Source organism: Kitasatospora sp. NPDC058444 (assembly GCF_042721415.1).
Lineage (GTDB): Bacteria > Actinomycetota > Actinomycetes > Streptomycetales > Streptomycetaceae > Kitasatospora.
In genome coordinates this window covers 57,672-115,342 of sequence record NZ_JBHXLL010000021.1, presented here as the reverse complement: position 1 = coordinate 115,342, position 57,671 = coordinate 57,672, and the positions used below count along the sequence as shown (strand labels likewise).

Annotated in this window: 45 protein-coding genes (2 of these 45 cut by a window edge); 9 read left to right on the top strand and 36 right to left on the bottom strand. The window is 73.5% G+C overall.

The genetic code is table 11. The features are described from left to right. Positions 1-223, top strand: the final stretch of a protein-coding gene (locus ACFWP2_RS22470; RefSeq protein WP_380454074.1) for a sucrase ferredoxin. Its footprint begins 680 nt before the window's first position; 223 of the gene's 903 nt are visible here — the last part of the coding sequence; the start codon falls outside the window, past its left edge; it ends in the stop codon at positions 221-223. An 84-nt stretch (positions 224-307) separates the two neighbouring features. On the opposite strand, the gene ACFWP2_RS22465 is transcribed toward ACFWP2_RS22470, so the two are convergent. The 3 genes from ACFWP2_RS22465 to ACFWP2_RS22455 all read right to left on the bottom strand — a co-directional run bounded on the left by ACFWP2_RS22465 (position 308) and on the right by ACFWP2_RS22455 (position 3,154). Next, positions 308-1,369, bottom strand: coding sequence for an ABC transporter substrate-binding protein (locus ACFWP2_RS22465; RefSeq protein WP_380454072.1), 1,062 nt, complete (start codon positions 1,367-1,369; stop codon positions 308-310). 47 nt (positions 1,370-1,416) lie between these two features. After that, positions 1,417-2,277: an ABC transporter permease gene (locus ACFWP2_RS22460; RefSeq protein ID WP_380454070.1), complete on the bottom strand. Its 861-nt coding sequence runs from the start codon at positions 2,275-2,277 to the stop codon at positions 1,417-1,419. A gap of 64 nt (positions 2,278-2,341) precedes the next feature. After that, positions 2,342-3,154 (bottom strand): ABC transporter ATP-binding protein, encoded by an 813-nt coding sequence (locus ACFWP2_RS22455; protein WP_380454068.1) that lies wholly within the window; start codon positions 3,152-3,154, stop codon positions 2,342-2,344. A 249-nt stretch (positions 3,155-3,403) separates the two neighbouring features. Here ACFWP2_RS22455 and ACFWP2_RS22450 point away from each other — a divergent pair, with 249 nt between their 5' ends. Both ACFWP2_RS22450 and ACFWP2_RS22445 read left to right on the top strand, forming a co-directional pair. After that, positions 3,404-4,999 (top strand): ATP-binding protein, encoded by a 1,596-nt coding sequence (locus tag ACFWP2_RS22450; protein WP_380454066.1) that lies wholly within the window; start codon positions 3,404-3,406, stop codon positions 4,997-4,999. Then, the gene (locus tag ACFWP2_RS22445; protein ID WP_380454064.1) at positions 4,999-5,685 is read left to right on the top strand and encodes a response regulator; all 687 of its coding nucleotides are present in this window, start codon (positions 4,999-5,001) and stop codon (positions 5,683-5,685) included. Before ACFWP2_RS22450 ends, ACFWP2_RS22445 begins: the two co-directional genes overlap by 1 nt. A 196-nt stretch (positions 5,686-5,881) precedes the next feature. Here the strand turns inward: ACFWP2_RS22445 and ACFWP2_RS22440 are convergent, their stop codons facing one another. The 6 genes from ACFWP2_RS22440 to ACFWP2_RS22415 all read right to left on the bottom strand — a co-directional run bounded on the left by ACFWP2_RS22440 (position 5,882) and on the right by ACFWP2_RS22415 (position 13,121). Then, complete coding sequence (locus tag ACFWP2_RS22440) at positions 5,882-7,669, bottom strand: cation acetate symporter (protein ID WP_380454062.1); 1,788 nt, start codon at positions 7,667-7,669, stop codon at positions 5,882-5,884. Beyond that, the gene (locus ACFWP2_RS22435) at positions 7,666-8,106 is read right to left on the bottom strand and encodes a DUF485 domain-containing protein (RefSeq protein ID WP_380454060.1); all 441 of its coding nucleotides are present in this window, start codon (positions 8,104-8,106) and stop codon (positions 7,666-7,668) included. Before ACFWP2_RS22435 ends, ACFWP2_RS22440 begins: the two co-directional genes overlap by 4 nt. Before the next feature lie 320 nt (positions 8,107-8,426). After that, positions 8,427-9,122 (bottom strand): response regulator, encoded by a 696-nt coding sequence (locus tag ACFWP2_RS22430; protein WP_380454058.1) that lies wholly within the window; start codon positions 9,120-9,122, stop codon positions 8,427-8,429. Beyond that, on the bottom strand, positions 9,119-10,294 hold the full coding sequence (locus ACFWP2_RS22425; RefSeq protein WP_380454056.1) for a sensor histidine kinase: 1,176 nt from the start codon (positions 10,292-10,294) through the stop codon (positions 9,119-9,121). The genes ACFWP2_RS22430 and ACFWP2_RS22425 overlap by 4 nt, the downstream gene beginning before the upstream one ends. Before the next feature lie 60 nt (positions 10,295-10,354). Continuing rightward, positions 10,355-10,840, bottom strand: coding sequence for a DUF1453 domain-containing protein (locus ACFWP2_RS22420; RefSeq protein WP_380454054.1), 486 nt, complete (start codon positions 10,838-10,840; stop codon positions 10,355-10,357). Positions 10,841-11,009: 169 nt separating this feature from the next. Beyond that, positions 11,010-13,121, bottom strand: a complete 2,112-nt coding sequence (locus ACFWP2_RS22415) for a type IIA DNA topoisomerase subunit B (protein ID WP_380454052.1) — start codon at positions 13,119-13,121, stop codon at positions 11,010-11,012. Between the two features lie 538 nt (positions 13,122-13,659). On the opposite strand from ACFWP2_RS22415, the gene ACFWP2_RS22410 reads away from it, so the two are divergent. Further along, the gene (locus ACFWP2_RS22410) at positions 13,660-13,890 is read left to right on the top strand and encodes a hypothetical protein (protein WP_360356432.1); all 231 of its coding nucleotides are present in this window, start codon (positions 13,660-13,662) and stop codon (positions 13,888-13,890) included. Positions 13,891-14,208: 318 nt separating this feature from the next. On the opposite strand, the gene ACFWP2_RS22405 is transcribed toward ACFWP2_RS22410, so the two are convergent. The 8 genes from ACFWP2_RS22405 to ACFWP2_RS22370 form a co-directional block, all read right to left on the bottom strand. Beyond that, positions 14,209-15,195: a S1 family peptidase gene (locus ACFWP2_RS22405; RefSeq protein WP_380454049.1), complete on the bottom strand. Its 987-nt coding sequence runs from the start codon at positions 15,193-15,195 to the stop codon at positions 14,209-14,211. Positions 15,196-15,391: 196 nt separating this feature from the next. Next, positions 15,392-17,044 (bottom strand): RNA polymerase sigma factor, encoded by a 1,653-nt coding sequence (locus ACFWP2_RS22400; RefSeq protein WP_380454047.1) that lies wholly within the window; start codon positions 17,042-17,044, stop codon positions 15,392-15,394. A 616-nt stretch (positions 17,045-17,660) separates the two neighbouring features. Next, on the bottom strand, positions 17,661-18,593 hold the full coding sequence (locus ACFWP2_RS22395; protein ID WP_380454045.1) for a FadR/GntR family transcriptional regulator: 933 nt from the start codon (positions 18,591-18,593) through the stop codon (positions 17,661-17,663). 301 nt (positions 18,594-18,894) lie between these two features. Further along, positions 18,895-19,800 carry a hypothetical protein gene (locus tag ACFWP2_RS22390; protein ID WP_380454043.1) on the bottom strand — a complete coding sequence of 302 codons (906 nt, stop codon included), beginning with the start codon at positions 19,798-19,800 and terminating at the stop codon, positions 18,895-18,897. Between the two features lie 3 nt (positions 19,801-19,803). Beyond that, positions 19,804-21,432, bottom strand: coding sequence for an ATP-binding cassette domain-containing protein (locus tag ACFWP2_RS22385; protein WP_380454041.1), 1,629 nt, complete (start codon positions 21,430-21,432; stop codon positions 19,804-19,806). Between the two features lie 338 nt (positions 21,433-21,770). Beyond that, entirely contained in the window at positions 21,771-22,049 is a 279-nt protein-coding gene (locus ACFWP2_RS22380; RefSeq protein WP_380454039.1) for a hypothetical protein, read from the bottom strand. A 391-nt stretch (positions 22,050-22,440) separates the two neighbouring features. After that, on the bottom strand, positions 22,441-23,199 hold the full coding sequence (locus ACFWP2_RS22375; RefSeq protein ID WP_224283951.1) for an NUDIX domain-containing protein: 759 nt from the start codon (positions 23,197-23,199) through the stop codon (positions 22,441-22,443). Between the two features lie 179 nt (positions 23,200-23,378). After that, complete coding sequence (locus tag ACFWP2_RS22370) at positions 23,379-25,505, bottom strand: glycogen debranching N-terminal domain-containing protein (RefSeq protein ID WP_380454128.1); 2,127 nt, start codon at positions 25,503-25,505, stop codon at positions 23,379-23,381. Positions 25,506-26,264: 759 nt separating this feature from the next. On the opposite strand from ACFWP2_RS22370, the gene ACFWP2_RS22365 reads away from it, so the two are divergent. After that, positions 26,265-27,578: an alpha/beta fold hydrolase gene (locus ACFWP2_RS22365; protein ID WP_380454036.1), complete on the top strand. Its 1,314-nt coding sequence runs from the start codon at positions 26,265-26,267 to the stop codon at positions 27,576-27,578. Between the two features lie 31 nt (positions 27,579-27,609). On the opposite strand, the gene ACFWP2_RS22360 is transcribed toward ACFWP2_RS22365, so the two are convergent. Beyond that, positions 27,610-29,187 (bottom strand): DUF4192 family protein, encoded by a 1,578-nt coding sequence (locus ACFWP2_RS22360; RefSeq protein WP_380454034.1) that lies wholly within the window; start codon positions 29,185-29,187, stop codon positions 27,610-27,612. Between the two features lie 229 nt (positions 29,188-29,416). On the opposite strand from ACFWP2_RS22360, the gene ACFWP2_RS22355 reads away from it, so the two are divergent. Then, a complete protein-coding gene (locus ACFWP2_RS22355; protein ID WP_380454032.1) occupies positions 29,417-31,612 on the top strand; it encodes a RecQ family ATP-dependent DNA helicase in 2,196 nt (731 codons plus the stop codon). Between the two features lie 366 nt (positions 31,613-31,978). Next, positions 31,979-32,695 (top strand): hypothetical protein, encoded by a 717-nt coding sequence (locus ACFWP2_RS22350; RefSeq protein WP_380454030.1) that lies wholly within the window; start codon positions 31,979-31,981, stop codon positions 32,693-32,695. Between the two features lie 129 nt (positions 32,696-32,824). Here ACFWP2_RS22350 and ACFWP2_RS22345 read toward each other — a convergent pair whose 3' ends face one another. From ACFWP2_RS22345 to ACFWP2_RS22335, 3 genes are all read right to left on the bottom strand, one after another. After that, positions 32,825-33,478 carry a hypothetical protein gene (locus tag ACFWP2_RS22345; protein ID WP_380454028.1) on the bottom strand — a complete coding sequence of 218 codons (654 nt, stop codon included), beginning with the start codon at positions 33,476-33,478 and terminating at the stop codon, positions 32,825-32,827. A 101-nt stretch (positions 33,479-33,579) separates the two neighbouring features. Then, the gene (locus ACFWP2_RS22340; RefSeq protein WP_360353727.1) at positions 33,580-34,278 is read right to left on the bottom strand and encodes a ribonuclease HII; all 699 of its coding nucleotides are present in this window, start codon (positions 34,276-34,278) and stop codon (positions 33,580-33,582) included. A gap of 205 nt (positions 34,279-34,483) precedes the next feature. Then, positions 34,484-35,089: a TetR/AcrR family transcriptional regulator gene (locus ACFWP2_RS22335; RefSeq protein WP_380454025.1), complete on the bottom strand. Its 606-nt coding sequence runs from the start codon at positions 35,087-35,089 to the stop codon at positions 34,484-34,486. A 399-nt stretch (positions 35,090-35,488) separates the two neighbouring features. Here ACFWP2_RS22335 and ACFWP2_RS22330 point away from each other — a divergent pair, with 399 nt between their 5' ends. Further along, positions 35,489-37,036: an MFS transporter gene (locus ACFWP2_RS22330; protein ID WP_380454022.1), complete on the top strand. Its 1,548-nt coding sequence runs from the start codon at positions 35,489-35,491 to the stop codon at positions 37,034-37,036. A 186-nt stretch (positions 37,037-37,222) separates the two neighbouring features. Here the strand turns inward: ACFWP2_RS22330 and ACFWP2_RS22325 are convergent, their stop codons facing one another. The 13 genes from ACFWP2_RS22325 to nrdR all read right to left on the bottom strand — a co-directional run bounded on the left by ACFWP2_RS22325 (position 37,223) and on the right by nrdR (position 53,876). Beyond that, the gene (locus ACFWP2_RS22325; RefSeq protein WP_380454020.1) at positions 37,223-38,938 is read right to left on the bottom strand and encodes a DUF4153 domain-containing protein; all 1,716 of its coding nucleotides are present in this window, start codon (positions 38,936-38,938) and stop codon (positions 37,223-37,225) included. 267 nt (positions 38,939-39,205) lie between these two features. Continuing rightward, positions 39,206-40,189 carry a carbohydrate ABC transporter permease gene (locus ACFWP2_RS22320; protein WP_380454018.1) on the bottom strand — a complete coding sequence of 328 codons (984 nt, stop codon included), beginning with the start codon at positions 40,187-40,189 and terminating at the stop codon, positions 39,206-39,208. Beyond that, positions 40,186-41,238 (bottom strand): carbohydrate ABC transporter permease, encoded by a 1,053-nt coding sequence (locus tag ACFWP2_RS22315; RefSeq protein WP_380454016.1) that lies wholly within the window; start codon positions 41,236-41,238, stop codon positions 40,186-40,188. The genes ACFWP2_RS22320 and ACFWP2_RS22315 overlap by 4 nt, the downstream gene beginning before the upstream one ends. A gap of 147 nt (positions 41,239-41,385) precedes the next feature. Further along, the gene (locus ACFWP2_RS22310) at positions 41,386-42,774 is read right to left on the bottom strand and encodes an ABC transporter substrate-binding protein (protein ID WP_380454014.1); all 1,389 of its coding nucleotides are present in this window, start codon (positions 42,772-42,774) and stop codon (positions 41,386-41,388) included. A gap of 364 nt (positions 42,775-43,138) precedes the next feature. Beyond that, positions 43,139-44,353 carry a cytochrome P450 gene (locus ACFWP2_RS22305; RefSeq protein ID WP_380454012.1) on the bottom strand — a complete coding sequence of 405 codons (1,215 nt, stop codon included), beginning with the start codon at positions 44,351-44,353 and terminating at the stop codon, positions 43,139-43,141. A gap of 35 nt (positions 44,354-44,388) precedes the next feature. Further along, positions 44,389-45,633: a cytochrome P450 gene (locus tag ACFWP2_RS22300; RefSeq protein ID WP_380454010.1), complete on the bottom strand. Its 1,245-nt coding sequence runs from the start codon at positions 45,631-45,633 to the stop codon at positions 44,389-44,391. After that, positions 45,630-46,439, bottom strand: a complete 810-nt coding sequence (locus tag ACFWP2_RS22295; protein WP_380454008.1) for an ATP/GTP-binding protein — start codon at positions 46,437-46,439, stop codon at positions 45,630-45,632. The genes ACFWP2_RS22300 and ACFWP2_RS22295 overlap by 4 nt, the downstream gene beginning before the upstream one ends. Beyond that, complete coding sequence (locus ACFWP2_RS22290) at positions 46,420-46,788, bottom strand: DUF742 domain-containing protein (protein WP_380454006.1); 369 nt, start codon at positions 46,786-46,788, stop codon at positions 46,420-46,422. The genes ACFWP2_RS22295 and ACFWP2_RS22290 overlap by 20 nt, the downstream gene beginning before the upstream one ends. Then, complete coding sequence (locus ACFWP2_RS22285) at positions 46,785-47,222, bottom strand: roadblock/LC7 domain-containing protein (protein WP_380454004.1); 438 nt, start codon at positions 47,220-47,222, stop codon at positions 46,785-46,787. The genes ACFWP2_RS22290 and ACFWP2_RS22285 overlap by 4 nt, the downstream gene beginning before the upstream one ends. Beyond that, positions 47,222-49,048 (bottom strand): sensor histidine kinase, encoded by a 1,827-nt coding sequence (locus ACFWP2_RS22280; RefSeq protein WP_380454002.1) that lies wholly within the window; start codon positions 49,046-49,048, stop codon positions 47,222-47,224. The genes ACFWP2_RS22285 and ACFWP2_RS22280 overlap by 1 nt, the downstream gene beginning before the upstream one ends. Before the next feature lie 280 nt (positions 49,049-49,328). Then, entirely contained in the window at positions 49,329-50,093 is a 765-nt protein-coding gene (locus ACFWP2_RS22275; RefSeq protein WP_380454000.1) for an SDR family oxidoreductase, read from the bottom strand. A gap of 180 nt (positions 50,094-50,273) precedes the next feature. Further along, on the bottom strand, positions 50,274-53,168 hold the full coding sequence (locus tag ACFWP2_RS22270; protein ID WP_380453998.1) for a vitamin B12-dependent ribonucleotide reductase: 2,895 nt from the start codon (positions 53,166-53,168) through the stop codon (positions 50,274-50,276). 207 nt (positions 53,169-53,375) lie between these two features. After that, the gene (gene nrdR, locus ACFWP2_RS22265; protein WP_380453996.1) at positions 53,376-53,876 is read right to left on the bottom strand and encodes a transcriptional regulator NrdR; all 501 of its coding nucleotides are present in this window, start codon (positions 53,874-53,876) and stop codon (positions 53,376-53,378) included. 353 nt (positions 53,877-54,229) lie between these two features. On the opposite strand from nrdR, the gene lexA reads away from it, so the two are divergent. Continuing rightward, positions 54,230-55,111, top strand: a complete 882-nt coding sequence (gene lexA / locus ACFWP2_RS22260; protein WP_380453994.1) for a transcriptional repressor LexA — start codon at positions 54,230-54,232, stop codon at positions 55,109-55,111. A 184-nt stretch (positions 55,112-55,295) separates the two neighbouring features. Here the strand turns inward: lexA and ACFWP2_RS22255 are convergent, their stop codons facing one another. Both ACFWP2_RS22255 and ACFWP2_RS22250 read right to left on the bottom strand, forming a co-directional pair. After that, positions 55,296-57,425 carry an ATP-dependent DNA helicase gene (locus ACFWP2_RS22255; protein ID WP_380453991.1) on the bottom strand — a complete coding sequence of 710 codons (2,130 nt, stop codon included), beginning with the start codon at positions 57,423-57,425 and terminating at the stop codon, positions 55,296-55,298. Positions 57,426-57,437: 12 nt separating this feature from the next. Then, positions 57,438-57,671, bottom strand: the 3' end of a protein-coding gene (locus tag ACFWP2_RS22250; RefSeq protein ID WP_380453989.1) for an IucA/IucC family protein. The gene runs 1,590 nt beyond the window's last position; the window shows 234 of its 1,824 coding nt (coding positions 1,591-1,824); the start codon falls outside the window, past its right edge; the stop codon is at positions 57,438-57,440.

Sequence of the window (57,671 nt, the reverse complement as noted above, 5' to 3'; positions counted from 1 at the left end):
CGCGGTGCGGGAGCTGATCGGCGAGACCCGGGTGGACGCGCTGACGCTCACCCAGCGGCCGGACGGCGAGGGCCGCTGGCTGGTCGGGGTGCTGCACCGGGACGGCCGGTCCTGGGAGGTGGACGTGATCGAGGCGGCCAGCGAGCCGGCGCGTCCGGAGAGCTGCGGCAAGGCGGCGGGGACGCCCTCGCGGATGGACGTGCTGTCCGTACGAGGGGTCTGAGACGCGGCGGCCCCGCGCCCGTGGGGGTGGGCGCGGGACCGCGGCGGCGGGGGTCGCCGGGGGTGGGGCCGCAGGCGACGGGGATCAGCCGGTGGCCTTGCCGACGAACTCCGTGGTGTACGTCCTCGCCAGGTCGATCGAGCCCTCCTTGCCCTTGACGTCCGGGTGGAAGGCCGCGAGCACCGCGAGCACCGTCTTCGGCCCGTCGGCCGGCATCACGCCGTCCGTGGTGAACATCGGCAGCGTCGCCTTGATCGCCGCCGCGTACTGCTCGGCGCCGCCCTGGGCGTAGTCGGCGGGCATCTTCGCGGCGATCTCCTCGGGGGTGTGGGTCGACATCCACTTGAGGGTCTTCACGAAGGCGTTGGCGAGCTTCTGGGTGGTGTCCTTGTTCTTCTCCACCCAGTCGGTGTTCATGTACAGCGAGGACGAGGGGTACAGCCCGCCGAGCGCCTCGCGCGAGCCCTCGGGGGTCCGCATGTCGTACAGGACCTTGCCGAGGCCCTTGTCCAGGATGTTCGCGACGGTCGGGTCGGTGGTCATCCCGGCGTCGATGCTGCCCTGCTGGAGCGCGGCGATGAAGGTCTGGCCGGCGCCGACCGCGATCGGGCTGAACTCGCTGACGGCGGTGCCGTTCTTGACCGCGAGGTACTTGGTGAGGAAGTCGGTCGAGGAGCCGATGCTGGTGACGCCGAGCTTCCTGCCCTTGAAGTCGGCGCCGGACCTGATGGCGTCGGCCTGCTTGGTGGAGACGATCTCCACCTCGCCCGGGGCCTGGGCGAACTGCACCACGGACTCGACCTTCTTGCCCTTGGCCTGGAGGTCGATGGTGTGGTCGTAGAAGCCGACGGCGCCCTGGACGTCCCCGGCGAGCAGCGCGGTGGTGGCGTTGACGCCGGCGGGCTCGGTCATCAGCTCGACGTTGACGCCGGCCTCGGCGAAGTGGCCGAGCCGCTGGGTGAGCATCGCGGGCAGGTAGATGACCTTGTCCAGGCCACCGACCATGATCTTGACCTTGGGCCCGTCGACCTGCTGCCCGGCGGGAGCGGCGACCGCGCCGTGGCCGGCGGTGGCGGCGTCGTTGGCGCAGGCGGAGAGCGGGAGGAGCAGGACGGCGGCGAGGGCCGCCGCGACGGATCTGCGCATGGGTGGGGTGCCTCTCTCTTCTGGCGGGGTCTTACCGGCGGGGGGTGTCAGCGGCCGTCGCCCGCGTCGGCGGGCTTCCAGCGGAACAGCTTCTTCTCGGCGAAGGTCAGCAGCCCCTCGGTGAGCAGCGCGACGACGGCGAGGATGGTCATGGCCGCGTACACCCCGGCCGCGTTGAACGTGCCCTGGGCGGCCGCGACGAGCAGGCCGAGGCCCTTGGTGGCTCCGATGTACTCGCCGACGATGGCGCCGATCAGCGCGAAGCCGAAGCTGACGTGCAGGCTGGTGAAGATCCAGGTGGTGGCGGCGGGGATGACCACCTGGAGGGTGACCCTGCGGTTGTCGGCGCCCAGGATGCGGGCGTTGGCGACGAGGTTGCGGTCCACCTCGCGGGCGCCCTGGAAGGCGTTGAAGAACACCGGGAAGAACACCAGCACCACAGCGGAGGCGACCTTGGAGGCCGGGCCCAGGCCGAACCAGATCAGGAAGATCGGCGCGAGCACGATCCGCGGGATGGCGTTGAGCACCTTGATGTACGGCCCGAAGACGTCGGCCAGGAAGCGGATCCGGCCGAGCGCGATGCCCAGCAGCACACCGCCGATGACGCCGATCACCCAGCCGGTGAGGGCCTCGTAGAGGGTGTAGCCGATCTGCTCGCCGAGCGAGCCCTGCGCGGTGCCGTGGGTGATCCACTGCCAGATCTGGTCCCAGATCCTCGACGGCTGGGAGAAGTTGAACGGGTCGATGACGTCCGTGCGGGCGCAGACCTCCCACAGCCCGAGGAAGGCGAGCAGCACCGCGACCCGGGCGCCGTAGACGCCCAACTTCCGGTTGCGGGCGGCCCGTTCACGGGCCTCGGTTCTCGTCGTGACGGCCGCCGGCTTCCCGGCGACGCCCGGCGCCGGCACGGCTCCGGACCCAGCCCCGGACTCGGACTCTGGCACGGACTCTGGCACGGACTCGGACGCGGTCTCAAGCGGCACGACCCGCTCCTCTCTCCCGGGTGATGCGCACCTCTTCGCCGAGCGAGGCCCAGATCTCGCGGTACAGCTCGACGAACCTCGGTTCCAGCCGGACGGCCTCCACGGTGCGCGGGCGCGGCAGGTCGACGGTGAAGATCTCCTTGACGGTGGCCGGTCCGGCCGTCATGACGACGACCCGGTCGGCGAGCGCGATGGCCTCGTCCAGGTCGTGGGTGACGAAGACGACCGAGGAGCCCGTACCCGCCCACAGCTCCAGCAGCTGGTCCGACATCAGCGCCCGGGTCTGCACGTCCAGCGCCGAGAACGGCTCGTCCATCAGCAGGATCGCCGGGTCGTTGACGAAGGTCTGGGCGAGCGCGACCCGCTTGCGCATGCCGCCGGACAGCTGGTGCGGGTAGCGGTCCTCGAAGGCCGCCAGGCCCACCCGGGTGAGCCAGTCCCGGGCCCGCTCCCGCGCCTCGGCGGCGGGCACACCGCGGAAGCGCGGCCCGGCCATCACGTTGGACAGGACGGTGCGCCAGGGGAAGACGGCGTCCTGCTGGAAGACGAACCCGACCTTGGGGTCGATCCCGCGCACGGGCTCGCCGTACACCCGGACCTCGCCCTCGGTGGGCTCCTCCAGGCCGCTGACCAGCGTCAGCGTGGTGGACTTGCCGCAGCCGGTGGGGCCGACGACGGCGACGAACTCGCCTTGGGCGACGGTCAGATCGAGATCGCGGACGGCGGTGTGCAGCGCCCCGGAGGGGGTGCGGAACCGTTTGGTCGCGCCGGTCAGCTCGATCGCCGGGGTGGTGTTGCTCATGTCGATCCTCCCGGGTCTGTGCCTGCCCCGGAAAGGTAGGAGCGGGCCCGGCCCCGGCGGGAGCCTTCTTCGCGTAGTGCGACTTCTCCGCATAGAGGGGTGTTCTGCTCGTTTTGCTTCCGCTACAACTGCGGGGACGCGGCTGACAGGAACACCCCGGAAACATAGGGTGTCCCGACCCCACCCACCGGCGCCCCGACCGCCCTCCGAGGACGCCCGATCCCCCGCAGCCGCCGAGAGGAGGCCCGGATGAAGCTCCCCCGCGGACCCCGCCGGGTCTTCGCCCAGTTGCTGCTGAGCCAGACCGTCGTCACCGTCGGTGTCACCACGGTGACCGCAGGGCTGTTCCTGGCCCCGGTCAGCAGCGAGCTGGACCACGACGCGATGCAGCGGGCGCTGTCGATCGCCCAGGCCACCGCCACCGACGAGAACATCGCCCGGGCCGCCGCCGGCCGCGACGTGGTGGCCGCCCAGCGCAACGCCGAGCAGATCCGGCTGGCCACCGGCGCCAGTTTCGTGGTGATCACCGATCTGGACGGCATCCGGCTGTCGCACACCGACCCGGGCCGGATCGGCCAGCGGGTCAGCACCGATCCGGAGCCCGCCCTCAGCGGCCGCAGCGTCACCGCCATCCAGGAGGGCACCCTGGGCCGCACCGCCCGCGGCAAGGTGCCGCTGCGGATGGCGGACGGGCGGATCGTCGGCGAGGTGTCGGTCGGCATCAGCGACGACTCGATCCGCCGCCGGCTGCTGAAGATGCTCACCGGCATCCTGCTGTGCGCGGGCGCCGGCCTGGCCGCCGGGACGCTCGCCACCCTCCTCCTGGCCCGCCGGCTCAAGCGCCGCACCCACAACATCGCGCTGGCCGACATCTCCGCACTGCTGGTGGAGCGGGAGGCGATGCTGCACGGCATCCGCGAGGGCATGGTGGCGCTGGACGAGCGCGGCCGGATCCGGCTGGCCAACGACGAGGCCCTGCGGCTGCTCGGCCTGCCCGAGGACTGCACCGGCCGCCCGATCGGCGCGGTGCTGCCGCCGGGCCGGCTGGCGGACGTGCTCTCCGGGCGGATCTCCGGCGCCGACCTGCCGGCCGTACGGGACGACCGGGTCCTGGTGGTGAACCGCACGGCCACGCCCGAGGGCGGCGCGGTGGTGACCCTGCGGGACCGCACCGAGCTGGAGTCGCTGGTCCGCGAGCTGGACACCACCCGCAGCCTGACCGAGGCGCTGCGGGCCCAGGACCACGAGCACGCCAACCGGATGCACACCCTGCTGGGCCTGCTGGAACTGGGCCGCCACGAGCAGGCGGTGGCGTTCATCTCGGAGCAGTCCGGCTCGCACGCCGTGGTCACCGCGCGGATCGCCGAGCAGGTGCAGGACCCGCACGTGGCGGCACTGCTGGCGGGCAAGACCTCGGTGGCGGGCGAGCGCGGGGTGCTGCTGGCGCTGGCTCCGGCGGCGCACCTGCCGGACGCGGTGGTGGACGCCCGGGCGCTGGTGACGGTGCTCGGCAACCTGATCGACAACGCGGTGGACGCGCTGGCCGCGGACGGCGGGGGCCGGGTGGAGGTGAGCCTGGCGGCGGCCGGGCCGACCCTGCTGCTACAGGTCGCGGACAGCGGCCCGGGCGTGCCGGAGGAACTGCGCGAGCAGGTCTTCGAAGAGGGGTGGACCAGCAAGGACGCGCCCGCGCACCGTCCGCGCGGGCTGGGGCTGGCGATGGTGCGGCGGCTGGTCGAGCGGACCGGCGGCCGGATCGTGCTCGACACCGGGCCGCTCGGCGGCGCCCGGTTCACCGTCGAGCTGCCCGAGGCCCTGCTCACCACTCGGCTCGTGGAGGCGTGATGATCGACGTACTCGTGGTGGACGACGACTTCCGGGTCGCGGACGTGCACGCCGCGTACGTGGCCAAGGTCCCGGGCTTCCGGGCGACCGGCACCGCGCACTCGGCCGGGGAGGCGCTGGCCGCCCTGGAGCGCCGCCCGGTGGACCTGCTGCTGCTCGACCACCACCTGCCGGACGAGACCGGCCTGGCCCTGGTGCGCCGGCTGCGGGAGCGCCAGGTCGCCTGCGACGTGATGATGGTGACGGCCGCCCGGGACGTCTCGACGGTGCACGCCGCGATGCAGCACGGCGCACTCCAGTACCTGGTCAAGCCGTTCACCTTCGCCGGGCTGCGGGAGAAGCTGGTGGCGTACGCCCAGCTGCGCCACGCGCTCGCCGCGCCCGCCCGGGAGGCCGGCCAGGACGAGGTGGACCGGCTGTTCGCGACCCTGCGCAGCGCCGCCGCCCCGGCCGGCCCGCTCCCCAAGGGCCACTCGGCGCCCACCACGGACCTGGTGATGGGCGTGTTGCGCCGGGCCGGCCGGCCGCTGTCCGCCCAGGAGGTCGCCGACGCGACCGGGCTGAGCCGCTCCACCGCGCAGCGCTACCTCAAGCAGCTGGAGCGGGACAGCCGACTGCGGCTGACCCTGCGGTACGGCGACACCGGCCGGCCGGAGCACCGCTATGGGCTGCCGGCCCGGGCGTAGGACGGGTCCGCGCCCGGGGGCCGGCCGACGACCGGGAAAGGCGACCGGACAGGAGCCGGACAGGAGCCGGGCCGGGGCCGGGAAGGACGGGACCCGGACAGGGGCCGGACAGGGGCCGGACAGGGGCCGGACAGGGGCCGGACAGGGGGGAACCCCGGCGGCCCCAGGCCCGCCGGGGTTCCCCGGGCGCGACGGCTCAGGCCGCGCCCGCACCGGTGAGGGCACGTACCTCCAGCTCGGCGAACCGGTCCGGGTCGGCGGGCTCGGACGAGGTGACCGTCCCGACCCAGCCGGCCAGGAAGCCCAGCGGGATGGAGACGATGCCGGGGTTCTCCAGCGGGAACCAGTGGAAGTCGAGGCCCGGGAAGAGCGCCTCGGCGGAGCCGGACACCACCGGCGAGAAGATCACCAGCGCGATCGCCGGGATCAGCCCGCCGTACACCGCCCAGACCGCGCCGCGGGCGGTGAACCGCGACCAGAACAGGCTGTACAGCAGCACCGGCAGGTTGGAGGAGGCGGCGACGGCGAAGGCCAGGCCGACCAGGAAGGCGACGTTCAGCTGCTGGGCGAAGAGGCTGATCACGATCGCCGTCGCGCCGATCCCCGCGGCGGCGATCCGGGCGACCACCACCTCCTGCTGCTCGCTGACCTCGGAGACCGACTCCTTCCCCGACCGGGAGGCCGGGACGGTCTCGCCCCGGCGACGCCGCCCGTGGCCGTTCTTCACCTGCTCGCGGCCCGGCCGGGCCCGCCAGGCGCCGGCCCAGATGTCGTGGGCGAAGGCCGCGGAGGAGGCCAGCGTCAGTCCGGCGACCACCGCGAGGATGGTGGCGAAGGCGATCGCCGAGATCAGGGCGAACAGCACCACCCCGCCGGTGCTGCCGTTGCCGCCGCCGAGCACCAGGGCGAGCAGCGGAACGGCGGTGTTCCCGGCCGAGTTGGCGTGCCGCACCTCGGTGGAGCCGATCAGCGCGGTGGCGCCGAGGCCGAGCACGATGGCCATCAGGTAGAAGCTGCCGACCAGGCCGATCGCCCACATCGTGGAGCGGCGGGCGGCCCGCGCGGTGGGCACGGTGTAGAACCGGGACAGGATGTGCGGCAGGCCGGCGGTGCCGAGCACCAGGCCGAGGCCGAGGCTGACGAAGTCCAGCCGGCTGGTGATGCTGCCGCCGTACTTGAGCCCGGGCTCCAGGTAGCGGTGCCCGGCGCCGCTGTGCTGGGCGGCCTGGCGCATCAGCTCGCCGAGGTCCCCGTGGAAGCGGACCACCAGCAGGACCGTCAGCAGCACCGAACCGCCGGTCAGCAGGAAGGCCTTGATGATCTGGATCCAGGTGGTGGCCCGCATCCCGCCGATGGTGACGTAGACGATCATCAGGGCGCCGACCGCCATGATGGTCCAGGTGCGGGCGTGCGGGCTGCCGGTGCCCAGCAGGAGGGCGACCAGCGAACCGGCGCCGACCATCTGGGCCACCAGGTAGAGCAGGGTGACCACGACGCTGGCGCCACCGGCCGCGGCGCGCACCTTGCGGCGGCGCAGCCGCAGCGCGAGCACGTCGGCGAGGGTGTACCGGCCGGCGTTGCGGACGAGTTCGGCGACCAGCATCAGCACGACCAGCCAGGCGACCAGGAAGCCGATGCTGTAGAGCACGCCGTCGTAGCCGTACAGCGCGATCAGTCCGGCGACGCCCAGGAAGGACGCGGCGGAGAGGTAGTCCCCGGAGAGCGCGAAGCCGTTCTGCAGCGGGGTGAAGTCGCGGCCGCCGGCGAAGAAGTCCTCGGCGGCGTTGCCCTGGCGGCCCACCCAGAGGGTGACTCCCAGGGTGACCAGGACGACGACGGCGAACAGCGCGATGGCGAGCGAGTGGTGGTCGCCGGTGGGGGCGACCGGTGGCGGGGTGGCGGTCGACACCACGGTCCGGACGGCGGTCTGCACCGCGGACTTGGCCGCGTCGGCGGGCACGGAGGTCATCATCGGGATCGTCATCGCAGCTGGTCCTGGGTGTCCCAGCGCAGGCCCAGGGCGGCGCGGTCGCGCTTGGTCCGGGCGTTGCGGGCGTAGAGCCAGGCGAGCAGGAAGGTCGAGGCGAACTGCAGGAGCCCCAGCAGCCAGGCCACGTTGAGCGGACCGGCCACCGCGCGGCGCATCAGGTCGGGGGCGCCGGCCTGGGCGGCGACGAACAGCAGGTACCAGGCGAGGAAGGCGCCGGTGATCGGGAAGACGAAGGTCCGGTAGCTGCGGCGGATCTGCCGGAAGGCGGCGCTGGCCTGGACCTCCCGGTAGACCTCGGTCCGGTCGGCGACCGGTTCCTCGTCCAGTGGCGCGAGGGATGCGTGCGGTGCGGCCTGGGCCGCTGGATCGGCGGTGGTGGTCTGGGCGAACGGCTCGACGGCGGGCCCGTGGATCGGTGCGCCGACGGCCACAGGCTCGACGACTGCCTCTGCCGACCGGTCCGTACGGACGTGATCCGTACGGATGGGGCCCGACTGCGCCGGTACCGCCGATCGGCGGTGCGCAGCCGATGACTCGGCGGGCTCAACGGGGGTGCCGGCGGCCGGAGCGGCCCACCAGTCGAATCGCTGCCCCTGACCGGGGCTGCTCGTCTGCTGCTGTGGCACTGCTGCTCCTGGACGGCCGGATGTTCTGACCCGAACCATGATGGCGGCCCCTGAGCAGCGCCCCTGACCATCGCAGATACGTTCACTCGATGAGGTGATCGATCATCCGACAGACACTCATCGGACTACTGCTGCGTCCCGGTGATTCCGTGTCGGAAGGCGTAGGCGACCGCCTGAGCCCGGTCCCGCACCGCCGTCTTGGCGAACAGATTGTTGATGTGGGTCTTCACGGTCGCCTGGCTGACGAACAGCCGTTGGGCGATCTCGGCGTTGGACAGTCCCTCGGCGATCAGCGCCAGCACCTCGGCCTCCCGCGCGGTCAGCCCGTCGGGCAGTTCCCCCGGCCGGGCGGCGGGCCGCTCGGCGGCCGGACCGGAGTCGTCTCGCCGCTCCGAAAGCCTTTCCAGCAACCGGAGTTGGACCCGCGGGGAGAGCCCGGCGGCACCCGAGCGGACGTCCGCGATGGCCCGGGCGATCTCCTCGGCGCCGGCGTCCTTGGTGAGGTAGCCGCGCGCCCCGGCCTGGAGCGCCGAGAACAGCGAGTCGTCGTCGGCATAGGTGGTGAGCACCACGACCTCGGTCTCCGGGTGCGCCGCGCGGATCCGCCTCGTCGCCTCGACCCCGTCGCAGCGCGGCATCCGCAGATCCATCAGCACCACGTCCGGGTGATGACGCTCCACCAGGGCGACGGCCTCCTCCCCGTCCCCGGCCGCACCGACCACCTCGATGCCGGGCAGCAGCCCCAGCAGCATCACGATGCCCTCGCGCACCACCGTCTGGTCGTCCGCGACCAGCACCCGGGCCGCCCGCTCCGCCGTCATGCCGGCACCCGCAGCAGCACGCGCCACCCTCCGTCCTGCGGGCCCGCCAGCAGCGTGCCCCCGAGCAGTTCCGCGCGTTCGCGCATTCCCAGCAGACCGTACCCGCTGCCGCTCGCGGCCAGCTCCTCCGGCGACGGCTCACCCGCGGACTGGCCCCGCGGCGGCCGGGTGTTGCGCACCTCCAGCTCCACCGCGCCGGCCAGGTAGCGCAGTTCGACGGAGCAGCGGGCGCCGGGCGCGTGCTTGCGGACGTTGGTCACCGCCTCCTGGGCGGTGCGCCGCACCGCCAGGGCCGCCTCGGCGGCGACCGGGCGGGGTGTGCCGGTGACGGTGAGGGCGGCCCGCTCCCGCCCGGTCAGCTCGACCAGGAACTCCCCGACCGGGGTGAGCTCCCCGCGCAGCGCCGACAGTGCCTGCCGGGTCTCGGCCAGCCCGTCCTGCGCCATCCGCCGGGCGGCGACGACCCGTTCGCGGATCTGCTCGCGGTCCGTCCCGGCGTCCAGCATCAGCCGGGCCGCCTCCAGGTGGACGAGCTGCGCGGAGAGGCTGTGGGCGAGCACGTCGTGGATCTCCCGGGCGATCCTGGCCCGTTCGGCGAGCGCCGCGCTCTCCGCCTCGGCGGCCCGGGCGGCCCGCTCCTGGGCGAGCAGTCGGCGGGAGGTGCCTCGTGCCTCGATGTCCAGCCGCAGCAGGTAGCCGACCAGGACGGAGCCTCCGACCGTGGCGGCGATGCTGAGCCAACTCGCCGGGGAGGCCGCCGTGTACGAGCCCAGCGCGGCCGCCGCGGCGAGCAGGGCGGGCGCGGGCGGCAGCCGGATCAGGGCCGTCACGGCCAGTCCGATCCAGAGGAAGTCGGCCAGCGTGTAGGCCATCCCCTGGTTGGCGAGCCAGCCGGCGCCGACCACGGCGGCGGTCAGCAGGTAGGACAGGGCCGGGCGCTGCTCCCGGGTGGCCCGCAGGTACACCGCGCAGAGGGCGGTCGCGGCGGCCAGCCCGGCCGCCGCGGCCGCCGCCGTCCAGCCGGCGTACCTGCCGCCGGAGAAGGTGCCCCAGCCGACGACGACCAGCAGGACGGTCCGGCCGACCACGGTGAGGACCCGCCGCGGCCGGCTCTCGGCCTCGCGTTCCAGCCCCTCCCGGGACGGCCAGCGGGTCCAGTACCACCCGGCCAAGGGTTCCTCCTCGGTACTCACGGCGACGGAAGACAGAAGACGGAAGACGGAAGACGGAAGTCAGTGCAGCTCGGCGGCCCGCCGCGCGGGCTCCAGGGCCCGGGCCCTCCAGTTGACCACGAGCGAGCGGACCAGCAGCAGGACCGCCATGCCGAGCATCAGCGAGCTGCCCGCCTGGTGGACGCCCAGGGCCGAACCGGTCGCGTACAGGCCGATCCGGACGGCGATCATCCCGCCCCAGGCGGCCACGGTGGCCTTGGTGCCCTTGACCAGGACGGCGCCGTCGGCGGCCCGCCAGATCCGGACGGTCCAGCCCCAGACCGATCCCATCGCGAGCACGGTGACCAGTCCGACGGCGAGCAGGACGGCGGACAGCGCGGTGTGCCGGTGGTCGATGATCTGCGGATCGCGCAGCGCGAGCGCGCCCAGGATCAACGGCAGCAGCCAGAAGCGGCGTTCGGTGTCCAGGCGCTGGACGCGCATCTGGCGCTGGACCACCAGGACCACCACCGCGGCGATCACGAGCAGGTTGGCTACGGAGCCCATCGGACTTCTCCGTCCCGGAGAGAGGCTTGTCACTGACCTCTCCGACGCTACGGATCCGGCGCGCCGCCCTGATCGGAGCGGGGGTGGACCCCGGGTGGAACCGGACGCGCGAGGGCCCTCCACCCGTGGGTGGAGGGCCCTCGCGCGCGTACCGGACCGGCGGACGGGATCAGGCGTCGATGCGCGAGCGGTCCAGGGTGGCCGCCGAGTCCACGATGAACTCCTTGCGCGGGGCGACGTCGTTGCCCATCAGCAGGTCGAAGATCCTCTCGGCCTGCTCCAGGTCGCCCAGGTTGATCCGGCGCAGGGTGCGGTGGCGCGGGTCCATGGTGGTCTCGGCCAGCTGGTCGGCGTCCATCTCGCCCAGACCCTTGTAGCGCTGCACCGGCTCCTTCCAGCGCTGGTTCTTGCGCTGGAACTCCAGCAGCGTGGAGCGCAGTTCGGCGTCGGAGTAGGTGTAGTGGTACTTCTCCTGGCCGCGCTTGGGGTTGGTGAGCTCGATCCGGTGCAGCGGCGGCACGGCCGCGAAGACCCGGCCCTGCTCGACCATCGGCCGCATGTAGCGGTGGAAGAGGGTGAGCAGCAGGGTGCGGATGTGCGAGCCGTCGACGTCGGCGTCGGCCATGAAGATGACCCGGCCGTAGCGGGCCTGGTCGATGTCGAAGGTGCGGCCGGAACCGGCCCCTATCACCTGGATGATCGCGGCGCACTCGGCGTTCTTGAGCATGTCGCTCACCGAGGCCTTCTGCACGTTGAGGATCTTGCCGCGGATCGGCAGCAGCGCCTGGAACTCGGAGTTGCGGGCGAGCTTGGCGGTGCCGAGCGCGGAGTCCCCCTCGACGATGAACAGTTCGCTGCGGTCGACGTCGTCGCTGCGGCAGTCGGCCAGCTTGGCGGGCAGCGAGCTGGTCTCCAGCGCGGTCTTGCGGCGCTGGGCCTCCTTGTGCTGCCGGGCGGCGACCCGGGTGCGGGCGGCCGCGACGACCTTGTCCAGCACGGCCCGGGCCTGGAGCTTCTGGTCCTTCTTGGCCGAGGTCAGGAAGGCCTTGAGCTCCTTGGCGACGACGGCCGCGACGATCCGGTTGGCCGCCGAGGTGCCGAGCACCTCCTTGGTCTGGCCCTCGAACTGCGGCTCGGCGAGCCGGACGGTGACCACCGCGGTGAGGCCCTCGGTGACGTCGTCCTTGGTGATGTCGTCCTCGGCGACGCGCAGCAGCTTGCTCGCGCGCAGCGCCTCGTTGACCGTCTTGGCCAGCGAGCGCTCGAAGCCGGTGATGTGGGTGCCGCCCTTGGGGGTGGCGATGATGTTGACGAAGGAGCGCAGGGTGGTGTCGTAGCCGGCCCCCCAGCGCAGCGCGATGTCCACGCCGAGGTGGCGGGTGACCTCGGTGGGGGTCATGTGGCCGAGGTCGTCCAGGACCGGCACGGTCTCCTTGAAGGTGCCCTCGCCGCGCAGCCGCAGCACGTCGCAGACCGGCTTGTCGGGGGCCAGGAACTCGCAGAACTCGGCGATGCCGCCGTCGTAGCGGAAGACCGACTCCTCGACCCGCTCGCTCTCGGTGAGCCGCTCGTCACGCACCACGATGGTGAGGCCGGGCACCAGGAAGGCGGTCTGCCGGGCGCGGCTGTGCAGCGTCTCCAGGGAGAGCTTGGCGTCCTTGAGGAAGATCTGCCGGTCGGCCCAGTAGCGGATCCGGGTGCCGGTGCGGGTCTTCGGCACCTTGCGGGTCCTGGTCAGGCCGTTGCCGGGCTCGAAGGGCGCGTCCGGGCTGGTCTCGGTGAAGAGGCCGGGGGTGCCGCGGCGGAAGCTGATCGCGTGGGTGTGCCCGCCGCGGTCGACCTCGACGTCGAGGCGGGCGGAGAGCGCGTTGACGACCGAGGCGCCGACGCCGTGCAGACCGCCGGAGGCCGCGTAGGAGCCGCCGCCGAACTTGCCGCCGGCGTGCAGCTTGGTCATCACGACCTCGACGCCGGACAGCCCGGTCTTGGGCTCGACGTCGACCGGGATGCCGCGCCCGTTGTCCCGGACCTCGACCGAGGAGTCGGGGTGCAGCACGACGTCGATGCGGTCGCAGTAGCCGCCCAGCGCCTCGTCGACGGAGTTGTCGATGATCTCCCAGAGGCAGTGCATCAGGCCGCGGCTGTCGGTCGAGCCGATGTACATGCCGGGGCGCTTGCGGACGGCCTCCAGGCCCTCCAGGACGAGCAGGTGCCGCGCGGTGTAGTTGGAACCGTCGTCGCCGGCCAGCAGCGCGGACGGCACGGTCGTTTCGGCACTCACGCGGCACTCTCCTCGGTGAAGTTCTGTCTCATCGGTCACATCCGGACGCATCCGGACCAAACGCCAGTGCAGCACGCCGCACCGACATCCGTCGCCCTGCGTGCCCGACCGCCTGCGCCGGGTGCACAGCACGACGGGCCGGTCCCGCGCAGCTTGTACGCGCTGCGCGAACAAGCACCGCACCCGGTTACGGGCCCCGGGGGCGCCATCTCCTCCCGGTACCACCGGTCCTGGCGGATCGTGGGGCCCGGCGCAGGCCCCGGAACTGCCGTTATGCAGGCTACCGGGGCCCGGGACGGGGCTTATGCTCCAACCCGGCAGAGGATTATGCTACGCGGACCTCGCACCCGATCCCGATCGGGCGTTCGAGCGACGGGCGGATCCCGGGATTCGGCACGCATGAACCACCGACGCCCGGGGCACGTCCTCATCAACACAGCAGAATCCTCAGAGAAGAAAAGCCACGAGCGGGAACGTTTTCGGCCTGGTTGGATGTTGACCCTGGTACGACAGCTCGTCGAGCTAGAGAAGAGGCGACGTGACTACTGTTCTGACCCCTGCGAGCCCGCTCACCGCGGCTGACCGCTGCGACCGCTGCGGCGCCCAGGCCTACCTGCGCGTCGTACTCGCCAGCGGCGGAGAGCTGCTCTTCTGCGCCCACCACGGCCGGAAGTTCGAGCCCGAGCTCAAGAAGATCGCCGTGGAGATACAGGACGAGAGCGGCCGTCTCACCACGACCACCGCCACGGCGTCCGACAACGAGCGCTGATCCCGGGCGCCAAAACCAGCAGACGGCGTCGAGCTGTGTCCGGTCGCGCACCGCGCGCGACCGGTGAGCCGGGCGACCGACCCCCTCGGGGGCCGACCGCCCGGCTCTGCTGTACCCCGGAGGCGCCCTCCGGGGCCCGGCGCCGCATCGGCCACGACGGCCGACACGGCGTCAGAATCCGGCGTCAGCACGTGATCGGGCATGCACCCACCGCAACGTGCGCGGCGCCGGGCACGCTGCGTCCGCAGGCACTCACCGGACCGGGCACGCCAGGTCCGCAGGTGCTCACGGCATCGGGCACATCGCGTACGCAGGCGCTCACAGGACCGAGCGCACCGCGTCCGTGACCGAGGACACCCTGGTGTAGACGCCCGGGTGGGCCGCCTCGGCGCAGCCCGTCCCCCAGGAGACCAGGCCCACCAGCCGGCCCTCGACGATCATCGGGCCACCGCTGTCACCCTGGCAGGCGTCCTTGCCGCCCCTCTCCTCGCCCGCGCACACCATGCCGCGGGCGTCGAACTTCCCGTCCTGCCCGCCCGGATACGCCTGCGCACACGCCCCGTCCGGCACGATCGGCACGGACACCCCGCGCAGCGTGGGCGAGTAGTCGCCCCGCCCGGTGGTGTCGCCCCAGCCGTACACCTGCGTCGTGGTCCCGGCCGCGTACGGCTCCGTCTCGCCCTGGCCGACCAGCTGGACCACCGGCAGGGCGCCCTGGGACTCGGCCAGGGTGAGCACCGCGACGTCGTTCATGTTGGCGTCGAAGGAGTAGTCCGGGTGGATCCAGACCGACCGCACCGCCACCTCGCGGCCGGCCGTGCCACGCATGTCGTCCCGGCCGACGATCACCCTGAGGCCCGGCCGCTCCACCCGGCCCTTGCCCTCGTCGTAGAAGCAGTGGGCGGCCGTGACCACCTTGGTCGGGGTGACCAGCGCGCCCCCGCAGAACTGACCGGAACGGCCGCTGCCGAACTGCTGGCGGCTGGACAGCGCCACGATCCACGGGTGGTCCGCGGTGCTCACCGCGCTGCCGCCGACCACCCGGCGCTGCGCCTCGGCCGGCGCCGCGCCGCCGAGCGCGACCAGCGGGACGGGCACCGCGGCCAGCAGCGCCAGCGCGGCGACCCTGCGGCGGCGGCCCGCCCGGCCGGTTGCCGGATCGGCCGCCCCGGCGGGGTCCGCCGGGTGTGCCGGCTCGGCGAGGTCTGCCGGGTCGGCGAGATCTGCCGGGTGTGCCGGCTCGCCGGGGTCTGCCGGGAACGGGATGGGCGTCGGCAGGTCAGTGCGGTCCGGCTCGGTCGGCACCGTGACTCCAGGAGGCTCGGAAGCAGGCAACCGGCACAGCGTAGGTGACCGACTACACCGAGCGACCGCTTCCCGCCGTGCCACCACCCGGACGAGGGACAACCACCACCCGGACGCTGACACGCCCGGGCCCGGACAGCCGCGAAGGCCCGGAGCCGTGCGGCTCCGGGCCTTCGCGTGGAACGACTGCCGTCGATCAGTCCAGGTAGTCGCGCAGCACCTGGGAGCGCGACGGGTGGCGCAGCTTCGACATGGTCTTCGACTCGATCTGGCGGATGCGCTCACGGGTGACCCCGTACACCTTGCCGATCTCGTCCAGCGTCTTCGGCTGGCCGTCGGTCAGGCCGAAGCGCATCGAGACCACGCCTGCCTCGCGCTCGGACAGGGTGTCCAGCACCGAGTGCAGCTGCTCCTGGAGCAGGGTGAACGAGACCGCGTCGGCCGGGACGACCGCCTCGGAGTCCTCGATCAGGTCACCGAACTCGCTGTCGCCGTCCTCGCCCAGCGGGGTGTGCAGCGAGATCGGCTCGCGGCCGTACTTCTGGACCTCGATGACCTTCTCGGGGGTCATGTCGAGTTCCTTGGCCAGCTCCTCCGGGGTGGGCTCGCGGCCCAGGTCCTGGAGCATCTGGCGCTGGACGCGGGCCAGCTTGTTGATGACCTCGACCATGTGCACCGGGATGCGGATGGTGCGGGCCTGGTCGGCCATGGCGCGGGTGATCGCCTGGCGGATCCACCAGGTGGCGTAGGTCGAGAACTTGTAGCCCTTGGTGTAGTCGAACTTCTCGACCGCACGGATCAGACCGAGGTTGCCCTCCTGGATCAGGTCCAGGAAGAGCATGCCGCGACCGGTGTAGCGCTTGGCCAGCGAGACCACCAGACGGAGGTTGGCCTCCAGCAGGTGGTTCTTGGCCCGGCGGCCGTCCTCGGCGATGATCTCCAGCTCGCGCTTGAGCTTCGGGGCGAGCTTGTCGGCGGCCGAGAGCTTGTCCTCGGCGAACAGGCCGGCCTCGATGCGCTTGGCGAGCTCGACCTCCTGCTCGGCGTTGAGCAGCGGGACCTTGCCGATCTGCTTCAGGTAGTCCTTGACCGGGTCGGCGGTGGCGCCGGCGACGGCGACCTGCTGGGCCGGCGCGTCGTCCTCGTCGTCGTCGGAGAGGACGAAGCCCTCCGACTCCTCCTCCGGACCGGTGCCCTCGGCCTCGGCCTTGTCACCGGGCAGCGCGACGTCCTCGAGCAGCTCCTCTTCGCCGAGCAGCTCCTCGTCGCCCTTGGCGGCCTTGCCGGCGGCGGTCTTCTTGGCGGCGGTCTTCTTGGCCGGCGCGGCGGTCTTCTTGGCCGCGGCCTTCTTGGCCGGGGCGGCCTTCTTCGCGGGAACCGCCTTCACCTCGGAGGCGAAGGTGGTCGACCCCTCGGCGGTGATCTCGGCGGAGACGGTGGGAGCCGGGGCCGAGGCGGCGGCAACGGCCGGAGCCGCGACGGGGGCGCCGGGGGCGATCCGCACGGGCGGCTTGGTCGGGGCCGACGAAGCGGCCGGGGTCCGGGTGGTGACAGCCTTGGTGGCGGTGCGCTTGGTGGGGCTCTTGGCAGCAACGCTCTTGCGCTTGGCGCCGGCCGGTTCGGCCGCGCTGACCATGAGGTCCACACCCTCCTCAATCAGCACCTGATTGAGGCTGCGCATGACGTTCTTCCACTTGGTGACCGGGATCTGGTCCGCCTCGAACGCCTGGCGCACGTCGTCACCGGCGATCTGCCCCTGGGCCTTGCCCCGCTCGATGAGCGCCAGCAGAGCCGCGGACTCGGCGATCTCGGGGGGAAGCGAACGGGATGTGCTGGCCGACACGAACAACCTCTCGGACGATGAGTGGACTCGAACCCGTACCGGCCGCCCGAGAGGGCGGGGAAGGAGATCGCGCGCCGGACGCGCGGTGTCGATTCCGACCGACTCGGGCTTGAGGACTGGGTTTGCAGGACGGCAGCAGCGCCGCGGACCAACACAGCATTCTGACATGTTGGAGTATTCCGGAGCTGCTTCCGCTCAGGACACATCGCTGCTACTCGTCAAGTGTTACGCATGGCCTTCGTGTCGCGGGTCACACCATTCGGCGCCCGCGACCCGGGGCCGCTTCCCATCATCGCGCACTCGCCGGACGAACTGTTGTCATGGACAAGCCGGTAGCCGGTGCACCTCTCGCCGGCCGCGCCGTCCGGGCCCACTCTCCGAACCCGCCTCGGGCCGTTCTCCGGGCCCGCTTTGGACCCGCTCTCCGGGCCCGCTACGGACCCGCTCTCAGGCGCTCGCCTCCTCGGGCGACCGCCCTGCTCGGGCCGCACGCCTCGGCCGGCAGCCGGCCCGGTCGGCCGACGGCGTGCGGAAGCCCCCCGGCTGCGCCGCGCGGTGCGGCCGGAGGGCTCGGCGGAGCGGCCGCCGCCGTCCGGCGCCTCCGCTCGTGGAAACAGCCCGTTCAGTGCTCCCTGGGCGCGGGAACGGACGGCTCGATCTCGGGGTGGACGGTGAGCAGCGCCCGCATCGCGACCTCTCCCGCGGTGCCGTCGCCGGCGCCCAGCGCGTCCACCAGCCGTGCGTGCAGGCTGACCGAGGACTCGGAGGGACGCTCGCAGGAGATCGCCGGACCGCCCGAGACCTGCAGCGCGCAGGCGACGATCCCGGACAGGTGCTCCAGCATCCGGTTCCCGGCCACCTGGAGGACCAGGCCGTGCAGCTCGGCGTCGGCCCGGGTGTAGGTGGCGAGATCGGCCTGGGAGGCGGCGTGGCCCATGATCTCGACCAGCTCGACCAGGCGCTGCTGGACGTCCTCCCGGCCGTGACCGGCGGCGAGCCGGGCGGCCAGCGGCTCGATCGCCCAGCGGAGCTCGAACAGCTCCCGGCGCTGCTCGTCCCGCTGGGGACCGAAGGCGCGCCACTCGATGATGTCCGGGTCCAGCAGGTTCCAGTCGCCGACCGGGCGGACCCGGGTGCCGACGTTGGGACGGGCGCTGACCAGGCCCTTGGCCTCCAGGACGCGCAGCGACTCGCGGACGACCGTCCGGGAGACCTCGAACCGCTGGCCGATCTCCTCGGGCACCAGCGGGCGGTCGGCACCGAGGTCGCCGGAGACGATCATCTGGCCGAGCTGCTGGACCAGCTGGCCGTGCAGACCGCGACCGCGGCTGCTGGTGGTCTTGCGGCCGACCCGGCCGATGTCGGACTCGGCGCCCTCCCAGCGGGGCGCCGGCGGGGTCGGCCGGTCGGCGTACGAGAAGCGGTCCAAGTCGCCGGGACCGTGGATGGGCCCGTCGGTGGAACGGGCGGGGGTCATGGTGGGGTGCGCAAGGGTACTCACGCCTCCTTTGTCGGCGATCGGCAGGCGTGGCTTGAGAATTCTCGTGAAAAGCACACGAAAGGGTGATCGGCCGTGACTGGATAATTGACTTCTTATCAGGAAGAACCTCGCATTACGGTCACCGCTGGTCGATCTTGGAATTCCCGGGCGGAACCGTACCCGCGAAGCCGCACGCCAAGCACTGCACGAGCGGCTCGGCGTGCTGCGGTCCCGCACGGCGGCTCCGTAAGACCGGGCCCACTCAAGCGGCCCCGCGCAAACGGACGTGCGGCACATGGGCGTGCGGCAACCGGACGTGCGGCAGACGGACGCGCGGCAGACGGACGCGCGGCAGACGGCTCAGCGCGACGCGGCGCTACAGGGCGCGACGGCGGGCCTGGACCAGCAGGGCGGCGAGCAGCAGGAGCCCCGCCGGGGCCGCGACCGCGGCGAGCAGCGCCGGATCGGTCAACGCCGCGCTCCCGGCCACCGCCTGGTGCGCACCGCCGTACACCCAGCCGTAGGCCCACTCGATCCCGGACTGGAACGGCAGCAGTTCGGCCGCCCGGAGCGGCCACGGCCTGCCGGTGTGGCGCAGCAGCAGGGCGACGCCCGATTCCAGCAGCGGCGGCAGCGCGCACAGCAGCAGCACCCCGGCCGCGGCACTGCGGGCCAGCGAAGCGGTCAGCACCCCGGTCCAGCCCGCCACCACGGTGAGCAGGACGAAGGCCAGCAGCGCCGCGGGCACCCCCTGACCGGCCACCAGCCCGAGCGGCGCGAACACGCCCGGCAGGTCGGACAGCCCGGACACCCCGGCGTCGGTCAGCGTCTCGAAGGTCCGGTCAGACACCACGGACGGGGCCGCCGAGGCCACCACGGTGACGCCGTCCGGCAACGCGAGGTGCACGGCCAGCGCGTCGACCAGCAGGGTCGCCGACGCCAGCAGCGCCGCCACCGGACCGATCACCACCAGCTTGGCCAGCAGCAGCCGCACCCGACGCGCGTACGAGACCTGCGAGGCCGGCAGCCCCGGGTGGCGCACCTCGTACCCGTACGAGAGCGCGCCCAGCACCCCGGCACCGAGGGCGGCGAAGGGCAGCGGGATCAGCGGGACGGCAGCGGTCAGCAGCCGCACCCCGGCCGGCGCCGCCAGCGGGCCGTCCGGGGTCTGGTCCGCCAGGACGGCGGCCACGACGGCGTCGCCGAGCAGGACGGCGGCGAGCAGCAGCCAGGTGGAACGCAGGCCGCGCAGGCGGCGCAGCTCGTAGGCCAGGACACGCACGGTTCACTCGCTCCGGTGGTCGTCGGGGGTGGCGGGGGCCGCGGGGATGGCGGGGGCTGCGGGGATGGCGGGGGCTACGGGGGCTGCGGGGGCAGCGTGGGTGGCTCGGGTAACTCGAGTGGCTGGGGTGACGGGGCTCTGGGCGACGGCCCGGACGGCGGTCGAGCCCGCGGCGGGGCGACGGAGGCGCACGGTGTCGTCGGTGAGCAGGTCGTCGGCGCTGGCCCGGCGGCCAGGGCGCCGGAACCGGGCGGGCACCAGCGGCGGGGCCGGGTCGTCGCGGAAGAGACGGTCGACGGCGACCGTGGGGGCGGGGTCGGCGATGGCGTCGGCCCCCGTCTCCGTGGACGGCTCGGGGCGACGGCCGGACGGCTCTGGGCGGCCCGACGAACCGAGGACGGGAAGCGCGGCGGCCGGGAGGGCGGCCGCGACGGCCACGGCGGGCAGCGCACGGGCGGGCAGGGAGCCGTCCTCCCGGGGGCGGCTCGGGGCGCGGCGCTTCGGGGCGGCGGCGCTCTCGGGGGCGGCTGCGGTGGCCGGTTCAGCCGGGGCCGGGGTCGTCGCCGGCTCGGCCGGAGACGTGGCGGCTTCGCCCGGGGCGGGCTCGGCGGCCGGTTCGGGGAGTCGCCCGGCGGCCGGCTTCGGGCTCGGCTCCCGAACGGGCCGCCGGGTCGACTCCTGGCGCGGATCGGCCTCGGGTTCCGACTGGAGACGGAGCCGACCGGAGCGGCCCGAGCCGGCCGGCAGGACGACCCGCGGCACCGGCTGCTCGACCACCCGGTCGGCCAGTTCGTGCAACAGGATCCCGTGGCGGTAGGCGAGTTCGCCGATCTCGGTGCGGTCGACGCCGGCCACCGAGAGACCGACGCCGCCGTCCCGGCGGACGTCCGCCCCCTGGCTGACCAGCAGATCGGCCAGTCGCGCCATCTGCGGCCCCCGGACGGCCACTTCGGGCCTGAGTCTGGTCCGCCGGAACTCCTCGACCGGCTGATCGGCCACCATCCGGCCGCCGTCCAGGGTGACCACCCGGTCCGCGAGCTGCGAGGCCTCCTGCGGGCTGCGCGTGGTCACCAGGACCGTTCCGCCGGCGGCCCCGAAGGAACGCAGGAAGGAGTGGAACCACTCGACGTTGCGCGGTGACAGGCCCTCGGCGGGCCCGTCCAGCAGCAGCGCGCCGGGGTCGCCGAGCAGAGCGGCGGCCAGGGCCAGGCGGCGGTGCATGCCGGGCGAGAAGGTGCGCAGCCGCTGCCCGGCGACGGCGGCCAGCCTGGTCTGCTCCAGCAGTTCGTCGGCCCGCCGGACCGGGACGCCGACGGCCGCGGCGAGCATCCGCAGGTGGCTGCGCGCCCTTCGGCCCGGATGTCCGGCCACCGCGACCTCCGCGGTGCCGGCCAGCAGCACCCCGACCTCGTGCTCGGGGTGGCGCAGCCGGCGGTAGGGGCGGCCGTCGAAGAGCGCGACGCCCTGGCCCCGTTCGAGTTCGAGCATCAGCCGCAGCGCGGTGGACTTGCCCGCCCCCTCGGCGCCGAGCAGCGCGGTCACCGTGCCGGGCCGGGCGTCGAAGGTCAGATCGAGCACCGCGGGCGGGGCGCCCTTGCGGTAGACCTTGGTCAGTCCGGTGATCTGGATCATCGCTGGCTGCTCCCATGCGCTCGGCCGACCTGCGCGACACGGAGCGCCCCTGAAGGGCGGGCATGCACCCGCGCGGCTCCGCGCCAGCACATTAGGGGGCGACGGCGGCTATTCCGGGCATTGCGGGAACGGCACGGGCCCGCCGGCTGCCCACCTCACCCGATCAGGGGACAATCCGATCCTGCGATTCACGAGTGGCCGGTCCGGGCTGGGGCCCGGGCTGCTCCGAGTGGCGTCGGGTTTTCGGAAGCTTCGGAAGCTTCGGAGGTTTCGGTAGCTTCGGGGCTCGGGTGGCTCCGGCCGGGCGGAGCGCCGTGCCCGGCGACGGGGCGCGGCTGCTAGCGAGGCGGCCAGGGCGGGGGCGCGAGCCGCTCGCCGCCGCACACCGCCTGGAACTCGTCGACGGCGGCCCGGCCCTCGACCGTGATCTCGCCCAGCCGCTCCCGCTCGGCGGCCAGCCGTTCCTCCACGGCGGCGATCGCCGCGGGCGCCGCCTGCTCGGCCCGCAGTGCGGCCAGCTCCTGCTCCGTGGCGGTGGTGGTCTTGTCGAGGCTCCGGTAGTCCGCCGCCAGCGCCTCGATGAGGGTTCGCTGGGTGGCGCAGTCCTCGATGGCCATCGCGGGGCTCCCTAGGCCGGCCGGCCTCCGGCCCGACGGCCGGAGCGTCCACCGACACTCTGCGCCGCCGGCCCCGGGTCCGCAGCCAGACCAGGCCATTCGGTTGCCTCGGTCGTCTCCGACCGTGTCGCGTCGGATCAACGGACACGGCATCGAGGTCCGCACATCGCAGGGCGGAGACGGGGCACCCCAGGCACCGGGCCGAGGCCATCGGCACCCGATGACAACACCGGCCAGGTCCGCTCGCTCCCCGGAGGTACCTCCCGGCCGAAGGCCGGTCGACGGCTGGGGCGCGTCGCGCGTCCGGCGGGAGTCGCCGGACACGCCCTGGTCGGGGGCCGCGCCGCGATGGGGCCGGTCCGGGTGGGCCGGGCGTGGAGCCCGGCGAGGCTCAGGACTCCGGGCGGAGCATGGGCGGGTTGAGGACGGTCGCACCGCCGGCGGTGAACAGCTGGGCCGGACGGCCGCCCTGACGCGTCGTCGTGCCGCCCGAGGGCAGCAGGAAGCCGGGGGTTCCGGTGACCTTGCGGTGGAAGTTCCGCGGGTCCAGCGCCACGCCCCAGACCGCCTCGTAGACCCGGCGCAGCTCGCCGACGGTGAACTCGGTCGGGCAGAAGGCCGTGGCGAGGGAGGAGTACTCGATCTTGGAGCGGGCGCGCTCCACACCGTCGGCGAGGATCAGGCCGTGGTCGAAGGCGAGCGGCACGCCGTCGGCCGGGTTCTCCCCGAGGAGTTCGCCGACCGGGGCCCAGCGGGCACTGCTGGCGTCCCCGCCGGCCCGGGGCGTGGGCAGGTCGGGGGCCAGCACCAGGTAGGCGACGCTGACCACGCGCATCCGGGGGTCGCGCTGCGGATGGCCGTAGGTGGCGAGCTGCTCCAGATGGGCACCGGCCGCACCGGGGCCGACCGCGTCGTGGCCGGGGGCGGTGTGGGCGCGCAGGCCGGTCTCCTCGGCCAGCTCGCGTGAGGCGGCCTCGGCCAGGCCCTCGTCCGGGCGGACGAAGCCGCCGGGCAGCGCCCAGTACCCCTGGAACGGCGGCTCGCCGCGTCTGACCAGCAGAGCGCAGAGCGAGTGGTCGCGCACCGTCAGCACCACCAGGTCAACCGTGACAGCGAACGGGGGGAAGGCCGACGGATCGTAACGCGACATGGCGACGATCATAGTCGTCTCTCTGACGATAAGCACAGGCCCTTGCGGGGACGCGCAGGGCCGAGGCCCCCGCACGGCCCGGCCCGGCACGCGCCCCGTCCGCGCGGGCCCGGGGACAGGCAGGCCGGGGATCGGTGACTCGGCGTGACCGCCGCCGGGGCGCAAGCCCCGGCGACGGCTCAGTGGGCGACGAGTTGCAGGTCCGCGGACGCCTCCTCCACCATCGCCACGCCGATCCGGCTCACCCGGACGGAGAAGGGCTCGCCCGCCACCCGCAGACCGGTCAGTTCCAGCTCGCCGAGTGGTGCGGTGCTGGCCGGCCGGACCAGCACCCGGCCGCCCGGGACGTCGGGCCGGACCCCGGCGAGGGCGAACACCGCGTGCGCGGCAGCGGCCGCGGAGACCGCCGCCGGGCGGCAGGCGGCCGGGTGCGGCACCGGCGGGCAGCCGGGGGTGCGCTGCTCCCCCGCGTACATCTCCGGCAGCCGCCCCTCGAAGTGGGCGCTCGCGGCGAGCAGGCCCTCCAGCAGGGTGCCGGCCTCGTTCTCGTGCCCGGCCTCGGCCAGTCCGGCGATCGCCAGTGCCGTCTCGTGGACCCGCACCGCACCGCCGCGGTGGCCCAGCGGGTTGAAGCGGGGGGACTTGGCGCTCAGGGTGCGCAGGCCCCAGCCGCTGTCCAGCTCCGGGGCGACCAGGCGCTGGGCGAGCAGCCGGGTCTGCTCGCGGTCCAGCAGGCTCTCGTACCGGCCGCCGTCGCCGGCGAGCCCGGTGTCCAGCAGGTGCACCAGGGAGGAGGCGAGGGCGGGCAGCGGCTGGCCGCCCGGGGCCAGCCCGGCCGCGGGACGGCCGCCGGACAGGTCGTCGACCCAGAACCGCTCGCGGAAGCGCCCGCGCAGCGCGGCGGCCCAGCCGCGCCAGTCCTCGGCGCCCGGCCTGCCGAAGGCCTCCAGCAGCTCGGCCCCGTGCAGGGCGGCGCGGTGGGCCTGCGCCTGGACCTCGGCGCGGGCCGCGACCGGGTGGGCGGAGCGTTCCTCCACCGGGCGGCTCAGGTCGGTGACGAAGCCGTCCACCAGGCCCTCGCGCAGGGCGGCCAGGGCCCGCTCGGCGGCCGGGAGCAGCTCCGCGACCTCCGCCGGGGGCAGGCCCCAGCGCCAGGCCTCGGCCAGCACGGTGACGAACAGCAGGGTGGCCTCGGTGGCGGTGCAGGTGGGCGGCAGCTCGGGACCGCCGTGGCGCAGGGCGCCGGGCAGCAGGCCCTCGGTGCGGCCCGGGGCGGGGACGAGCTGCTGACGGCGGGCCAGTGCCCGGAGGGTGCCGGCCGCCAGCCGGGTGCCGAGCGGCAGGGTCAGCCGGGCCGCCCAGAGCGCGTCGGCCGGGGCGAGGCCGAAGCGCCAGGGCGCGCCGGACGCCGGGTAGAGGTCGGTCGGGCGGTCCGGGTCGGCGAACAGCAGCCCGCCGAGGGCGTCCAGCGAGCGGGAGACCAGCAGGGCCGCCCGGGCGTCGTCGCTGCGGACCTCCGGCTCGGACCAGGGCAGCGGGACGCCGGTGCCGCGGCCGCCCGGCGGGCGCGGGCCGCCGACGGCGCTCTCCAGCTCGGTGTGCAGCTCGACCGACCAGCGGGCGCCGGGCTGGACCTCCAGGTCCCAGCGGAGCACGCCGGCGCCGGCCAGGACGGCGTGCGGGGAGGGCTGGGCGCTGACCACGGCGCTGTGCACCGGCCCCGTCCAGCGCAGCCCGGCGGACTGCACCTGGCCCGGCAGGTCGGGTTGGCGGTGCCCGGCGGCGATCTCGGCGACCGGGCCGAGGTCCGTGCCGAGGGCTATCTCCAGCGGCAGCCGGGCGGGCCGCGGACCGGAGTTGCGCACGACCACGGTCTCCACACCGTCCGCGTGCCGCAGCCGCTCGACGGTGAGCGCCGGATCCGGGTCGAGGTCGCCGGGGAGGCGGACGGCGCCGAGGAAGCGGGCCTGGGCGGTGCTGGTCAGGGTGCCCTGGAGCGGCAGCGGCTCCATGCCGCCCAGCCGCAGCTCCATCCTGGCGAGCACCCGGACGCCGTTGCGGTAGAAGCCGTGCAGGCCCTGGCCGCGCAGCTGACCGTCGGGGCCGGAGGCGGCCATCGCCGGGGCGTTGACGCAGATCACCGCGTGGTGGACGGCGGGCGGCTGCGGGCGCGGCGGGGCCGCCGTCCGGCCCGGGCCGGACGGTGCGCCCACGGGCCCGGCCGCCGGGACCTGGTCGGGGCGGCCCACCGGCCTGGGCGGCGCGCCGACCACGCTCTCGGCCGGCATGGCCTGTGGTGGCCTCATGGCGGTCACCGGACTCTCCTCCCCTCGGCGGTCCGGTGGCCGGGTCAGGCCGGCGGGCCGCGAGCCTGCTCGATCGCGTGCTGATGGTGCCGGGCCGACGGGGCCGTCCCGTCGGCGGATGTGCCGTGTCTGGCCGTACCCTGCGGCGGGTCGTGCCATGCGGTGCTCGGTACCGGGTGGGTACCGGCGCGCCGCGCCTTCGTTCCGGGGCCCGTCACCGGGCCCGGCACGCCGTCAGGTCCGACGCCCCGGCCTGCCGGTGACGCCCTTCCCCCGCGGCCCGTTCCCTGCGGCCCGTCCGGCCCCGTGGCGGCGACCGGTCGTGGCGCCACGCGCGGTCACCGACCGCTGACGGTGCCCGGGCGGCCGGGCCGCACCTCCCGGCGATCGGGCCGCCCGGACCGGGCGCAGGCCCCCGGGGTCAACGCCGCGCACCGCCGCCAGGTCACGCCCCAGCGCTGCGCCGCTGGTCGGGGCGGCCCCGTTCGGCGGTCGTACCACTGCGTCGGATCGTCACCAGGGTCTTGCCGCAGGCGCGTCACCGTCCGCGGTCCGGGGCCGGCAGCCGTCTTCCGGGCCGCCGGCGGGACCGGCTCGGGCCGGGCGCCGACCGGGCTCGGCCGTCCGGTCGGACGGGCGGGACGGGCCAACCGGTGCTCGACCGCCGCCAGGATACGGTGCGGGGGTCGCGGCCCCCGCACCCGGTGACCCCGTGATCCGCGACGCCACCGCTGTGACCAGCAGAGACCGAGGAGTTGCATGTCCACCATCAGCCGGCTGCCCGGGATTGTCACGACCGACCACCTGCTCCAGCTGCCGCTCGACCACGCCGCCCCGCAGGGCGAGCAGATCGAGGTGTACGCCCGCGAGGTGGTGGCCGCAGGCCGCGAGCGGGACGACCTGCCCTGGCTGGTCTTCCTCCAGGGCGGGCCCGGCGGCAAGGCCGCCCGCCCGCTCGGCCGCGACTCCTGGCTGGAGCGCGCCCTGGACGACTACCGGGTGCTGCTGCTCGACCAGCGCGGTACCGGGCGGTCCACCCCCGCGACCCGGCAGACCCTCGCCCGGCGCGGCGGCCCGCAGGAGCAGGCGGACTACCTGGCCCACTTCCGCGCGGACTCGATCGTCCGGGACGCCGAGCTGATCCGCGAGCGGCTGCTCGGCGCCGACCGGCGCTGGAGCGTGCTCGGCCAGAGCTTCGGCGGCTTCTGCACCCTCACCTACCTCTCCATCGCCCCCGAGGGCCTGACCGAGGCCTTCATCACCGGTGGCCTCGCCGGGCTGGGCAGCTCGGCCGACGACGTCTACCGCGCCGCCTACTCGCGGGTGGCCGGCAAGAACGAGGACCACTACGCCCGGTTCCCGCAGGACGTCCAGGCGGTGCGCCGGATCGCGGCCCACCTCGCCGACTCCCCCGCCACCCTGCCGGACGGCGGACTGCTCACCGTCGAGGCCTTCCAGGCGCTCGGCCTGCTGCTCGGCGGCGGCAGCGGCTCCGGCACGCTCCATTACCTGCTGGAGGAGGCCTGGGTGGAGGGCCCGGCCGGGCCCGAGCTCTCCGACACCTTCCTGGCCGGCGCCCAGGCCCAGCTCTCCTTCGCGGGCGGTCCGCTGTACGCGGTGCTGCACGAGTCGATCTACGGCCAGCGGTCGGTGGACCAGGGCGGCACCGCCTGGGCGGCCGAGCGGGTCCGCAAGGAGTTCCCGCAGTTCGACGCCCGGGCCTCGCTGGAGTCCGACGCGCCGGTGCTGTTCACCGGGGAGATGATCTACCCCTGGATGTTCGACACCGACCCGGCACTGCGTCCGCTGAAGGAGACCGCGGACCTGCTCGCCGCCCGGACGGACTGGCCCGACCTGTACGACCGGGCGCGGCTGGCCGCCAACACCGTGCCGGTCGTGGCGGCCGTGTACCACGACGACATGTACGTGGACACCGCCGACTCGCTGGAGACCGCTCGCGCGGTGCGCGGGCTGCGGACCTGGATCACCAACGAGTGGGAGCACGACGGCCTTCGGGTGGGCGGCGGCAAGGTGCTGGACCGCCTGATCAGGATGGCGCACGGCGAGGCGTAGCGGTCCTCGGGGCGCCCCCACGCGGAGGGGCTCAGTGCGCACGGTGGCCTCCTCTCCCCGCCCGCCGGACGCCCCGGCAGCGGTGGAGGCCGATCCGGGCTGCGGCGGGCGCGCACACGGTGGCCCGGCCGAGCCGCAGACCCCGGGCGGACCGCTCTCCGGCCGCCCGGGTGTGCCCGGGCGGCGTGACCCGTCCGGGCGCCGGCAGCAGGGCGACCGCCCCGGCGGCGCCACCGGCCGGCGCCGGGCCCTCGGGGCCTTCCGGGCCGTCGGGCGCACCCGGGCCCGGATCGGCCGGAGCCGATGCCGTGGACGAGCCCTTCCGGCGACCGCCCCGCCGGTGCCGTCGGGCACCGGCCGCCCGCCCGGACCGTTCGCCGGCTGCCGCGCCCGTCTCCGGGGCGGCGGGCCCGGGGCGGGCTTCGGCACCGATCGGCGCCCCTCCGGCCGGCGGGGACACCCCGGCGCCCGGGGCTCCGCCGGCCGGAGGCCGCGGCTCCCCGGCCGGGGCCGCCCCGGCCCCGGGCTCCTCTCGCCGCCGCCGCTGGGCCTCGACGGCGGCCAACAGGCCCTCGGGCGTCATGCCGTCGTTGAGCGACTCGTAGAGCAGGTCTGCCAGCAGGTAGCCCGGGGCGAGCCGCAGGACGTGGCCGAGCACGACCCGAGCCGTCGCCGTGTCCCCGGCGACCCAGGACGTCCAGGCCAACAGGGTGAGCGGGGCCACCGCGCAGCCCTCGTACGGCGGCACCGCCCGCCGGGCGAGGAAGCGCCAGAGCCGCTCGGCCGGGGCCAGCTCGGCGGGCCGGGCGTACTCGACGCCGCGGTCCCGCACCAGGCGGTCCCGCAGGGCGAGCAGCAGCTGGGCCGTCCGGTCCGCGTCGAGTTCCCTGGCGCCGGCCCGGAACTCGGCGACGGCCTGGTCGAGCAGGGCGATGCGCTGCTCCCTGGCGAGGGCGTCCACGGCCTCGGCCCGGGCGAGCGCCTCGCGCTGGGCGGCGGCCTCCGGCGGACCGATCGGTTCCAGCCCGCCGATGATCGCCTTCCGGCTGCCGCGCGGCACCAGGCCGGCGACCGTCGCGGCGGCCGCCGCCGGACCGGGTTCGGGGCCGCGCCGCACCGGATTGCCCGCCGCGTCGCAGCACCCGTCACCACGGCAGAGGAAGGACCACCAGCGGCCGTCCGAGACGCACAGCGACTCCTTGACGGCCACGCCCCGGCGCCCGAAGGCCGCCCGGAGGGCCTCCGCCAGCGGCCGCAGCCCGTCCACCACCGGCGGGGCGTGGGCCGTGCCGGGATCCTGGCAGAGGTAGAGGAGCACCTGGAGCGGCCGGGCACCGTGCCGCTCGGAGAGGGCGACCAGCAGGGCGGCCGTCTCCTCCGCCGCGGCCGGCCACTGCCCGGGCGACCGCGGCAGGTCCGCCCGGATCACCCCGCCCTGGTGGAGGCCGGGGCCGTGGAGCCCGACCGCGACGATGCTGTCGTCGGGGTAGAAGCCCAGGAAGTACGGAAGCAGTTCGGCCATGTCGGCCGGACCGCGCATGACGACCGACCGGTGGTCGGAGGCCGGACCGAGGGACAGAATGACGTGTTCGTTGTTCATCGCGTTCATGGCCGCAAGACTGGACGCAATCCGCGGACGACGTCGGAACCGAATTTTTTTCTGTGGATAACCCCGCCCCCGAATTTCCCTTCGCTCATTCGGAGCAGGCGACACGCCCTCCCACGGGTTGATTTTGACTGCCGTTCAGCGGACCAGTGGATGAAATACACCCCGCCGTCGCCCGCTTCCCCTCCCCCGCATTCGTCGCTTGTCGGCGGTACGGGGTTACATGGACGCCATGCAGCAGCCCGACATCCACACCACCGCCACCGCCGACCGCGCCGAGGTCCGGGCGCGGGCCGAGGCCGTCCTGCGCGAGCTCGCCGGCCCCGGAGCCACCCTGCGCGAGGACCAGTGGACGGCCATCGAGGCCCTCGTGGTCGACCGCCGCCGTGCCCTGGTCGTCCAGCGCACCGGCTGGGGGAAGTCCGCGGTCTACTTCATCGCCACCGCCCTGCTCCGGGCACGCGGCTCCGGGCCGACGGTGATCGTCTCGCCGCTGCTCGCCCTGATGCGCAACCAGGTCGAGTCGGCCGGCCGCGCCGGCATCCACGCCCGCACCATCAACTCGGCCAACACCGACGAATGGGCGTCGATCCAGGAGGAGGTCGCCGAGGGGAAGGTCGACATCCTCCTGGTCAGTCCCGAGCGGCTGAACAACCCGGACTTCCGCGACCAGGTGCTGCCCGAGCTCGCCGCCTCCACCGGCCTGCTGGTGGTCGACGAGGCCCACTGCATCTCGGACTGGGGGCACGACTTCCGCCCCGACTACCGCCGGCTGCGCACCATGCTCGCGGACCTGCCGGCCGGCGTCCCGGTGCTGGCCACCACCGCCACCGCCAACGCCCGGGTCACCGCGGACGTCGCCGAGCAGCTCGGCACCGGCGCCACCGACGAGCACGCCCTGGTGCTGCGCGGGCCGCTCGACCGGGAGAGCCTCACCCTGGGCGTGCTCTCCCTGCCCGACCCGGCCCACCGCCTCGCCTGGCTGGCCGACCACCTGGAGCGGCTCCCCGGCTCGGGCATCGTCTACACCCTGACGGTGGCCGCCGCCGAGGAGGTGACGGCCTTCCTGCGCGAGCGCGGCTTCCCGGTGGCCTCCTACTCCGGCCGCACCGAGGACGCCGAGCGCCGCACCGCCGAGGCCGACCTGCTGGCCAACCGGGTCAAGGCGCTGGTCGCCACCTCCGCGCTCGGCATGGGCTTCGACAAGCCCGACCTCGGCTTCGTGGTGCACCTCGGCTCGCCCAGCTCGCCGATCGCCTACTACCAGCAGGTCGGCCGCGCCGGGCGCGGGGTGGACCGGGCCGAGGTGCTGCTGCTGCCCGGGCGCGAGGACGAGGCGATCTGGCGCTACTTCGCCTCGCTGGCCTTCCCGCCGGAGGAACAGGTGCGCCGCACCATCGACGCCCTGGCCGAGGCCGGCCGGCCGCTCTCCACCGCCGCCCTGGAGCCCCGGGTGGACCTGCGCCGGGCCCGGCTGGAGACCATGCTCAAGGTGCTCGACGTGGACGGCGCCGTCCGCCGGGTCAAGGGCGGCTGGACGGCCACCGGCCAGAGCTGGACGTACGACAGCGCCCGCTACGCCAAGGTCGCCGCCTCCCGGGAGGCGGAGCAGCGGGCGATGCGCGACTATGCGGCGGGCACCGGCTGCCGGATGGAGTTCCTGCGCCGCCAGCTGGACGACGAGCAGGCCGTCCCGTGCGGGCGGTGCGACAACTGCGCGGGGCCGCTGCACACCCCGGACGTCTCTGCCGAGACGCTGGCGGCCGCCCGGGCCGCGCTCGGCCGCCCCGGCGTCAGCTTCGAGCCGCGCCGGCTGTGGCCGACCGGGATGGACTCGCTGGGGGTGCCGCTCAAGGGCCGGATCCCGGCGGGCGAGCAGGCGGAGACCGGCCGGGCGCTGGGTCGGCTGTCCGACATCGGCTGGGGCACCCGGCTGCGCACCCTGCTCGCCGACCAGGCGCCGGACGTGCCGGTGCCCGGCGAGGCGGTGGACGCGCTGGTGGCGGTGCTCGCCGACTGGGCCCGGGGGCCGGGCGGCTGGGCCGGGCCCGCGACGACGGAGGGCGCCCGGCTGGAGCGTCCGGTCGGCGTGGTGACGATGGCCTCCTCGACCAGGCCGCGGCTGGTCGGCAGCCTGGGCACCCGGATCGCCGAGATCGGGCGGCTTCCGCTGCTCGGCCGGATCGACTACGCCGGCGGGCTGCCCCCGCACGGCGCCCGCAGCAACAGCGCCCAGCGGCTGCACTCGCTGGCCGGCGCGCTGGTCCTGCCCCCGGAGGTGGAGCAGGCGGTGGCGGCCGCCGGTGGGCCGGTACTGCTGGTGGACGACCTCGTCGACTCGGGGTGGACGGTCACCGTGGCCGCCCGGCTGCTGCGCCGGGCGGGGGCGAGCGCGGTGCTGCCGCTGGTGCTGGCCGTGCAGGGGTGACGGGGCGGCGGAGAGCCGTCAAAACAGCCCACCGACTCACCCGAATGGCCTAACGGAAAGGACCGGCCGAAGCGATTTCGATCACACCGGTGGAACAGCCCGAGAAAGGAGTGGTCACCATGCCGGTGACGGTTCACCCTGCCCTCCGGGCGTTGTGGATCAAGGTCCGGAGACTCCTGCTCGGCGCTCGGTCCGCGGTGGAACATATCCGGCAGACCATGGGCTATCGGGTGGCGTTCATCATTTCATCGTTGCCGCTCTGCCCCCGATGCCCCGAGAATTGGGAGGTACCCGAAACCCGGTCCGCTGGACCCACCCTTCGGCGTACCCAGGCACCCGCCTGCCCACGGGCCAGGAAGGAGGATCGTGATCAACGGTATCGACCGAGGTCAGAATCCCTTCTCCAGGACTCCGGAACCCAGACGGGTACTGGACCTGGAGACCTGGACCGCCTCGGGGATCCCGTTGCTGCGCGACCCCCGCGAGTTCGTCCTGGAACTGCACCAGCGCCACCTGCCCCAGCCGGGCACCGTCGTGGTCGCCGTCGTGGACGCGCTCCACCGCCTCGTCGCCTCGGCCTCGTTCACCCCCTGGCCGCACGACACCGACGGCTGGCAGCACCGCAACGCGCTGCTGACGCACCTGCGCCGGATCATTCCGCACGACCTGCGGCTGTCCGAGCCGACCCGCACGGCCGTGCTGCTGCGCTGCCGCGACGGCGCCCCCGGCTGGACGGAACAGGACGGCGCCTGGATGTGGGCACTGCGAGACGCGTCCGTGCTCCACGGACTGCGCTGCGGCGCGTACATCGGGCTCACCCCAGCGGGTTGGCAGGTCCTCGGGGACGGACGGGGCGGACGCAAACCGCACGCGGGCTCGTGGGCCGACGGACCGGTGCACACCGTGACGGAACTGCCGCCGCGCTCGGTGCTGGACGCCCCGCGCGGCCACCGCACCCGCCGGCAGACCGCCGAGCCGGCCACGCGCGGTGAGGACGCGGCACGCTCCCCGAAGTCCGAGGCCCCCTGGGCCCCGGCGCGGGTCGCAGCGGCCGAAGCGACCCGCCGCACCGGCACGCGCTGAGTCCGCACGCCCTGAGTCCGCAAGGGCCACCGGTCCCACCGGCCGTCGACACCGGTCCCCGAGGGACGTGGGACGGACCTCGGGCCCGGCACCGTACGGCGGCACCGGGCCCGAAGTGGACGACTGTGGTCAGGCCTTGACCGGTCGGCGCGGCGCGGCTCCGGCCGTGCCGGCGGCAGCCGGGCCGGCGTCGCCGCAGACCACCAGCAGCGCGGTCGCATGGCCGAGCGCCTTGGTGTACGCCTCGGCGGCCCGGGCGGACGGTCCGCCGTTGACCACCAGGACGACCACCTCGCGGCGGACCGGACGGGTCAGCGCGGCGTCCGCGTAGAACACGTCCCCGCCCTCGGCGAGCTGCGCCCAGTAGCGCTCCTCGCCGAAGGAGAGCTCGTGCTGCTGCCACGGGTGGGCCTCGCCGACCGTCAGCACCAGGATGCCGCCGGGATCGCGGCCGGACTCCAGCAGCTGGTCGACCGCCTCGTCGGCGCGCTCCACCGCCTGCGCCGGGGCGGCGGCGATCAGCTGGACCTCCACCTGCGGTGCGGCGGAGGCCGGGGGGCGCGGTGCCGGCCCGGGCTTGGGGATCAGTCCCGGCGGGCCCGGACGGGCGGCACGCGGCGGGGCCGGGCGCGGGGGCGCCGGGCGGGGGCCGGGTACCGGGGCCGGGGCGGCGACGGTGGTGGGTGCGGTGGCGGGGGCTTGTGCGTCCGACTCGCGGGGGAAGGGAACGCCGGGGCCCGGGAGGCTCTCGTGAATCTCCGGCTCCTCGGGGAAGACAGGCATACCCGGATATCTATCAAATGCCGGTCGGGCGCGCACGGGCGGCCCACCCATTGGGCAGCGGTCTCCTGCCGCCCCCTCCCCGGGCAATTCCAGACGGAACGTCAGAAACCGAGCGTCAACTGTTCGTCGGCGGACCCACGGCCGTCGCCCGCGCCCTCCCGGACACGCTTGAGATGACGCCACTTCGGCAGTGCGTCCAAGTACGCCCAGGAGAGCCGGTGGTGCCCGGTGGGGCCGAACTCCTCCAGTGCGGCACGGTGCACCGGGGACGGGTAGCCGGCATTGTCGGCGAAGCCGTACTCCGGACACTCCTCGCCGAGTTCGGCCATCAGGCCGTCGCGATGGACCTTGGCGAGCACCGAGGCGGCGGACACGCAGATGCAGGACTGGTCGCCCTTGATCACCGTGCGCACCCGCCAGGGCCCACCGAGGTAGTCGTGCTTGCCGTCCAGGATCACCGCGTCGGGTTCGACCGGCAGCGCCTCCAGCGCGCGGACGGCGGCCAGCCGCAGCGCCGCCGTCATACCGAGCTCGTCGCACTCCTGCGGGGAGGCCTGCCCGAGCGCGTACGCGGTGACCCAGTCGGCGAGGACGGGGGCGAGCGCGCGGCGGCGCAGCTCGGTGAGCAGCTTGGAGTCGGTCAGCCCCTCCGGCGCCTTGCGCAGACCGGTGACGGCCGCGCCCACGGTGACCGGCCCGGCCCAGGCGCCGCGCCCGACCTCGTCGAGACCGACGACGATCTTGGCGCCGGCCCGGCGGAGCGAGCGTTCGACGGAGTGCGTCGGGGGGACGATGGGCATGGCGTTTTCCGTTCAGCGGGGGCAGCCTCCAGCCTAAGCCCGGCCCACGACCGCCGAGTCCGCCTCCCCGGCGGGAAGGGGCCGCCGCCGGCCGGGCCACCCCGACCGCCCAGACCACCCGGACCGTCCGGACCCGAGGCTCCCCGCGCCCGGCACCGGCCGCGCGGGCCGGATGTCGGCTGCCCCGGGCCGGATCTCGGCCGCCTCAGGCCCGGATCATCGGTTCCAGCACCTCGTCCACCAGTCGGCCGGCGAAGCCCGGCCCCAGGCTCTCCAGCCCGCGGATCTTGACCTGGTAGAGCAGCACCGCCGGAATGACGTCCGCCACCAGGGGAGTGGCGGCGCCGGGCCGGACGTCGCCGCGCTCGGCACCGCGGCGCAGGATCTCCAGGATGGTCCGCGCGGTCGGCTCGATGACCCGGTCGGTGACGAAGGCCTTGAAGACCTCGGCCCGCTCGTGGTCGATCTCGCCCATCAGCGCATTGAGCGCTGAACCCACCCGGGAGGTCATCGCCTGCGTGAACCCCTCGACGAGCCGGTGGAGTTCGTCCCGCGCGGACCCGAGGTCGGGGGTGTCGTGAGGGCGTGGGAGAGTGGCGTCCAGGGCGTCGATGACGAGTTCGTCCTTGGACGCCCAGCGCCGGTAGAGCGCGGCCTTCCCGGTCCGCGCCGCACTGGCGACCCCTTCCATGGTCAGCCGCGCGTATCCGCCGGAGGTGAGCTGGTCGAGCGCGGCCTCGAAGATCGCGTTCTCCAGCTCCTTCCCCCGGCGCCGCGCCGGCCGCCTCAGCGCCTGATGGGCGGCTCGCACCGGACAGAAGGCCGGTTCCACGTCCGACCCGCCCAACCTGCCTGACCCGCCCGACCTGCCGCCCGGCTCGGCGCCGGCCCCGGCACCCGCCTCCGCGGGTCGACCGGACGCCTCCCCCGACGCCGGACCCGCCGACCCTCCCGGAGAAGCTCCCGGAGAAGCTCCCGGCGAACCTCCCGGCGACCGACCGGACCGGTCCGCCACCAGGCGCCGCACCAACCGCTCCATCGCCACCCTCCTTAAGGAACGCTTGCGTTCACAAACACGGCCAGGCTATCGTCCCGATTAGTGAACGATCCCGTTCCCTCCCGGTCTGCGCAAGAGCGCACGGCCGCACCCGGACCGGCGACTCCGCCGACAGCCGCACCACCGAGCACATAGCCAGCAGGGGGCACATTCATGGCTATATCCGACACGCTCAGCAAGAACGCACCACCACGGACGAGTCAGGGGCGGGGCAAGGGCATCACCCTGACCGTCATCGCGGCCACCCAGCTGATGGTGGTCCTCGACGCGACCATCGTGAACATCGCGCTGCCGCACATCAAGGACGCCCTGGGCTTCTCCACCACCGACCTGTCGTGGGTCATCAACGCCTACACCCTGACCTTCGGCGGACTGCTGCTGCTCGGCGGTCGCGCGGGTGACATCCTCGGCCGCCGCCGGGTGTTCATCTTCGGCACCCTGCTGTTCGGCCTGGCCTCGCTGCTCGGCGGTTTCGCGCAGGACAGCACTCTGCTGCTGGCGGCCCGCGCGCTCCAGGGCATCGGCGGCGCGATCTGTTCCCCGACCGCCTTCGCCCTGATCGCCACCAACTTCGACGAGGGGCCGGAACGCAACCGCGCCTTCGGCGTGTTCTCGGCGGTGGCCGGTTCGGGCGCCGCGATCGGCCTGCTGGCCGGCGGTCTGCTCACCGAGTACCTGAACTGGCGCTGGGTGTTCTTCGTCAACGTGCCGATCGCGATCCTGATCGCGATCGCCGCGCCGCGCCACATCGCCGAGTCCGAGCGCCACCCGGGCCGCTTCGACCTGCCCGGCGCACTCACCTCGACGCTCGGCCTGGTCGGCCTGGTCTACGGATTCATCCGGGCCGCCTCGGACGGCTGGTCGGACGGCATCACGCTCGGCTCCTTCGCGGCCGGCGCGATCCTGCTCGCCGCCTTCCTCGTGGTCGAGAACCGCACCGACCAGCCGATCACCCCGATGCACCTGTTCGCCGACCGCAACCGCACCGGCGGCCTGGTGATGATGCTCTGCCTGGCCGCGGCCATGTTCGGCATCTTCTTCTACGTCGTGCTGTTCGTGCAGGGTCCGCTCGGCTACAGCCCGCTGAAGGCCGGCGTCTCCTTCCTCCCGATCAGCGTCGCGATCATCATCGCCGCGCAGATCGCCTCCAACCTCCAGGCCAAGTACGGCCCGAAGCCCTTCATGGCGGGCGGAGCGCTGCTGGTCACCGTCGGCCTCACCTGGCTGACCCAGATGAGCAAGGACAGCGGCTACGTGGACGGGGTGCTCGGCCCCACGGTGGTGTTCGGCTTCGGCATGGGTCTGATCTTCGTCCCGGTGATGCTGATCTCCGTCGCCGGTGTCCCGGGCGAGGAGACCGGAGCCGCCTCCGGCCTCCTCAACTCGATGCAGCAGATCGGCGGTTCGCTCGGCCTGTCGATCCTGACCACGGTCTTCGCGCACTACGCCACGGCCGAGGCCACCGCGCAGCTGCCGAAGTTCATGGAGAGTGCGAAGCCGGAGCAGCTGGCCTACCTCCAGCAGCACCACGAGTTCCCGCAGGGCACGGACGCCGCCAACACCGTGCTGACCGCGGGCATTTCGCACGGCTTCATCGTGGGTGCCGCGCTCGCGGCGGTCGCCCTGCTCGTCGCGGTCTTCGTGATCAAGGCCAAGGCCAGCGACCTGCCGAGCGGCTCCTCCGCCGTCGCGATGCACTGACACTGCCCGACAACGGACAACGGACGACATCGCCGCGGCGCGCTGACGCCGCCACGACGAACGGCACCGCCACGGCACGGCACCGCCGCAGCCACGAGCCAGGGCCGGCCGGGAGCAGCACGCTCCCGGCCGGCCCTGCCGCCGTCCGCGGGTCCCCCCACCCCGGTCGGCCGCACCCCGGTCGGTCTACCGATCGCGGTACGGCAGCCCCGCCCAATCGCAGGCACTGCGGCCGGATTCCGTCGAGGCCATCAGCGGCCGCTCCGCCAGGATCTCCCGGGCCCTGGCGGCCGCGAGGTTGGTGGCGTACCAGGGCTTCGGCCCGTCGCCCGGGCCCGGGGCGATCAGCTGCAGCGCACAGCTCCGCTGCGGCTCGGGGAGCCGGTCCAGGGCGGGCACCGCGTCCGCCGAGAGGCGGCGGACGTTACGCAGGTCGATCGCCGCGGTGTGCGGGTCGGTCCGCAGCGCCCGCTCGTACCGGGTGACGTTCTGCTCGGCGACGATCGCGTCCGGGCCCATCAGGCCGTAGACCGCGACGGTGAGCATCCCGCTGAGGACGACGACGCGGGGCAGCCAGCCGGTGCGGCGGGTCAGCCCGGCGGCGATCAGCAGCAGGAAGACCGCGCCCAGCCAGACCTCGACCACCAGTACCCAGAGCCGCAGCCGGGTGAGCCCGGAGGCGTCCACGTAGAACCACATCCGGCCGAGCGCCGAGGCGACCACGGCCAGCGCCAGCAGGCAGAGCAGCCCGAGCAGGATCCGCACGATCCGGCGGTCGGCCTCGGTGGTGCGCGGCGCCCACCGCTTGGCGACCGCCACCACGACCAGCGTCAGCACGGTGATCACGCTCAGCTGCCAGAAGCCCTGCCGGGCGTACTCGGAGCGGCTCATCCCGGTGTTGCTCAGTACGGCGTCCGCGCCGCCGAGCACCACCACGGCCTGGATCGCCGCGAAGGCCCCGAACATCAGGTTGAGCGCGACCAGCGGCAGCGCCCACTCCAGCCGGCGCCGTTCCCGGCCCGGCCTGATCACCGTACGGTCCCAGCGGCGCGGGCCGGCGGCCATGTGCGCGAAGCCCAGCGCGACCACCGCGCCGAGCACGAACAGCAGACCGCGCCCCGGGAGTTGGTCGAGGTCGAGGTCCGGGCTGAGGCTGCCCAGCAGGTCCGCCATGGCGGCGTCGGCGCTGGCGAACAGCAGGCCGAAGACGGTCAGCAGGACGGCGGCGACCGCGAGCGCCTTGAGCACCGGGACGACCCGGTTGCGGCCGGGCAGCGGCCGCCGGTCCATGCTCTCCCAGACCCAGACCGCCGAGGGCACCAGCTGCCACAGGATGCCGGGCAGCGGGAAGAGCACGCCCGCCCAGCGGCGGCCGCCGTGCAGCGCCAGCGAGGCCAGCGCGAGCGCGCCGACGGCGGCCAGCGCCGCGGGCCAGGAGGCGTCGCGCCAGGCCGGAACGGCGAGCAGGGCGAGGGCGAGCAGGCTCCACGCCGCCGTCCAGGGCCGGATCCGGCGGCCGGCCGCCCGGGCGGTGATCCCCGCCCCGACGGCGATGACGGCGCCGAGCACCAGCAGGTTGGGCCCCAGGCCGTCGTAGAGCAGCCAGGCCGCCAGCAGGCCGGTGAGCAGGGCCGCCAGGGCGACCTTCGGGGTGGCCGCCGTCCGACGCTCGGGGTTGCTGTGGCGCAGCCACGCGCCGGCCGAGGGCGCGGGCGCGCCGGGAGTCCGGCCGGGGCCCGGCCGCCCCTGCGGGCCATGCGGGCCATGCGGGCCGGGGCCCGTCGCCGCACGGTACGGGTCGTACGGGTCATATGCCTCGTACGGGTTGTGCGGCGCGGTCGAACCCGGCAGCGCGGTCGAACTCGGCGTCCCGGTCGCCCCCGGCGACTCGACCGAACCCACCGAACCGGGTGAACCGGCCGAGGCGGCCGATGCGGCCGATGCGGCCGATGCGGCCGGATCAGGTGAATCGGACGAGGCGGGCATGGACGGACCTGACATGAGTCCCCCTCAGTGGTCGGCAGGCATGCGGAGACCACCCACCCGTCGGGCGGCCCACCGGCGGGCGCTCTCGACGCCCCGGCCGCTGCCGACTGTAGACCATTCTGAACAGGTTCAAAAGTTGACTCTGAACGCGTTCAGAACCCCCTCACCACCAAGGACTCCCCGCTACCCCTTCACCGACCCGGCCAGCAACCCCCGGACGAAGTACCGCTGGAGGCTGAAGAAGACGATCAGCGGAACGACGATCGACAGGAACGCCCCGGCCGTCAGCAGCTCCCAGCGCCCGCCGAGCGAACCGGACAGCTGCGCCAGCCGCACCGTCATCGGCGCCACCTCCGGCGTGCCGCCCGCGAAGGTCAGCGCCACCAGCAGGTCGTTCCAGACCCACAGGAACTGGAAGATCGCGAACGAGGCCAGCGCCGGGGTGCACAGCGGCAGCACGATCGAACGGAAGATCTTGAAGTGCGAGGCGCCGTCCACCACCGCGGCCTCCATCAGGTCGCGCGGCAGCTGGGCGATGAAGTTGTGCAGCAGGAACACCGCCAGCGGCAGCGCGAACATCGTGTGCGCCAGCCAGACCGGCGCGTAGCTGCCCTTCAGGTCCACCGCCGGGATCAGCGTCAGCGAGCCCAGGTGCGCGCCGCCGGCGAACAGCCGCAGCAGCGGGATCAGCGCCATCTGGAGCGGCACCACCTGGAGCGCGAACACCGTGAAGAAGACCGCGTCGCTCCCCCGGAACCGCACCCAGGCCAGCGCGTACGCCGCCATCGCCGCCAGCGCCAGCGGGAAGACCGTCGCCGGGATGCTGATCGCCAGCGAGTTGACCAGGAAGGGCATCAGGCCGGTGGAGACGCCGGATCCGCCCTCGAACAGCACCGAGTGGTAGTTGCCGAGGCCGAGGTCGGGGTGAAGGAAGGCGTTCCACCAGCCACTGGCGGTCACGTCCTGCTTGGGCCGCAGCGAGGTCACCAGCAGGCCCAGCGTCGGGACCGTCCACAGCACCGTCACGGCGATCACGAACACCGAGGCCAGCGGACTGCTGAAGGCCTTCCGCGCCGGACCCGCCGGACCCATCCGAGCCACCCGACCCGCCGACTTCACCCGCTTCGTCGCCTCCGCCGCCCCCTCCCGGTCCTCCGTCCCGGTCACCGGACCTCACGCTCCTTCCGCAGCTGCAGGATGTTGTAGGCCACCAGCGGCAGCACCGCGAGGAAGAGGAGCACCGCGAGGGCGCTGCCCCGCCCGGAGTTGAACTGCACGAAGGACTGCGAGTACATCTCGTTGGCCAGCACCTGGGTGCCGAAGTTGCCGCCGGTCATGGTGCGGACGATGTCGAAGGCCTTCAGGGTGATGATCATGACGGTGGTCAGCACGACCATCACCGTGGTGCGGATCATCGGCACGGTGACGTACCAGAACAGCCGCACCCCGCTCGCGCCGTCCAGCCGAGCCGCCTCCACGACCTCGTCCGGGATCGCCTTGATCGCCGCCGACAGCACCACCATCGCGAAGCCGGTCTGCACCCAGACCATCACCGCCATCAGCAGGAAGGTGTTCAGCGGCTGCGAGAGCAGCCAGTTCGGCGGATCTTCCCAGCCCACCGCGACGGCGAGTTGGCTGAGCAGGCCGATCTGCGGCTGGCCCGGCCCGCGCGACTCGTAGACGAACTTGAAGATGATCGACGCGCCGACCAGCGAGATCGCCATCGGCATGAAGATCAGCGACTTGTACACCGACTGGCCGCGCATCCGGTCCACCAGCAGCGCCAGCACCAGTCCCAGCCCGGTCGCCACCAGCGGCGCGACCACCAGCCAGAGCAGCGTGTTGACCAGCACCTTCTGCACCGAGTCGGAGGTGAAGGCCCAGCCGAAGTTCTCGCCGCCGACGAACCGGGTGCCGTCGTCGTTCTGGAGGCTGAGGTAGACCGTGCGGACCAGCGGCACGACCAATCCGACGGCCAGCAGCAGCACCGCCGGGCCGAGAAACACAGCGACCGCCAGCGGACGGGCCAGGCGCCCCCGGGCGCGGCCGGCGACCAGGAAGACCATCAGCAGGATGCCGAGGAAGCCCGCGACGGCGCCGAAGGTGTTGCCGAACTTGACCGCCGCGTCGGTCCAGGCGCCGGCGCTCAGACTGCCGACGGCCAGCCTTTCGGCGGCCAACTCGGCGACGGTTGACGGGAATCCGGGTACGGACATGGCTGCGCGTCCCTTCGGGCGTGGTGGGAAGGGGGCGGGCGGTGCGGGTGGGTGGCCCCGCACCGCCCTCGACAGGTGGTCCCGGGTGTGCGCCGGCAGCGGCCCGGCGCCGCAGCACCGCAGCACTGCGGCACCGCGGCGCCGCGGCTACTGCGGCCAGGCGGCGTCGATGTCGGCGGCGGTCTTCTGGATCGACTGCCCCTCGGCGAACCAGGCGGTCAGCGACTTCCACTCCTGCCCGGAGCCCACCGCGGCCGGCATCAGGTCGGAGCCGTCGAAGCGGAAGGTCGCCGACGGGTCGGTCAGCGCCTCGGCCGACAGCTTGTCGATCGGGTCGGTGTACAGGCTCTTGTCCACGCCCTGGTTGGCCGAGACCCAGCCGCTCGCGGTCTTCACCCGGCTGCTCGCCCAGTCCGAGCTGGACAGGTAGTTCTGCACCGCCTGCACCTCGGGCCGGCCGGAGAAGGCCGCCAGGAACTCGCCGCCGCCCTCGACCGGATTGGCGATCGACGGGTTCACCGCGGGCAGGTGGAAGGCGAAGACGTCCCCGTCCGGGCCGACCTTGGTGCCCTTGGGCCACTGCGCCTCGTAGAAGGAGGCCTGCTGGAGCATCAGGCACTTGCCGCTCAGGATCGGGGTTCCCGCGTCCTGGAAGGTGGTGGTGGCGATCGACTTCACGTCACCGAAGCCCGCGTTGACCCAGGCCGGGTTCTGCATCCAGTCGGCGACGGTCTTCATCGCGCCGGTGATCTTCTGGTCGGAGAACTTCACCTGGTGGCCGACCCACTGGTCGTACACCTCGCCGCCGTACGAACCGAGCACCACCTCCTCCAGCCAGTCGGTGGCCGGCCAGCCGGTGGCCGTCCCGGAGGCGATGCCGCCGCACCACGGCCTGGCGCCGCCCGCCTTGGCGATCCTGTCGCTGAGCGCCATCAGGTCGGCCCAGGTCTTGGGCACCTCGTAGCCGCCCGCCTTGAAGGCCTTCGGCGAGTACCAGACCAGGGACTTCATGTTGGCGCTCATCGGGGCCGCGTAGAACGTGCCGTTGACCGAGCCGTACGTCCGCCAGATCGGGCTCCACTTCTCCTGGTTGGCGACGGTCTGGGCGGGCGGCTTCACCACCTTGCCGCTCTTCACCATCTGCGCCAGCAGGCCCGGCTGCGGGATGATCGCGAAGTCCGGGGCATTGCCTCCGGAGACCCGGACCGGCAGCTGGGACTCGAAGTCGTTCGAGCCCTCGTAGCTGATCTTGATCCCGGTGCACTTGCTGAACTCGGCCCAGGACTTCTCCAGGCTGTCCGACTCCGGACTCAGGATCGAGGCGAACATCGTCACGGTGGTACCCGCGTGTCCGGCGTACGGCTGGTACGTGGCGCAGTCACCGGACAGCGACGCGGCCGATCCGCCTCCGCCGCCGCCCGAACCGCCGGAGCTGTTGGAGCAGGCCGCGGTCAGCGCCAGCGCGGACACCAGGGCGGACACGGCGGCCAGACGGCGACGGGAACTCGGGTGCTGCGCGGTCGGGTTGAGGGTCAATGCGGTTCTCCTCGCCAGGGCGTGCTGCCGACGGTGGACTGAACGACATTGCGCTGTACCGGAGACGGGCCCGCAAGGGGATCGCGGGCAGGATCACGGACGGAACCACGGGCTGGATCACGGGCTGGATCGCGAACGGAACCACGGACGGAACCACGGGAGAACGGCGGCCGGACTGATCGAAGACGTTAACGCAGCCGCCGCCCCTCGCCAAGGTCCACGTTCGACCTTCACAACCCGGTGTCCCGACCGTGACCCGCGACCGGGCGACTCCCGGGCCGCCACCGCCGGAAGCCGAAGGCCTCGCCCGGAAACCCGGACGAGGCCCACGACATGACGACTGCTCAGATCGAAAGGGACAGGATCAGAACAGCCGGATCGGCAGCTCCAGCAGGCTGTTCACCACCAGCGACGGGCTCGGCCGCAGCTCCTCGTCCGGCACCGCGAGCGACAGCCCCGGGAAGCGCTCGAACAGTGCGGGCAGCGCGATCCCCGCCTCCAGCCGGGCCAGCGGGGAGCCCGGGCAGACGTGCGGGCCGTGGCCGAAGGACAGGTGCCGGGTCGGGTCCCGGGTGATGTCGAAGACCTCGGCCGTCACCCCGTGCTGGAGCGGGTCACGGCCGATCGCGTTGTACGAGACCAGCACCGGCTCACCGGCCGGGATCACCGCGTCGCCGACCGGGATGTCCTGCGCGGCGAACCGGAACAGGAAGTTGCTGGTCGGCGGGGTCCAGCGGAGCGACTCCTCCACCACCGCGTCCCAGGAGACCCGGCCCGAACGCACCAGCTCCAGCTGGTCCGGGTGGGTCAGCAGCGCCCGCACCGCGTTGCCGATCAGGTTCACCGTGGTCTCGTGACCGGCCGCGATGATCACCCGCAGGGTGGCCGCCGCCTCCGCGTCCGTCAGCGCCCCGCCCTCGGTGTCGGCCGCCAGCAGCACGCTCGCCAGGTCCTCGCCGGGAGCCGAACGGCGCTGCGCCACCAGGCCGTTGACGAAGGCGTTCAGTCCGGCCACGGTCGCCTGGATGCCCTCCGGGTTCGGCCTGATGCCGAAGAACCGCTCGTACAGGTCGCGCAGCAGGCCGTGGTCCGACTCCGGAACGCCCAGCAGCGAGCAGATCACCGTCATCGGCAGCGGGAAGGCGAAGGCCGTCTTGAGGTCCACCACCGGCTCGCCCGCCGCCAGGGCGTCCAGCAGCGCGTGGGTGACCTCCTCGACGCGCGGACGCATCAGCTCCACCCGGCGCGGGGTGAAGGCCTGCGCGACCAGCGCCCGCAGCCGGCGGTGCTCGGCGCCGTCCGTGGTCACCATGCTCGGGCCGGGCACCGCCAGACCGATCAGGGGCCAGGTCTTCGGCACCTCGCCGCGCTGATAGGCCGCCCAGTGCGCGGCGTCCTTCACCAGCCGGGCGTCCGTCAGCAGGTCGCGGGCGGCGGCGTGCTGCGTGACCGCCCAGGCGGCGACCCCTCCGGGCAGCTCGACCGGCACCACCGGGCCGGCGGTCCGCAGCAGCGCGCCCTCGGCCGCGTTGTCACGGGCCAGCGGGTCGAGGACTATTCGGGCCGGGGCAGCGGTCATCGACAACTCTCTTTCGAACGGCGGGTGTTGAATGATCAGGCCGGGTAGCCCGGGGTGAACGAGACCGGCAGTGCCACCAGCCCCCGCACCCAGGCCGACGGCCGCCACACCAGCGCGTGCTCGGCCACCGCCAGCCGCAGGTCCGGCAGCCGGTCGAGCAGCACCTCGATCGCGGTGGTGGCGATCACCTCGGCCGCCTCCTGGGCCGGGAAGGGGCAGCCGTGCTCGCCGTACGAGTAGCTCATGTGCGCCCGGTTCCCCTCCGCCGGGCGGCCGTCCGCCTGCCGGACCGACGGGTCGGCGTTGGCCCCGGCGAAGCCGAGCAGGATCATGTCCCCCTCGCCGATCCGCTGGCCACCCAGCTGGGTGTCCCGGACCGCCCAGCGGCCGGCGAAGATCTGGGTCGGGGTGTCCTCCCAGAGCGCCTCGTTCAGCGCCTGGCTGATGCTGCGGCGGCCACCGGCCAGCGAGGCGGCGAACCGCTCGTCGGTGAGCATCAGCCGCAGCGCGTTGGAGATCCAGTACGAGCTGGGCTGGTGGCCGGCGATCAGCAGCACCCGCAGGTCGCGCATCACCTCGTCGTGGGTCAGCCCGGCCGGGTGCGCCAGCATCCGCGAGGCGACGTCGGCACCCGGGTACTCGGCCTTCTCCTCGACCAGCGCGAGCATCAGCTCCAGCAGCCGCTGGGCGCCGGCCGGCGCGTCCGGGCCGCCGTCCAGCATCGCCAGCAGCGCCGCGATCAGCTGCGGCGCCTGTTCCTCGTCCAGGCCGAGCACCCGGCACAGCACCAGCAGCGGCATCCGGTGCGCGTACTCGGCGACCAGGTCCGCCTCACCGCGCCCGGCGAACCCGTCGATCAGCCGGTCGGCGATCTCCTCGGCGTGTTTGCGCAGCTCGTACGGGTCGGTCCCGGCCAGCGCGTCGGTGACCGCGCGGGAGCGCCGGACGTGCTCCTCGCCCTCGGCGTAGAGGATCGAGGGCACGGGCGCCATCATCGGCTTCAGCGGCCAGTCGGCGGGCAGCGTCTCCCAGGCGTGCCAGCGGCTGGAGTCACGGCCGAACAGCTGCGGCTGGCCGGTCACCTGCTGCAGCTCGCGGTAGCCGATGACCAGCCAGGCGGGCACACCGCCGGCCAGCTCGACCGGGGCGACCGGGCCGTGCGCGGCGCGCAGCTCGCGGTAGAGCTGGGACGGGTCGGTCTGGAAGCGCGGCCCGTACAGCGGCGTGGCGCCGGCGTGCGCCGGGCAGCCCGGGGGCGGGGTGGCGGCGGGCTCGGTCACGGGGTGCTCTCCTCGTAGATCGCGGTGCGGGACCCTGCCGGGGCGGTCTCTTCCACGGCGGCGGTGACCTTTGCGACACTGCCGGTCAGGACCTCGCCGGTCAGGGCTCCGTCGGTCAGGGCCTCGCCGGTCGGGGCTCCGTCGGTCAGCGCCCCCTCGCCGGCCCCGGCCAGGGCGGCCAGGTGGTGGACCAGGGCGATCAGCACCTGCTTGCCGGACTCGCGGTCGCGCGCGTCGCAGTCCACCAGCGGTACCTCGGCCGGCAGGTCCAGCGCCTCGCGGACCTGCTCCAGGGTGTGGCTCGGCTCGCCGAAGTTGTTGCGGGCCACGATGAACGGCGTGCCGTGGTGCTCCAGCCGGTCGATCGCGTACCAGGACTCCTCCAGCCGCCGGGTGTCCACCAGGACGACCGCGCCCAGGGCGCCGCTGAACAGCCGGTCCCAGAGGAACCAGAAGCGCTCCTGTCCGGGCGCGCCGAACAGGTACAGCACCTGGCGCTCGGAGAGGGTGATCCGGCCGAAGTCGAAGGCGACCGTGGTGGAGCGCTTGCCCCAGGCGCCGGCCGGGTCGATGCCCTCGCCCGCCTTGGTCATCACCTCTTCGGTGTTCAGCGGGCGGATCTCGCTGACCGAGCCGACCAGGGTGGTCTTGCCCACCCCGAAGCCGCCGACCACGACGATCTTCAGCGCGTTGTCGGCGGTCGCCCGCAGCGGGGTGCGCGCACCGGCGGGCCGGACCCCGGCGCCGGCCGACCGGACCCCGGCGTCGCCGGCGGCATCCCGCGCATCAGAGCTGTTGGAGGCCATGCAGCACCTGCTTCAGCGTGTCGAGGTCGGGCAGCCGGGCCTTGTTCGGCGCGAACCGGGGGTGGCGGGCGGTGACCGCCCCGGACTCCAGCAGGTCGCCGAGGAGGATCTTCACCACCGAGACGGGCAGCGCCAGCTCCGCCGCCACCTCCACGACGGCGGTCGGGGCCTCGCACATCCCCAGGATCCGGGCGTGCTCCGACTGCATCCCGGGCGCCGGCTGCCGCTCGGCGACGATCAGGGTGACCAGGTCGAAGGCGTTCTCCGGAGCCCGGCTGCGGCCCCGGGTGATGGTGTAGAGGCGGTCCGGATCGTCGTCACGGCCCGGCAGCACCGGCCCGGCATTCATATGCCGGCGCTCTCATGCGCGGCGGCCTCGCCTTCCGCCGACCGGGCGGGCGCGCTGAGGTGGACCCCGATCTGCTCGATCAGGCCGTGCATGTTGTGGCCGACCACGCCGACGTCCGCTTCGTCGTCCGTGACCACCGCGAGGTGCGCGCCCTCACCGGCCGCCACGATGCACAGGATGCCGCCGTGGAACTCGGTCATCGACTGCCGCACGCCGCCGCTGCCGTCGCCGAACTCGATCGAGGCGCCGTGCGCCAGGCTCTGCAGGCCGGAGGCGATGGCGGCCAGCTGGTCGGCCTGGTCGGTGCTCAGCCCGGCGGTGTGGCAGAGCTTGAGGCCGTCGGCGGAGAGAACCAGAGCGTGCCGGGTGCCGGGGGTCGCCGCCAGCAGGTTCTCCAACAGCCAGTCGAGGTCGCGGTCGGTGGCACTGCTCATCAGGTGTCCTTCTCGGTGACGGGGGAAGCGTCGGGCATGGTGTCGGGCTCCGTGGTCGGCGCCCCGGCAGGGGGCTGCTCGGCCCCCGCGGGACGGGCGACGGCCCGGCGGAACGCACCGAACCGGGCGGCCGCACCGGCCGCTTCGGTGCTGACGGTCTTCACGGTCCGGGCCGCCGCGGGGGCGGTGGTGGCCAGCGTCTGCCCGCGCCGGCGCTGCGGCAGGCCGCTGTCGGTCATCCGGGCGGGCGCGGGCGTCGTCGCGTGCCCGGGCGTCGTCGCGGGCGCGGGCGTCGTCGCAGACGTGGTCGCGGGCACAGACGTGGTCGCGGGCGCGGCCGGCAGGGCGGGCGCGGTGACGCTCCGCGTCCCGGCCGGGGTCCACTGCGCGGAGGGCACCGGGGGCAGCGAGGCGGGCGCGGGGCGCGCCGAGGCGAGCGCGGGGCGCGCGGTCTCCGCGGCCGGCGCCTGCGCCGGGATGGACGCCCGGACGGGCGCCGGGGTGGCGGCCGGTGCCGGGTGCGTGACGAGCTGCTGCGGGATCAGCATCACCACGCCGGTGCCGCCGCGTGCCGACGGCCGGAAGGAGATCTGCAGCCCGTGCTTGCGCGCCAGCACGCCGACCACCGCGAGCCCCAGCCGGGTGCCGGCGGAGAGCGTGGTGAGGTCCAGCGGCTCGGCGGAGACGGCCCGCTCGGCCCGGCGCAGCCAGCTGTCGCCCAGACCCAGCCCGCTGTCCTCGACGGTGACCACCAGGCCGGCGGGCACCTCCTCGACGTAGACGTGCACCTCGGCCGGCGGGGCGGAGAAGTTGGTGGCGTTGTCCAGCAGTTCGGCCAGCGCGTGCATCACACCCTCGGCCGCGTACCCGGCGACCGCGGCGCTGCTGGCGTTGTGCAGCCGCACCCGCTGGTAGGCGCCGATCCGGCCGAGCGCACCGCGCAGCACCGACTCCACCGCGATCGGCTTGGCCCAACGGCGGCCCGAGCGGGCGCCGGTGAGCACCGCGATGCTGTCGGCCATCCGGCCCGCCTGGGCGGTCGAGTGGTCCAGGCTCAGCAGGTCGCCGAGGACCTCCTCGTCGTGCCGGTGCTGCATCTCGCGCAGCTCGGCGTGCATGCTCGTGGCCAGCGCCTGGACCCGCCCGGCGGCGGTCGCGCAGACGGCCAGCGCGGCGGCCCGCAGCCGCTCGCCACGGCCGATCTCCTCGCCGACGGCACGCAGCAGCGCGTACTGGGGGTGCTTGCGGTGGGCGGCCAGCGCGCTGTCCACGGCGGCGCCGGCCCGCAGCCTGGTCACCACCTCGGGCAGCACGCCCTCGGCGAGCCGGGCCAGCTCGGCGCGCTCCGACTCGGCCCTGGTCCGCTCGGTCTCCGCCCCGGCCCGCTCGGCGTCGAGTTCGGCCCGCAGCCGGGCCAGCTCGGCGTGCGCGGCGGTGACGTCCGCCTCGGCGCGGACCTGCTCGGCGCGGGCGGCGTCCCGCTCGGCGAGCGCGGCGGCCGCGCGGTCGGCGGCGGCCGTCTCGGCCTGCCGGGCCGTGCCCGCGGCGACCAGCGCGGCCCGGGTCTCCTCGTGCTGCGCGGCCAGGTCGTCGGTCAGCGTGCGGGTGCGCTCGACGCCGGACGCCGCGAGCCCGACGGTGATCAGCCAGAGCACCGTGACGGCGCCCACCGCGAGGGCGGTGAGCGGCTGGTGCGCGCCCAACGCCCGGACGACGCCGACCGGCGCGGCGACCAGCGCCAGCAGCACGGCGGCGGCGGTCAGGGCGACGGTGCGCGGCGCGGGCCGGCGGCGCGATCGGCCGTCGGGGCTGGTGGCTTCTCTCATCGGTGCGGTCCTCGGCAACGTCGGCGGGCGGCGGCGCGGGCGGCGGGTCGGCGACGGTTGCGGCCGCCGACAGCCGGGTCGGGCGCATACGGACCGCCCGGCGACGTGAAGAAACGCCTCCGGGCATCTGATCGGTTCACGCTTTCGGCCGATCATATCGATTCAGACATAGGCCTCAAGCGGCCAGTTGACGGCCAATCTCCTTCCTTCACGCCGTCCACACCACGCCACGACCCCGCCGACGCCCACCCGGTCCCCCACTTCGCCCCCGGTCACGATCTCAGTGGCCGCCGAACCGTCGTTCCAGCGCCTCCTCGAAGGTCCCCCGGCCCACCGCCCGATCCGGCGTCAGATTGCCGCCGGCGCGGAACCCGCGGGCGGCCGCACCCGGTAGGCGCAGCGTCAGCAGGAGCCGGCGCTTGCCCGCCGCCCGCAGGTAGGCCTCGGCCAGCTCCCGGTACGAGCGCACCTGCGGGCCGCCCACCTCCGGCGCGAAACCGGCGGGCTCCTCCCCCGCCAGGTCCGCGACGGCCACCGCCACCTCCCGCACGTCCACCGGCTGGCACGCCGTCCCGCTCAGCACCGGGAAGACCGGCAGCTTCACGGAGGCGTCGAAGAACCTCAGCACCAGGTCGTGGAACTGCGTCGCCCGCAGCACCGTCCAGCCCAACCCCGACTCCCGCACCACCTGTTCACAGCCGAGCTTGGTGGTGTAGTACGCGATCGGGATCCGGTCGATCCCGACGATCGACACGTACACCAGGTGCCGCACCCCGGCCTCCCGGGCCCGGGCCACCAGGGTCCGGACCCCGGCCAGGTCCTCCTTCTTCTGCGTGGTCGCGCAGTCCACCACCACCTCGACCCCGGCCATCGCCTCCGCGATCCCGGCGCCGCTCACCAGGTCCCCGACCACCCATGCGACCCCGTCGCCCCCGTCCCGCACCCGCCGGCTCAACCCCCGCACCGCCACCCCGCGCGCCACCAGCAGCCGCACCACCTCCCGCCCGAGCGTGCCCGTCGCCCCCGTCACCAGCACCGTTCCCATCACCACACCACTCCTTCTCGGAAGGCTCGGAAGAACCCGTCCCCCCTACGGACCGGACACCACCCCCCGGACGTGACATCGGCATTCCCGGGAACGCGAAAAAGCGGGGCGAGGACCGGAAAGGTCCTCGCCCCGCTTCAGGGGGTCACCTCAGGAGGCGACCACCGGGGTCGAGCGTGATCAGCTGCAGCCGCTGGTGGAGCCGCAGCCCTCGCAGAGGTAGCAGCTGCCGGCGCGGCGCATCTTGGTGCCGCAGGAGAAGCAGAGCGGGGCGTCGGCGTTGAGGCCGAGCTGGATCTCCATCAACTCCGTGGAGTTGTGGGCCTGCTTCGGGGCCGCCTTGGGCGCCTCGACGGCCGGGGCCGGGGCGGCGGCCGACTTGGCGGCGACGGGGGCGACCGGGGCGGACTGGGCGAGCGACTCGGTGTCGAGCTCCTCGGCCTCCAGCGGCTCGTACGACCCCGTCTCCAGGTGACGCTGGCGCTCCTCGACGGAGTGGATGCCGAGCGCCGAGCGGGTCTCGAACGGCAGGAAGTCGAGCGCCAGGCGGCGGAAGATGTAGTCGACGATCGACTGGGCCATCCGCACGTCCGGGTCGTCGGTCAGACCGGCCGGCTCGAAGCGCATGTTGGTGAACTTCGAGACGTAGGTCTCCAACGGCACGCCGTACTGGAGGCCGACCGAGACGGCGATGGAGAAGGCGTCCATCATGCCCGCGAGGGTCGAGCCCTGCTTGGACATCTTCAGGAAGACCTCACCGAGGCCGTCGTCCGGGTAGGAGTTGGCGGTCATGTAGCCCTCGGCGCCACCGACCGTGAAGGAGGTGGTGATGCCCGGGCGGCCCTTGGGCAGGCGCTTGCGGACCGGGCGGTACTCGACCACCTTCTCGACCGCGACGGGGGCCTCGGCCTGCTTGGCCTTCTCCTCGGAGTCCTTCTTCTTGGCCGAGAGCGGCTGGCCGACCTTGCAGTTGTCACGGTAGATGGCGAGCGCCTTGACGCCCATCTTCCACGCCTCGAAGTAGATCTCCTCGATCTCCTCGACAGTGGCGGACTCGGGCATGTTCACGGTCTTGGAGATGGCGCCGGAGATCCAGGGCTGGATCGCGGCCATCATCCGCACGTGTCCCATGGCCGAGATGACGCGCTCGCCCATCGCGCAGTCGAACACCTCGTAGTGCTCGGTCTTCAGGCCCGGCGCGTCCACGACGTTGCCGTGCTCGGCGATGTGGGCGACGACCGCCTCGATCTGCTCGTCCTGGTAGCCGAGGCGCTTGAGGGCGCGCGGGACGGTGCCGTTGACGATCTGCATCGAGCCGCCGCCGACCAGCTTCTTGAACTTGACCAGGGCGAGGTCGGGCTCGACGCCGGTGGTGTCGCAGTCCATCATCAGGCCGATGGTGCCGGTCGGGGCGAGCACCGAGGCCTGGGCGTTGCGGAAACCGTTCTGCGCGCCGATGCGCAGCACGTCCTGCCAGGTCTTGTTGGCGGTCAGCCAGACCGGGGCGTCCAGGTCGTCGAAGGAGACGGCGTCCAGCGAGGCGTCGGCGTGCTGCTTCATGACCTGCTGGTGCGGGGCCGCGTTGCGGGCGTAGCCGTCGTACGGGCCGACCACGCCGGCGAGTTCGGCGCCGCGGCGGTAGGCGGTGCCGGTCATCAGCGAGGTGATGGCGCCGGCCAGGGCGCGGCCGCCCTCGCTGTCGTAGGCGTGGCCGGTGGCCATCAGCAGGGCGCCGAGGTTGGCGTAGCCGATGCCGAGCTGGCGGTAGGCGCGGGTGGTCTCGCCGATCTTCTCGGTGGGGAAGTCCGCGAAGCAGATGGAGATGTCCATCGCGGTGATGACGAGCTCGACGACCTTGGCGAAGGTCGCCGCGTCGAAGGTGTCGTCGTCGCGCAGGAACTTCATCAGGTTCAGCGAGGCGAGGTTGCAGCTGGAGTTGTCCAGGTGCATGTACTCGGAGCAGGGGTTGGACGCGTTGATGCGGCCGGACTCCGGGCAGGTGTGCCAGTGGTTGATGGTGGTGTCGTACTGGATGCCGGGGTCGGCGCAGGCCCAGGCGGCCTCGGCCATCTTGCGGAACAGCTTCTTCGCGTCGACGGTCTCGATGACCTCGCCGGTCATCCGGGCGCGCAGGCCGAATTCGGTGCCGTTCTCGACGGCGGTCATGAATTCGTCGTTGACGCGGACCGAGTTGTTGGCGTTCTGGTACTGGACGGAGGTGATGTCGTCCCCGCCGAGGTCCATGTCGAAGCCCGCGTCGCGCAGGGCGCGGATCTTCTCCTCCTCCTTCACCTTGGTCTCGATGAAGGCCTCGACGTCCGGGTGGTCCACGTCGAGCACGACCATCTTGGCCGCGCGGCGGGTGGCGCCACCGGACTTGATGGTGCCGGCCGAGGCGTCGGCGCCGCGCATGAAGGAGACCGGGCCGGAGGCGTTGCCGCCGGAGGAGAGCAGCTCCTTGGAGGAGCGGATCCGGGAGAGGTTGAGGCCGGCGCCGGAGCCGCCCTTGAAGATCATGCCCTCTTCCTTGTACCAGTCGAGGATCGACTCCATGGAGTCGTCGACGGACAGGATGAAGCAGGCGCTGACCTGCTGGGGCTGCTTGGTGCCGACGTTGAACCAGACCGGCGAGTTGAAGCTGAACACCTGGTGGAGGAGGGCGTGGGTCAGCTCGTGCTCGAAGATCTCGGCGTCGTCCTTGGAGGCGAAGTAGCCGTGCTTCTCGCCGGCGGCGCGGTAGGTGAGCACCACGCGGTCGATGATCTGCTTCAGGCTCCACTCGCGCTGCGGGGTGCCGACGGCGCCGCGGAAGTACTTGGACGTGACGATGTTGACGGCGTTGACCGACCAGAAGTCGGGGAACTCGACGCCGCGCTGCTCGAAGTTGATGGAGCCGTCGCGCCAGTTGGTCATGACGACATCGCGCCGCTCCCAGCGGACCTCGTCGTACGGGTGCACGCCAGGGGTGGTGTAGATGCGCTCCATCCGGAGACCGCCCTTCGGGGCCTTGGCGCCCTTGGCCGCGGCCTTCTCGGACTTCGACCCGCGCGCGGAACCGCTCGTGGTGTCTGTCACTTCTCGCTCCTCCTCCTGGGCAAACGCCCGAAGTGCCCTGAAAAGTCCGGGCACTGCTGGTTCGTTCTTCCGGTGTGCGGGCAGGCGGAGACCTTGCCTGCTTACGCACGGTTTGTAGTGTTCTGTGCCCCGTTTTCGGGCACGCGTGGGCCCCACGGGGCCGTGGTGGTGCGTAGGGGCCCGCCCGGGGCCCGGTGCCGGAGCCTCCTAGGGCGCGGCGGCGGAGACGGACACGGGGGTGTCGTCCGTCTCGGGGGCGCGGGGCCGCTCGGCGCGGAGTTCCGCGATGGCGGCCTCGAAGTCTTCCAGTCCGTCGTACGCCTGGTACACGGAGGCGAAGCGCAGGTAGGCGACCACGTCGAGTTCCTTGAGCGGGCCGAGTATGGCCAGCCCCACGTCGTGGGTGGTCAGCTCGGCGTTGCCGCTGGCGCGCACGCACTCCTCGACCCGCTGGCCGAGCTGGGCCAGCGCGTCCTCGGTGACGGGGCGGCCCTGGCAGGCCTTGCGAACGCCGGTGATGACCTTCTGCCGGGAGAACGGCTCGGTGACGCCGCTGCGCTTGATGACCATCAGCGCGGCCGTCTCCACCGTGGTGAAGCGGCGGCCGCAGTCCGGGCACTGCCGACGACGGCGGATGCAGCTGCCGTCCTCGGTGGTCCGGCTGTCGACAACACGGCTGTCGGAGTGCCGGCAGAAGGGGCAGTGCACCTGGGGATCCCTCCCTGGCAGAACGTTCGGACCATTCGAGTCTAAGCGATGCGCCCCCGACCTCGGCAAGCTGATCATGCCGGGCGACCACTAGTACTGGGCACGGAGAGGACTGTAGCCACTACATCTAGGACTCTGGGGGAGGTGAGCGCCGTGGCGTGTCGACGCCCGGGCGGCGCCGATTAGACTGCCGGAGTCGAGTTCTGCTCGAACATTTACTCGATGTACAACAAAGCCTTGATCGAGTCAGTCAACTCCCGAATAATTCACTCGAACGTGTGTTTGGCGCAACCTTTCGATAGGAGGCGCGTTGGGCTGGAAAAGGGAGAGGACAGCCGTCGAGAGGGGCCGCCGTGAACACGATCGAAAGCAACACCATCCCGGTGCAGGAACACTCCCAGTTCAAGGTGGGGCAGCGCACCACGAATCAGCAGGGTGTGGACATCAGCATGGACCGTAGCGAAGACCACCGTCTCCCCGGCGCGGCCCTGTCCGGAGCGCCCCGCGTTCCGGACCAGCCGATCGAACACTCCGCCGCCATGGACGACGCCCATCAGTCCCCCGCCCGCGCGACGCCCGGCCGCCCCCCCGGCATCCGCACCGACGAGGCCGGTCTCACCGAGCGCCAGCGCCGGGTGATCGAGGTCATCAGGGATTCCGTCCAGCGCCGCGGCTACCCGCCGTCCATGCGCGAGATCGGCCAGGCCGTCGGCCTGTCCAGCACCTCCTCGGTCGCCCACCAGCTGATGGCCCTGGAGCGCAAGGGCTTCCTGCGCCGGGATCCGCACCGCCCGCGCGCCTACGAGGTCCGCGGTGTCGAGGTGGCCCGCCCGAACACCGCCGAGACGGCCGGCCGGCCGTCCACCTCCTACGTCCCGCTGGTCGGCCGGATCGCCGCCGGCGGGCCGATCCTGGCCGAGCAGACGGTCGAGGACGTCTTCCCGCTGCCCCGCCAGCTGGTCGGCGAGGGCGAGCTGTTCGCGCTCACCGTACGCGGCGACTCGATGATCGAGGCCGCCATCTGCGACGGCGACTGGGTCACCGTGCGCCGTCAGCCGGTCGCCGAGAACGGCGACATCGTCGCCGCGATGATCGACGGCGAGGCCACCGTCAAGCGGCTCAAGCGCGAGGACGGCCGGATCTGGCTGATGCCGCACAACTCGGCGTACGAGCCGATCAACGGCGACAACGCGACCATCCTGGGCAAGGTCGTCGCCGTCCTGCGCCGCCTCTGACTCCTTCCGCGACCGACAGCACCGGGAAGGGGCTCCACCGCTCGTGCGGGGAGCCCCTCCGGCGTTTCGCTCCGAAGGACGCGAACCCGGAGCCCCGGAACCGGGAGGCCCGGAGACCCGGGGCCCGGAGACCCGGGGCCCGGAGCCCCGGAACCCGCAGCCCCGGGGCCCGCGGGCCGGGCCCTCAGCCCCGCTTCACCACCGGCCGCACCGGCGCCGCCGAGGCGTCGATCGCCGCCAGCGAGCGGCGCACCTGGTTGCGGTCGGTGGTGTACCAGAACTCCGGCATCGAGGAGCGGAAGAAGCTCCCGTACCGCTTGGTCTCCACCCGCGGGTCCAGCACCGCGACCACGCCCCGGTCGTCGGCCGCGCGCACCAGCCGGCCCGCGCCCTGCGCCATCAGCAGCGCCGCGTGCGTCGCCGCGACGGCCATGAAGCCGTTCCCGCCGCGCTGTTCGACGTCCTTCTGGCGGGCGCTCATCAGCGGGTCGTCCGGCCGGGGGAAGGGGATCCGGTCCATCACGACCAGCTGGCAGGCCGAGCCCGGCACGTCGACGCCCTGCCAGAGCGAGAGCGTGCCGAACAGGCAGGTTGTGGCGTCGGAGGCGAACTCCCGGATCAACTCGCCCAGGGTGTCCTCGCCCTGGAGCAGGACGCGGTGGTCCAGCCGCTCGCGCATCGCCTCGGCGGCCGTCTGGGCGCCCCGCATCGAGGAGAACAGGCCCAGCGTCCGTCCGCCGGCCGCGCCGATCAGCTCGGCCAACTCGTCCAGCATGTCCGGCCGTTCGGGGTCGCGCCCGGGGTCGGCCAGGTGCTTGGCGACGTACAGGATGCCCTGCTTGGGGTACTTGAACGGCGAGCCGACGTCGATGCCGCGCCAGTACGGCACCGCGTCCTCGCCGAAGGCCGGGCCGGCGTCCTGGTTGTCCCCGGCGGTGCGGACGTCCGGCAGCCGCGTCTCGGAGGGCAGGCCGACGGAGGCGGCGACGCCGTTGAAGTCCCCGCCGAGCTTGAGCGTGGCCGAGGTGAGGACGACCGAGCGCTCCTTGTACAGCCCCTCGCGCAGCAGCCCGGAGACGCTCAGCGGGGCGACCCGCAGCGAGGCGGTGCCCAGCCCGTAGCGGTCGCTGCGCTCGATCCAGACCACGTCGTACTCGGAGTCCTCCAGCAGCCGCTCGGCCGTCTCGTGCAGCGCCTCGGCCGAGGCCATCGCCTGCTTGCGGACGGCGTCCTCGTCGCTGAGCCCCTTGTCCCTGGTCTCGCCCAGCGAGGTGATCACCTGGCGGGAGGCGTCCCGGATCGCGGTGACCGCGTACGCCAGGTACTCGGGCAGTTCCTCGACCCGGCCGGGCTGTGCGGTCTCCATCAGGCCGTGGTAGTTCTCGGCGGCGGCCTGGAGGGCGTCGACCGCCTTCTCGTTGGCCAGCCGCGCGGCCCGCTTCACCGCCCGGTTGACCGCGCCGACGGTCAGCTCGGCGGTGGCCGCGCCGGTGACCCGGTTGACCAGCTCGTGCGCCTCGTCCACGATCAGCAGCCCGTGCTCGGGCAGCACCGGCGCGCCCTCGATCGCGTCGATCGCGAGCATCGCGTGGTTGGTGACCACGACGTCCGCCAGCTTGGCCCGCTCCCGTGCCTTCTCCGCGAAGCACTCCTGCCCGTACGGGCAGCGGGTGGCGCCCAGGCACTCCTTGGAGGTGACCGACAGCTGGGCCCAGGCCTTGTCGGAGACGCCGGGGCTCATGTCGTCCCGGTCACCGGTCTCGGTCTCGTCGGCCCAGTCGCGCAGCCGCAGCACGTCCTTCCCGAGCTTCCCGGTGGGCCCGCCGAGCGCGTCCACCGGGTCGAACAGGCCCTCGCCCTCCTCGCTCGGGGTGCCCTCGTTGGCCCGGTGGAGGCACAGGTAGTTGGAGCGGCCCTTGAGCATCGCGAACAGCGGCCGGCGGCGCAGCACCGGGTGCAGCGCCTCGACGGTGCGCGGCAAGTCCCGCTCCACCAGCTGGCGTTGCAGGGCCAGGGTGGCCGTGGCGACGACCACGCGGTCGCCGTGGGCGAGCGCGGGCACCAGGTAGGCCAGGGACTTCCCGGTGCCGGTGCCGGCCTGGACGAGCAGGTGCTCGCCGTGGTCGACGGCGTCGGCGACGGCCTCGGCCATCCGGACCTGGCCGGGGCGCTCGACGCCGCCGACGGCCGCCACCGCGGCGTGCAGCAGTTCGGGGATCCGCGAGCGCGGGACGGCGACGGCTTCCTCGGCCTCGTCGCCGGGGAGCGCCGCCCGCTGGGATTCGGAGTCGTGGGATTCGGAGTCGTTCGTCATGACCCTCCCACCCTACGGGGCGGGGGTGACAATCCGGTCCCGTCGCGCGGGCAGTCGCACGTCCACCGCGACCAGCGCGTTCGGCACGGTCCCGTACCGGGCGGCGTGCGGGCGGTGCGGGCGGTCCTGGTAGCCGTCCATCAGCAGCCGGTTGCGGTTGAGGCAGAGCCGGTCGATCCGGGGGCGGAACAGGTCGAACAGCTCGAAGCGTGCGCGCAGCTCGGGGAAGCGGGCCTGGTAGCGCAG

Bases quoted from the DNA above. Each gene is read 5' to 3' on its own strand.
- ACFWP2_RS22290 (WP_380454006.1), bottom strand. From the start codon at position 46,788: ATGAATGCCGGGCCGGTGCTGCCGGGCCGTGACGACGATCCGGACCGC.
- ACFWP2_RS22285 (WP_380454004.1), bottom strand. From the start codon at position 47,222: ATGAGCAGTGCCACCGACCGCGACCTCGACTGGCTGTTGGAGAACCTG.
- ACFWP2_RS22455 (WP_380454068.1), bottom strand. From the start codon at position 3,154: ATGAGCAACACCACCCCGGCGATCGAGCTGACCGGCGCGACCAAACGG.
- ACFWP2_RS22370 (WP_380454128.1), bottom strand. From the start codon at position 25,505: ATGAGGCCACCACAGGCCATGCCGGCCGAGAGCGTGGTCGGCGCGCCG.
- ACFWP2_RS22295 (WP_380454008.1), bottom strand. From the start codon at position 46,439: ATGGCCTCCAACAGCTCTGATGCGCGGGATGCCGCCGGCGACGCCGGG.
- ACFWP2_RS22430 (WP_380454058.1), bottom strand. From the start codon at position 9,122: ATGACGGCGGAGCGGGCGGCCCGGGTGCTGGTCGCGGACGACCAGACG.
- ACFWP2_RS22360 (WP_380454034.1), bottom strand. From the start codon at position 29,187: ATGAACGCGATGAACAACGAACACGTCATTCTGTCCCTCGGTCCGGCC.
- ACFWP2_RS22345 (WP_380454028.1), bottom strand. From the start codon at position 33,478: ATGCCTGTCTTCCCCGAGGAGCCGGAGATTCACGAGAGCCTCCCGGGC.
- ACFWP2_RS22420 (WP_380454054.1), bottom strand. From the start codon at position 10,840: ATGGGCTCCGTAGCCAACCTGCTCGTGATCGCCGCGGTGGTGGTCCTG.
- ACFWP2_RS22450 (WP_380454066.1), top strand. From the start codon at position 3,404: ATGAAGCTCCCCCGCGGACCCCGCCGGGTCTTCGCCCAGTTGCTGCTG.
- ACFWP2_RS22380 (WP_380454039.1), bottom strand. From the start codon at position 22,049: ATGGCCATCGAGGACTGCGCCACCCAGCGAACCCTCATCGAGGCGCTG.
- ACFWP2_RS22305 (WP_380454012.1), bottom strand. From the start codon at position 44,353: ATGACCGCTGCCCCGGCCCGAATAGTCCTCGACCCGCTGGCCCGTGAC.
- ACFWP2_RS22315 (WP_380454016.1), bottom strand. From the start codon at position 41,238: ATGTCCGTACCCGGATTCCCGTCAACCGTCGCCGAGTTGGCCGCCGAA.
- ACFWP2_RS22465 (WP_380454072.1), bottom strand. From the start codon at position 1,369: ATGCGCAGATCCGTCGCGGCGGCCCTCGCCGCCGTCCTGCTCCTCCCG.
- ACFWP2_RS22445 (WP_380454064.1), top strand. From the start codon at position 4,999: ATGATCGACGTACTCGTGGTGGACGACGACTTCCGGGTCGCGGACGTG.
- ACFWP2_RS22340 (WP_360353727.1), bottom strand. From the start codon at position 34,278: ATGCCCATCGTCCCCCCGACGCACTCCGTCGAACGCTCGCTCCGCCGG.
- ACFWP2_RS22330 (WP_380454022.1), top strand. From the start codon at position 35,489: ATGGCTATATCCGACACGCTCAGCAAGAACGCACCACCACGGACGAGT.
- ACFWP2_RS22355 (WP_380454032.1), top strand. From the start codon at position 29,417: ATGCAGCAGCCCGACATCCACACCACCGCCACCGCCGACCGCGCCGAG.
- ACFWP2_RS22255 (WP_380453991.1), bottom strand. From the start codon at position 57,425: ATGACGAACGACTCCGAATCCCACGACTCCGAATCCCAGCGGGCGGCG.
- ACFWP2_RS22280 (WP_380454002.1), bottom strand. From the start codon at position 49,048: ATGAGAGAAGCCACCAGCCCCGACGGCCGATCGCGCCGCCGGCCCGCG.
- ACFWP2_RS22385 (WP_380454041.1), bottom strand. From the start codon at position 21,432: ATGATCCAGATCACCGGACTGACCAAGGTCTACCGCAAGGGCGCCCCG.
- ACFWP2_RS22365 (WP_380454036.1), top strand. From the start codon at position 26,265: ATGTCCACCATCAGCCGGCTGCCCGGGATTGTCACGACCGACCACCTG.
- ACFWP2_RS22440 (WP_380454062.1), bottom strand. From the start codon at position 7,669: ATGACGATCCCGATGATGACCTCCGTGCCCGCCGACGCGGCCAAGTCC.
- ACFWP2_RS22275 (WP_380454000.1), bottom strand. From the start codon at position 50,093: ATGGGAACGGTGCTGGTGACGGGGGCGACGGGCACGCTCGGGCGGGAG.
- ACFWP2_RS22375 (WP_224283951.1), bottom strand. From the start codon at position 23,199: ATGTCGCGTTACGATCCGTCGGCCTTCCCCCCGTTCGCTGTCACGGTT.